This window comes from Arthrobacter sp. Bi83 (assembly GCF_918698095.1).
In the GTDB taxonomy this organism is placed as follows: domain Bacteria; phylum Actinomycetota; class Actinomycetes; order Actinomycetales; family Micrococcaceae; genus Arthrobacter.
This window is the reverse complement of record NZ_CAKKLY010000039.1, coordinates 1-44,904: the sequence shown is the minus strand read 5'-3', so window position 1 is coordinate 44,904 and position 44,904 is coordinate 1. Positions and strand designations below refer to the sequence as shown.

Here is a 44,904-nt window from a genome sequence, read left to right as displayed (position 1 = left end):
CCCCGAAACTGCCGGCCTCAAGACTCCGGCCGCGCCCCCAGCCTGAAACTCCAGCCCGCACCGCAGAAGGCAAGACGCCGGATACAGCAAAGGACTCCCATGACTCTCGATTACAAGGTTGCCGACATCTCCCTGGCAGAGGCCGGCCGCCACCAGATCCGCCTCGCCGAGCACGAAATGCCGGGGCTCATGTCGCTCCGCAGGGAATTCGGGCCGAGCCAGCCGCTGAAGGGTGCGCGGATCGCCGGCTCGCTCCACATGACCGTTCAGACCGCCGTCCTCATCGAGACCCTCACCGCACTCGGGGCAGAGGTCCGCTGGGCATCCTGCAACATCTTCTCCACCCAGGACGAGGCCGCCGCCGCCGTAGTCGTGGGCACGGGGACCGTCGAAGCCCCCCAGGGTGTTCCGGTCTTTGCCTGGAAGGGCGAAACCCTTGAGGAATACTGGTGGACGGCCGAGCAGATCCTCACCTGGCCGGGCGCCCACACGAACCCCGAGCTGGGTCCGAACATGATTCTCGACGACGGCGGCGACGCCACGCTGCTGGTGCACCGCGGCGTCGAGTTCGAGGCAGCCGGCGCCGTTCCGGCCGCCGCAGCGAACGACCCCGAGGAATACGCCATCGTCCTGGATGTCCTGCGCAGGACCCTTGCCGAGGACCCGAAGAAGTGGACCCGGCTCGCCGCCGGCATCCACGGCGTCAGCGAGGAGACCACCACTGGCGTGCACCGTCTCTACCAGCTGGCGGAACAGGGCAAGCTGCTCTTCCCGGCCATCAACGTCAACGACTCCGTGACCAAGAGCAAGTTCGACAACAAGTACGGCATCCGCCACTCCCTGCCGGACGGCCTCAATAGGGCCACCGACGTCCTCATCGGTGGCAAGGTCGCCGTCGTCTGCGGTTATGGCGACGTCGGCAAGGGCGCCGCCGAGGCGCTCCGCGGCCAGGGAGCCCGGGTGATCGTCACCGAGATCGACCCCATCTGCGCTTTGCAGGCCGCCATGGACGGCTACCAGGTGGCCAAGCTCGAGTCCGTCCTGGCTCAGGGAGACATTTTCATCACCACCACGGGCAACAAAGACGTCATCATGGCCGAACACATGATCGGAATGAAGAACAAGGCCATTGTTGGCAACATCGGCCACTTCGACAACGAGATCGACATGGCCGGCCTCGGCCGGGTGCCCGGAATCAAAAAAGTTGAGATCAAGCCGCAGGTCCACGAGTGGGTGTTCGAAGGCGACGCCCCGGCAGGTTCCGATGCCAGGTCCATCATCGTCCTTTCAGAAGGCCGGCTCCTGAACCTGGGCAATGCCACAGGCCACCCGTCGTTTGTCATGAGCAACTCGTTCGCCAACCAGACGATCGCCCAGATTGAGCTGTTCACCAAGAAGGACCAGCCTGAGGGGGAGCGGGAGTACGCAAACAAGGTTTACGTCCTGCCGAAGATCCTTGACGAGAAGGTGGCACGACTGCACCTCTATGCCCTGGGCGTCGAACTGACGGAACTGTCCAAGGACCAGGCGGACTACCTCGACGTGGACGTGGCCGGCCCGTTCAAGCCGGAGCACTACCGGTACTGAGACTCGAACCGGTTCTGATTGCCCGGTCGTTCTGATTGCTGGACCTTCGTGCCGGGAGCCCTGAGCGGGCCTCCCGGCACGAAGGCCTGCCGCGCCGCCCGGACGGGCGCGGCCCTCCTGTGCGATAAAATTGACTGGTCAGCGTTTCTGCTGGGCACAGGGATGGACGCCGATTGGCGGCCCGGCGGGGGACATGGAGAACCAGTCATGACGGAAAAGAGCACCCGTAAGATCGGCAAGATCCTCGCGGTCGCTGCGATTTGCGCTGCTGTCGCGGCCGGCGGAATCGGCGTCGCCACCGCGCCAGGGTGGGCCAACCCCGCGCCGGAATCCGAGGCCTCCACCCCGGTCCGCAACGAGCCGGGCCTCGCTGCCCCTGTGGTCAAGGCCGTGGAACTTGGTGTGACCCCCACCGACGGCGCGAAGAGCGTCAATCCCGCCGTGGCACCCTCAGTCAAAGCCGTAAACGGCAAGGTCAAGGACGTTGTCCTGGCCGCGACGGCGGGAGGCGCGCCGGTCAAAGGAAGCGTGAGCGCCGATGGCACCACCTGGACCACCCTGGATCCCCTCCAGTTCAACACGGCGTACAGCTACAGCTTCACGATCGTTGACCAGGCGGGCCGGGAGACCAGGAAGGCGCAGACGTTCACCACCGTCGAAAGCGCCAACGAGGCGGATGCCGCCGTGTACCCGGAGAACGGCACCACCGTCGGATCGGGGCAGCCCATCGACATCGTCTTCAGCGAGCCAGTTGCCAACAAGGCGGCCGTGGAGAAGGCCGTCAAGATCACTGTTTCGTCCAAGCAGCCCGTGGCCTGGCACTGGTACTCGGACCAGCGCGTGCGCATCCGCCCCGAAAAGTTCTGGGCGTCCAACAGCCGGGTCGCCCTGGACATGAAGCTCTTCGGCGTTGATTTCGGCAACCACATGATTGGCAACTTCAATGCCAAAGTGCAGTTCAAGGTGGGACCCCAGAGGCTGGCCGTGGTGGACGACAACACGAAAACCATGAAGGTGTACTTCGACGGGAAGCTCGTGAAGACAGCTCCCGTCACCCTGGGCGGTTCCGACTGGCTGTCACCTTCCGGCTTCGCGGTGATCATGGAGCAGGAACGCCGCTCCAAGTTCAACGCCGGGAGCATCGGCCTCAAACCCGGCGACAAAGGCTACTACCCGCCCCTCACCGTGGAGTACGCCAACAGGCTCACATCCTCCGGGGTGTACGTCCACCAGGCCCTCGAATCTGCGTGGGGTTACGTGGGAGTGTCCAACGTGTCGCACGGCTGCGTGGGCCTGCTGCCCGCAGACGCCGTGTGGTTCTTCAACAACATGAAGACAGGGGACGTGGTCCAGGTACTCAACACCGGCGCGGCACCCGTTGAACCGCTCGAGGGTTACGGGGACTGGAACATTCCCTGGGCGCAGTACTCCAAGCGCTAGCCGACGGCATCCGCCGCCAGGCAGCCTCGCGGGTTATAACGAAATAGCGGCATGATTCCGGCTGCGCGGGTGTCACCTCGCCGTGCCGGAGTGCCTGACGGTAGGCTCTTCAGGAGATACACAGCGTTGCCTGGTCTCGACCCGGAGCGCGGACGCCTACGGAAGTGAAGCTGCAGTGAACGACAATACTCCGACCCCGTCCGGACGGCTCGATCCGCAGCTGGATCCGCAGCCGGGAGCCGACGATCCTGCGATTGATCCTGCCAACGATTCAGACGAGCCGGCGTTCGAATGGATGACGGCTGCCCCGTCGTCCCGGCCGGCCGACGGGCGCGGCCTCTCGGACCGCGGGAATGAAACCCGCAACGACGCAGTCCCCGCGAACGCAGCCATGGACGACGCAGCCACCGAAGGCAGCAGCCGCCGTGAAGACCAGGCGCGGGACGAACCAGCCCAGCCAGGCAGCAGGGCCGACCGCAAAGCAGCCGAGGCTGCCGCTGCGGACAATGCCACGGCTGAGGCGCCGGACACCGCCCCACCAGCATCCGGGCCCGCCTCAGGCGCCCACTTCAGCGAACCGCTGCCAACCTCGGCCCTCCAGATCCGCCCTCCGCGCGAAGACGTGGAGCGGCGCAACGCGGAGCGCGAGCAGGCGGCGAACGCCAAGCCGGTGCTGCCGCGCGTCATGCAGGTCCTGCTGGCTGTTTTCTACCCCGTGATCCTCCTGGTCCTTGCCGTGCGCGCAGTGACAAGTCCTCTCTTTCTCTGGGCGGAGTACCACCGCCCGGGCTTTCCGGGCGACGGCTATGGCTTCAATTCCGACGACCGCATGACCTACGGATCCTACGCCGTGGATTACCTGAGTAACTGGTCGGGGCCCCGGTACCTGGGCGAGCTGGTGAACCGCAGCGGGGAGAAGCTCTTCAAGGACGGCGAAGTCAGCCACATGGCCGACGTCAAGCTCGTCATCCTATCGGCGTTCGGCGCCGGAGCGCTCCTGGCGCTGGTCAGCATCGCAGCCATCATTTACCTTCGCCGCCGCAGCACGGGCGGGGTTCGGCGCGGCCTGTTCGCCGGTTCCATCGTCACGCTGGCGATCATCATCGGCCTCGGCGTGCTGGCCGTGCTGGGGTGGGAACAGTTCTTCACCGAATTCCACCGGATTTTCTTCGCCAACGGTACCTGGACGTTTGCCTTGGAGGACACGCTTATCCGGCTGTTCCCCGGACAGTTCTGGGTCGACGCCGGCATCGTCATCGCGGGGCTTGTCCTGGTCGCTGCGGTGGTTACGCTGATCCTGACGTGGCCCACGCGGCGCCGCCGCGGCCTGCCGAAGGCCGTCAAAAAGTCCCGGAAAAACGATGCCGCGGACCCGGAAACAGACGCCGAAACGCCATCAGGTGAAGACCGGCCAGTTCGACTCTAAGGCTTTCAGCAGCGAGGCCAGTCAGCCGTACAGCTGCTCGAAGCAATCGTGCCTCAGATCCAGGAAGGCATCCACATCCTGATCCGCCAGTCCTGGTACGAGATGATCTCGGCAGTCCACACGGGATAGAAGAAGGCCGAGAGCAGCACCGCCCCGACGACAAACAGGACCACCCCGTAGAGTCCTGACCGCCTGCGCCACAGCGGGTCAGTCCTTCGGCCCAGGACCAGGCCGAGGCAGTACACGAGGGCGAGGATCAGGAACGGCTCGAAGGACACGGCGTAGAAGAAGAACATGGTGCGTTCCGGATACAGGAACCACGGGAGGTAGCCGGACCCCACCGCCGCCAGCACGGCGCCGGCCCGCCAGTCCCTGCGGCCTGCCCACCAGAAGAGCAGTACCGCCAGGGAAACGGTGGCAGCCCACCAGATCAGCGGGTTTCCCACCGAAAGGATGGCCGATGTGCAGTGGGCAATATCGCAGCCGGGGGAGCCTTGCTTGGGGGATTCATAGTAGAACGACGTTGGCCTGCCCATCACCAGCCAGCTCCACGCGCTCGCCTCGTAGGGATGCTCCGAGCTGAGCCCCTGATGGAACTTGTAGGCCTCCAGGTGGTAGTGCGCGAGGGACCGCACGGAGTCCGGGAGCCAGCCCCATTCAGCGCTGGGATTCGTTCTGGCCCATTGCCGGTAGTATGCATCTGTAGACCGGAACCATCCCGTCCAGGTGGCGGCGTAGGTCACCGCGGCCACCGGGACGATGCTGAGGAACGCAAAGAGGCCGTCCTTGATGATTCCCGCGCTGATCCAGCTCCGGATGCCCGCGGTCCGGCGCGCACTCAGGTCCCAGAAGACGGTCAGGAGGCCGAAGCCGGCGATGAAGAAGAGCGCCGACCACTTGGTGCCGACGGCGAGGCCGAGGCAGACACCCGCGAGGACACGCCACCACCGGATACCAAGCCAGGGCCCGCTCAGGAGCTGCAGCCGGGACGGTCTCCCGAAGGGAGAGGCGGCCGCCTGCCGGGCCAGGCGGACCGCCAGCCGGCGGCGGCCGTCGTCGCGGTCCATCAGCAGCGCCCCGAAGGCAGCCAGGATCCAGAACATGAGGAAGATGTCCAGCAGCGATGTGCGTGACATGACCAGGTGGTGGCCGTCGACGGCGAGCAGCAGCCCCGCTGCTGCCCCCAGCACCACGGACCGGAAGAGTTTTTGGGCGATCAGCGCGAGCAGCGCAACGGACAGCGTGCCCGTCAGCGCCGCTGAAAAGCGCCAGCCCAAAGGGTTGTCCGGGCCGAACAGCCACATGCCCGCGGCGATCATCCACTTGCCCACAGGCGGGTGGACCACGTATTCCGGGGTAGTCAGGAGCACCCCCGGGTTGCCCGCGACGAATGAGTCGTTGGCTTTGTCCGGCCAGCTCCGCTCGTAGCCGCTGACCAGGAGCGAGTAGGCGTCCTTGACGTAGTACGTCTCATCGAAGACCAGGCTCCGCGGCATGTCCAGGCGGTCGAACCGCAGGACTCCGCCCACCGCGGCGGTCAGTGCCGGGACCAGCCAGAACCAGAGCCTGAGGGACGGCGGGTAATCGCGCCAGCTGCGGATGCCGCCGATAAGCCGTTGGCTCAGGGCTTCGACGTTAAACGCCTCCGAGGGCCGGCTGATCCAGCCGTGACCCTCGAGGCCGCGGCCCTCGGGTGCGGCGGAAGCCGGTGTACTGGCTGAACCGGCCGCGTCAGGCCGCACGGAGGTCTGCGTCACGTGCCCATGCTACCTTTTGCTGCCTTCTGCCGCCGTGCGTCTTCTGCAGGGGTCATTTTGCCAAGTCGTTCTGCAGGGTCTTCCTTCCGCGGGGACTTGTGCCGCGGGGCCGCTGGCCGGCAGTAGGCTGGACATGTGGACCACGAACCGAGCAAGCCGCAGACCAGCACCTCCGAACCGGCCGCGGACTCGGGGCCGGACATTTCCAGCGACCGTCACGGGCGCATCATCCTGGCGGCCACGCCCATCGGCAACGTGGGCGACGCTTCGGCCAGGCTCATCGAACTGCTGGGCTCCGCCGACATCGTTGCCGCCGAGGACACCCGGCGCCTGCACCGGCTGGTGCAGAGCCTTGACGTCACCGTGAGCGGACGGGTCGTCAGCTACCACGAGCACAACGAGGCCACCAAGACAGCAGAGCTACTGGACCAGGTCCGTTCGGGCAAGACGATTGTCATGGTGACGGACGCCGGCATGCCGGCGGTTTCCGATCCCGGGTTCCGCCTGGTTGAGGGCGCAGTGGCGGCGGGGCTCACGGTCACCGCCGTTCCCGGCCCCTCCGCGGTGCTCACCGCGCTGGCACTCTCCGGCCTCCCCACCGACCGCTTCTGCTTTGAGGGGTTCCTCCCGCGCAAGGCAGGGGAGCGGGCATCGCGGCTGGCGGATCTCGACGCCGAACGCCGCACCATGGTCTTCTTCGAAGCACCCCACCGGCTGGAACCCATGCTCCGGGCGCTGCATGAACGGTTCGGGCCGGACCGTAAAGCAGCCGTGTGCCGCGAGCTGACGAAGACGTATGAGGAAGTCATTCGCGGATCCTTGCGTGAACTGCTCCAGTGGGCGGAGACCAACGAGGTCCGCGGTGAAATCGCCGTGGTTGTGGGTGGCGCGCCGGAGCAGGCTCCGGGAACACCGGAGGATAATGTGGCCGCCGTCAACGAGCTGGTTTCGCAGGGCCTCCGGCTCAAGGACGCCGTGGCCGCCGTGGCCGAGGAGGCTCGAGTCAGCAAGCGGGAGCTTTACGCAGCGGTGCTCGCAGCGCGCTAATTCCAAGGCGGCTTGGGCTGTGCAGGTGCACAGCGGATGGGCTCACCTGTAGTGCGCGCATGCGTAGACATTGGAGAGACGCGGGCAGTACCGTGGCATTAAACCAGCCAAGAAAGCCGAAGGCAGCGGGCACCACGTCCGCTGCAGGAGCTGAACAACCCGCAACCCCAATTGCTGACGAGGGAGTCACCGTGTCTGTTATTGCACAGTCCACTGTTACCGCAGAGCGCGAAAGCGAACTGCTCGCATCTGTTCCCACTGGCCTGCTCATCAACGGCGAGTGGCGTCCCGCGGCGTCGGGCAAGACCTTCGACGTCGAGGATCCTTCCACGGGCAAGGTCCTGCTGAGCATCGCTGACGCGGGCCCCGAGGACGGCATGGCCGCCCTTGACGCGGCCGCCGCCGCGCAGGATTCCTGGGCGAAGGTCCCTGCCCGTGAACGCGGCGAGATCCTGCGCCGGGCGTTTGAGCTAGTTACCGAGCGGGCCGAGGACTTCGCGCTGCTGATGACCTTGGAAATGGGCAAGCCGCTGGCCGAGGCCCGTGGCGAGGTCACCTACGGCGCCGAATTCCTGCGCTGGTTCTCCGAGGAAGCCGTCCGTGCGTTCGGCCGATACTCGGTGTCCCCGGACGGGAAGTCCCGTCTGCTGGTCACCAAGAAGCCTGTGGGCCCGTGCCTGCTGATCACCCCGTGGAACTTCCCGCTCGCCATGGCCACGCGCAAGATCGCCCCGGCCGTTGCCGCCGGCTGCACCATGGTCCTGAAGTCCGCGAACCTCACCCCGCTGACGTCCCAGCTGTTCGCCGCCGTCATGCAGGAGGCCGGCCTGCCCGCCGGTGTCCTGAACGTGATCCCCACGTCCACGGCCGGTGCCACCACGGGCCCGCTGGTCAAGGATGCCCGGCTGCGCAAGCTGTCCTTCACGGGCTCCACCGAAGTTGGCCGCCGCCTGCTCTCGGACGCCTCCGAGACGGTGCTGCGGACCTCGATGGAGCTCGGCGGCAACGCCCCGTTCGTGGTGTTCGAGGACGCCGACGTGGATGCCGCCGTCGCCGGGGCCATGCTGGCGAAGCTACGCAACATGGGTGAGGCCTGCACGGCAGCGAACCGCTTCATCGTGCACGAATCCGTCGCGGACGAGTTCGCCGAGAAATTCGCCGCGAAGATGGCGGACATGACCACCGCCCGCGGCACCGAGGCGGACTCCAAGGTGGGCCCGCTGATCGACGCCAAGAGCCGGGACAAGGTCCACGAACTCGTCACCGATGCCCTCGCCTCCGGAGCCACTGCCGTCGTCGGCGGAGCTCCCGTCGACGGGCCCGGCTACTTCTACCAGCCCACCCTCCTCAAGGGCGTCACCGAAGGCACCCGGATCCTGTCCGAGGAAATCTTCGGACCAGTGGCCCCCATCATCACCTTCGGCACCGAAGACGAGGCCATCCGACTGGCCAACAACACCGAGTACGGACTCGTTGCCTACGTTTTCACCAAGGACCTGAACCGCGGTATCCGGATGGGCGAACGCCTTGAGACCGGCATGCTCGGCCTGAACGCCGGCGTCGTATCCAACGCAGCGGCACCGTTTGGCGGCGTCAAGCAGTCCGGCTTGGGACGCGAGGGCGGCCTCGAGGGCATCGAGGAATACCTCTACACCCAGTACATCGGAATCGCCGACCCCTACGCCGGCTAGCCTTCGCGCAACCGCCGCAGGCCGTCGCGGGCCCTGTTCCAGGAGCCCGCGGCGGCGCGTCCGGCTTTTGCCGCGACGCGGCCTGCGGCCCGGAAGGGCGCACCCGCGATTCTGCCGAAGCGGGACATGACCGACGGCGGCAGCCAGTCCGCGCGAAGCCGGCCGGGAAGGCCGGCGTTGCGGCGCAACGCCTTTCGCACCGCACGGATCTTGTCTGCCGCGGAGGGGTCCGGCAGCCGGACGGTCTCAGCGGGACCGGCCGTCTCAACCGGGCTGCCCGGCCGTCCGTACTGATGGCGTTCGAAGGCGCCAGTGAGGTCCGTCACCGCTGCCTCAGCCGTGCGATGCACCAAATCCTCCGAGGCTTCGGGCCCCGCTTTGTCGGACCGGATCAGTGCCGGTGAACCCCGGAAGCGGGCAGAAAAGGTGCGGGGCGTTTCACTGGGTACTGGCCGTACGCCATAGTCCGTGGCGAGGTCCTGAAGCTCAGCCCACGCGAGCGGTGCCATTGCCTGCCCCTTCTGCGCTGCCTGCCCGTTCCTCGCAGCCTGCCCGTTCCGGGCCGGTCCCCTCAGGCGCCGCCGCCGCAGGCTGGTTCGGAAGAGCCGCGGGGTAGCGGCAACCAGGACCAGCAGGAGCGCGGCTGCCGTACCGTAGAGCGCCGGAACCAGTTGGCTCCCGGAAGTGGTTCCCCCCGTCCCTGGAAGGGGGAGGGGTGCCGGTCCGGGCGCGGGAGCGGCAGTGGCACCACTGGTGGGCAGCAGGCCGTCGTTGTTCCCATCATTCGTGCTGGCCCCCCCGGAGGACGAAGAGTCCTGGGCATACGGCGGCACCACACCGCGCGACGGAGTGGGCTCGAACGGAACCCAGCCGAGTCCCTGGAAATACAGTTCCGGCCAGGCATGTGCGTCGCGGGCGTCCACCTCGAACTCGGGAAGTGCTCCCTGGCCCGCGACGGACACCGTGGCCCCGGTCAGTCTGCCCGGGGCATAGCCCACCGCGATCCGGCTGGGGATCCCCTCGACCCTGGCCATCACGGCCATGGCAGACGCGAAGTGGATGCAGTAGCCGCTCTTTTGTGTCAGGAAGTCCGCAAGCACGGACAAGCCGTTGCCGTCATAGCCGCCCTGGACCGGCGATTCCAGGGAATAGGTGAAGTCTCCGGCACGCAGGTACCTCTGGATTGCCATCGCCTTTTCATACGCGGTTCTGCCGTTTTGCGTTATGGAGTCGGCGGTTGTCCTGACGATGTCCGGCACGTTGGCGGGTGGTCTGATGAACTCGTCGGGGATCCCCCGCACGGGGGCCGAAGACTGGTCCAGAAGCTCCGTCGTCAGTTTCGGGGCCGAGGACCGGACCAAGTACTGCTGGTTTCTCGAGTTGGTGTCCGTGCCCTTGATGCTCAGTGTGGCAGGATCCCAGCTCCACCTGCCGGTCAGGCCGTTAACCGCCTCAGGGGCGTAGGGCACCGGAAGGTAAGGGCTGGTGAAATCCCCGGTATTGACAGCCGTGACCTCGCGGACCTGTTCCGGCGCCAGGATCTCATGGCCCACCTCCATGCGGCCGGCGCCCGCCCGTCGGGTCGAATCGCGGTCATCGGGTGACCAGGCATCGCCGTCGAACCGGTCCACGGTCACGGAGCGCAGATAGAGCGGGGTGGTCGCATTGGTGGCATACGTGATCCGGCCGTCGCCTGTCGGCTGGCGCAGGCTGTTCCCCAGGCTGATCATGGGGTTAAGGCCATTGGATGAGGCCCACGGATTCAGCCGTGAACCCTGGGGGAAGGTGCCCTCGTCGAAGCCCGGGATGACCAGCTGCAGCAGCAGTGTGGCCACCAGCGCAACGGCGCCGGTCATTGCGGCGCGCTTGACCTGGCCGGGATTCCGGGCGGTGTCAGCCTGGATGCGTGAATCCGGAGCGAACCACTGGCTGCAGGCGAGAATGAGCAGGAACCCGGCACCCGTTGCGAGGAATCCCGCCAGACCGACGCTTTGCGGCTTGATCATGGCCGGCACCACGAGTACGGCCAGCAGGCCCAGGCCGCTTGTGGCCGGCATGCCCAGTGGCAGGGCAAGCGCGTCCACGAGAATGACCACCAGCCCCAGGGCGGCGCAGGTGACGAGAACGATGCCGGCGTTCGGAGCCACCGGCGAGCTCTCGGACAGCACCGTCTCGCTGGCCCGGCGGAGATACCTGCCCAGCGCGGCCATGGTGGCGTCGGACGGGATGAAGCCCACAATGCTGTCCCGCCGGAAAAACGTGAAGGTCAGGATGAACACCAGCGAAACGAAGGCCCCCAGGGTGACCAGCAACGGCTGGGACCTCAGGGCGCGGAGTCCGGCCACGGCCAGGGAAACCACCACGATGGTCGTGAGCACGGGCAGGTACCAACCCCAGCCCCTGAGCACGCCGTTGAGGGACAGTGCCGCCCCGGCCACGGCGAACGCCACGGCTCCTGACATGGCCCACGGGTAGGCGCCGGCACCGGGCCGCCGCGGGCTCCGGCCGGGCGAGACTGGGGACGGCCGGGAACTGGCGTCCGTCTGGCGCTGGGGGGCAAGCGTCACCGCGCCACCCCCGCACCCCGGCGTACGTCGGCAGCCGCGGCTGAAAGGGCCCCTCCGCCTTCATCGAAGAAGGTCCACGCGGCGGGCAGTGATGTGGAGGCATCCACTGCGACGGCTCGCCAGCCGCCGAGGCGCAGGGCCTCAAGTGCATCGTGGGACTCCGCGGGCCTGTCGCTGATCACGATGGCGAAAGCGTTTGCGGCGTAGCCCGCGGCGGGCGCCAACGACCGGGCCTCGGCCAGCGTAATTTTGCCGAGGACCGCCAGAACCGGACCGCGCATTCGGTGGGCTGCGAGCTTGTCAATGAGCCGGTCGTCGAAGACAGCCTGCCCGTATTCGGTGCTCCCGGCATGCTCCCTGCGGGCCGTGTCATGGTCCCGGCGCATGTGGTGCGGGCCGGACAGCTGGATGGCGGCCAGGCTTTCGGCGATGGACTGGAGTCCGCCTGCTCCGCTGTATTCCTCATTGTCGGGTTCGGGTGCGGAGGGTGAGCGGTGAAAGGCAGGTTCCCCCGCGGCGTCCAGGAACCGGAGGGCGTAATTGCGCTCGGCGAGGTGCGCGCTGACGGACATGGTGGCCGTGACAGCCCACTCGAAGGTGTCACTTGTGACGAGGTCGTGGCCGTCATCACCGCCGGCACCGCTGAATACCGACCCGAAGCCGGTGGAGTACGCGATGAACCGCTGGTCCAGGATGATCGTCGCCTCCGGCGTGGTGACCGATTCCTCCTGCCTGACCATCAGAACGCCGTGGCGTGCGGTCGCGGGCCAATGGACCCGCCGCATCGGATCACCGTGCCGGTACTCCCTGGTCATGACGTCGTCGTCACTGGGATTGGCCCGGATCCGGGTTGCCGTGATGCCGTCGTTTCCCCGGGCCCCGGCCAGTCCCGTCGCAGGAAGTTCGACGGCGGCCGGCGTCACGGTAAGTGTGTCGCCGTCGTCAATGGTGTGCCTGTGCAGCGACAGCCCGAACGGATCTGTGAACTCGGCCGTCACCGGGCCGATCAGGAACTGCCCCCGCTTCCCGGAGCGGAGCCGGTACTCGTAGCGGCTCGTTCCGCCGCTGGCGGACCTGGCGGGAAACCGGAACGCCGGCGATTCCCCAAATCTCGTCGGAAGTCGTTCCTCCATGATCACCCTGCCAACTCCCGGGCCTGTCCTGGCAACGGCCAGCCGCACGGTGGTGATGGAGGCTGTTTCGACAGTGGACGGGCTGAACTCGCGGTACACGCGGAACCGGGGCTTGACCAGCCTGATGCCGGCGAGGGAAATAAGGGGCAGCACCACCAGCAGCACGCCCAGGGCGAGGAGATCCCGGCGGCCCATGAGTTGGGCGCAGAGCAGGGAAATGACACCGGCGGCGAGGAGTCCCCAGCCGCGGGAGCTGAAAAGGTGGCGGGGGAGGCTGTCGAGCAGTGCCACGGCGAATCCTGACTAGCGGCTGGGCCGCAGTTCGGGGGACGGCCGCGCGGTAGGCGCGCCCGGGGATCCGGCCGCCCTGGCTTGCCGGGAGGCGTGGGCGGACTCGGTCATCTCCTGACTGACGGGAAGCTTGGCGAGTACTCCGCGGATCACGCTCTGCGGCGTCTCGCCGGTGCTGGCTGCTTTGCGGTCGAGGATGATCCGGTGCGCCAGCACCGATTCTGCAACGGCGACGACGTCGTCCGGCAGCACGAAGTCCCTGCCGTCCAGCGCCGACGTGGCCTTGGCCGCGCGAAGCAGCTGAAGCATGGAACGCGGGCTGGCCCCAAGGCGCAGCATGGCGCTGTCCCGGGTTGCCCGCCCCACTGCAACGGTGTACTCCTTGACGGACTGCGAAACGTACACCCGCTGGACCGTGGCAATCATCGCGGCGACGTCCGCGGACGTAACCACGGAAGACACACGGGCCAGCGGGGACGTGGCCTGGTGCGTTTCCAGCATTTCGATTTCGGAGTCCTTGTCCGGGTAACCCATGGAGATCCTGGCCATGAAGCGGTCCCGCTGGGCTTCCGGAAGGGGATAGGTCCCTTCCATCTCGATCGGATTCTGGGTGGCCACCACCATGAATGGTTCAGCGAGTTTGTATGACTTTCCGTCCACCGTCACCTGGTGCTCCTCCATGCATTCGAGCAGGGCGGACTGCGTCTTTGCCGAGGCGCGGTTGATTTCGTCACCGATGACGATATTCGCGAAGACCGCGCCGGGACGGAACTCAAACTGGCGCGACGACTGGTTATAGATGGACACGCCGGTAACGTCGGAGGGAAGAAGGTCCGGAGTGAACTGGATCCGGCTGACTGAGCAGTCGATCGTGCGCGCCAGCGTCTTGGCGAGGAGCGTCTTGCCCACGCCGGGCACGTCCTCCAGGAGCAGGTGGCCCTGGGCGAGCAGGACCGTGAGTGCGAGCTTCGCTGCCTCGGCTTTGCCGTCGATCACCGTATTAATGGCGTCCAGGATGCGTTCGGTCGCGGCGCGGAAGGCCGCGGCGTCCAGGGCTGACTGTTTGTGGCCGTTAAGCTGGTTTCCGCCCTGCGCAGCAGTTCCTGCGAAGCCTTGCCCGCCCGGGAGTACTTCATCCATCGTGGTGCGTCGGTGCGGTTCCATCGGCAACCTTTCATCTCTGGGTGGCGCGCGGAACGGAGCGGCGGAAGTCTGCCGTTGCCCGTCTTGGGCGTTAACATCTGTCCGTACCAGCGTACTAACACAACTGCCGTACCTGACAGAGAGTTCCGGGTAAATCTGCACCCGCTGCCTGGACGGCCCGGGGCCGCCTCGGCTCTTCCGCGGGCTTACGTCCGCCGCAGCTAGGCTGGAGGGATGTGTAACTCCCTGACTCCCCGCCCCTATCGCGAGCCCGGCAGCGACGGTTCCGGCAAGCAGGGCTACCCGCCTGCGCCCGCGCCCCTGCCCGTTCCCGTGATGGACAACCACACGCATCTCGACTTCCCAGGCGCCGACATCCAGGTAGAGGTCGGCGCTGCCCTGGACGCCGCCGAGGCGGTAGGGGTCCGCGGTGCCGTGCAGGTTGGCACCGACCTGGAATCCTCCAGGTTCACGGTTCGTGCCGTTGACATGGATGCCCGGTTGCTCGGTGCCGTGGCGATCCACCCTAACGATGCCCCCGAGTATGCCCGGCGGGGTGAGTTGGAGGCTGCGCTGCGGGAGATCGAGGATCTCGCCTCCCATCCCCGGATCCGGGCGATTGGGGAAACCGGTCTGGACTTCTTCCGCACCGAGGGAGAGGGGCTGGTCCACCAGCGCTATTCGTTCCGGCGGCATATCGACATTGCCAAACGGCTGGACCTGACCCTGCAGATCCATGACAGGGACGCCCACGAGGACGTCGTGCAGGTCCTGCGGGAAGAGGGCACCCCGGACCGGGTGGTGTTCCACTGTTACTCCGGCGACGAAGACCTGGCCAGGATCTGCAACACGGAAGGGTGGTTCATGTCCTTCGCCGGAACGCTCACCTTTAAGAATGCGGGAAACCTCAGGGCTTCACTGGCTGCTGCGGATCCCGAACTCGTCCTGGTCGAAACCGACTCGCCCTTCCTCACCCCGCACCCGCACCGGGGACGGCCCAACGCGAGCTACATGGTCCCCTACACAGTGCGGGCCATGGCCGAATTGACAGATTCGGACCTCGCCGGCCTGTGCAGTCAAATCAGCGCCAATACCCTGAGGGCATACGGATCCTGGGACTGATCGCTCGGCCTGAAGAAGCCCCCTTCTGCATACGCGGTATGTGATAATTTGGCCGCTTTATAACGGATCGATTACAGTGAAGAACTATTAGCCGGGGTCGGGGAAGGCCTCCGGATGATGTCACTCACTTTTCAGGCAGGGCGCCTCTGGTGCCCTGCCCTGTGAGTGTGGCGGCGCACATGCCTGCTGCAGACCTCCGGCCTGTCCGGATCCACCCTTGGGGTGACTGCCGCGGTGAGCTCTGTGCGTTTTTCCCCGTGCCCGGATGGTTCAAAAGATACGGGCAATCGTGATCAAGTTCTTCACGTCGGACGGCAAGTTCAGTTTCGTCAAGGTAGCCGCCCAAATGGTGGTGCTCTCGGCGCTCGTGCTGGGGCTGGTTGCCTTTGTGGGCAACAACAAAACAGTCACCCTGAACGTTGACGGCAAAGTGAGTTCCGTTCAGACGTTTGGCGGCACCGTGGCCCAGGTGGTCAGGGGCGCCCAGGTGGAGCTGCACGCCGCCGACCGCGTGTCACCGTCGCCGGAGGCGCACGTTGAGAACGGCTCGGTGATCAACGTCAACCTTGCCAAGGCAGTGAAAGTGAGCCTGGACGGCGCTGAAAAGACTGTCAGCACCACTGCCCCGGACGTTGCCGGACTCGTAACCCAGCTCGGGGTGGCCAGTGCTTCCGAACTTTCGGTTCCGAAGAGCGCCCACCTGTCCGTTGACGGCTCCTTTGTCGCCATCTCCACGCCGAAGACGGTGAGTATCCTTGCCGACGGCAAGGCCGCCAAGACCACCACCACGGCCACTAACGTTGGAGAGGTGCTCAAGGACGCCGGCGTGAGGCTGGCAGCCGCAGACCGCACCTCCCAGCCGGCCAACGCGCACGTGGTCAACAACATGGTGATTAAGGTTTCCAGAGTGGACACCAGCAAGACCGCCACCGTCACCGAAGAAGTTGCCTTCAAGACGCTGACCGTGGAAAGCGCCGACGTTCTCAAGGGCGAAGAGGAAGTCACGCAGGAGGGCGTTCCCGGGACCGTGACGAAGAAGTTCAAGCTCGTGCTGGTCGATGGCCGCGAAGCCTCCCGCACGCTTGTCTCCACGACGGCAACTCTTGAGCCGGTAACGGAAAAGATCACCGTGGGCACCAAGGAGAAGCCCAAGCCCGCAGCCGCCGCGAAGACGGAAGCCGCCAACTCTGGTGCGGCGGCCCCCGCCATGATGAATGAAGCCATGTGGGACAAGATCGCGCAGTGCGAATCGACCGGCAACTGGTCGATCAACAACGGCAACGGTTACTACGGCGGCCTGCAGTTCGACATCCAGACCTGGATCGGCGCCGGCGGCGGAGCCTACGCCCCGAACGCCAGCCAGGCCTCGAAGGCGCAGCAGATCGACGTCGCCAACCGCGTCTATGCAGAGCGCGGCCTCTCGCCGTGGGGCTGCGGCTGGGCAGCCGGCAGCTGACCACGGCCGCTGAGGCCACGAAAGGCCGGGTCCGGAGTCTCCGGGCCCGGCCTTCGCCGCCCTGCCAGCTGCCGAACCGCGGCGGCACCCGCCGCGGGATAGGATACCTAGGTGACTGACCCGACTCCTTCCGCCCCCGGTACCGCGCCTGCTCCTCTGTTTGGTGCGTCAGATATCCGCAGGCTGGCCGAGGAAATCGGCGTCCGTCCCACGAAGACGCTGGGCCAGAACTTTGTCATCGACGGCAACACGATCCGCAGGATTGTGGCGGCAGCGGGCGTCGGGCCGGACGAAACGGTCCTCGAAATCGGGCCTGGTCTCGGTTCGCTGACGCTGGGGCTGCTGGATGCCGCGAAGTCCGTTGTCGCCGTCGAAATTGATCCTGTGCTGGCGGCCAAGCTGCCTGAAACTGTCAGGCAGTGGAGGCCGGAGGCTGCCAGCGAATTCCACCTCGTGCGCGCCGACGCCATGAAGGTCACCGAGCTCCCGGTGGAGCCCACGTCGCTCGTGGCGAACCTTCCGTACAACGTCGCTGTTCCCGTAGTCCTTCACCTCCTGCAGCATTTCCCATCGATCCGTCATGGTCTGGTAATGGTTCAGGACGAGGTGGCGGACCGTCTTGCCGCCGGTCCCGGTTCCAAAATTTACGGTGTGCCGTCCGTCAAGGCCGCGTGGTACAGCACCATGCGCAAGGCCGGAGTGATCGGCATGAACGTGTTCTGGCCGGCCCCCAAGATCCAGTCGGGGCTCGTGGCCTTTACCCGCCGGGAGCCACCGGCCACCACCGCCAGCCGGGAGCGCGTCTTTGCCGTGATCGATGCGGCCTTTGCCCAGCGCAGGAAAACCCTTCGCGCGGCCCTGGCCGGGTGGGCCGGCAGTGCGGCCGAGGCGGAGCGCTGCCTCGTCGCGGCCGGGGTGGACCCCACGGCCCGCGGTGAGGTCATCGACATTGCCGCTTTCGCCCGGATCGCCGAGGCCCGCCAGGCCGCGGACGCTTGACCGGCCGGGGCAAGCGGCCGGCGACAGCGTCCCTGGGTGACGCCAGGAGGCCGCGTCCTTCTTGGAGCCGGGCGTCGCCATGCCCTAGCTTGGAGTCATGAACGCAGTGAGAGGGCGCTTTGCGGCAAGGACCGTCCGGGTCAAAGCTCCGGGCAAAGTGAACGTCTCGCTGGACGTGGGGCCCTTACGGGCGGACGGGTATCATTCCGTGGCCAGCGTGTACCTGGCCGTCTCGCTGTATGAGGAAGTGGCCGCCACCAGCACCGCCAATGACGGCATCACCGTGAGCATCAGCCCCGCCAGCACACTTGACCTCGACGGCGTGGACATCCCGCTCGACGAACACAATCTGGCCTACAAGGCTGCCGCCATCATGGCCGAAGTGTCCGAGCACTCCACCGGAGTGCACCTGGAAATCACCAAGCGCGTGCCGGTTGCCGGCGGCATGGGCGGCGGATCCGCCGACGCCGCGGCCACGCTGCTGGCCTGCGACGCGCTGTGGAACAGCGGACTGTCCCGGGATGAGCTTGCCCATCTGGCCGCGGAGCTGGGGGCGGACGTCCCCTTTGCGCTGCTCGGAGGCACGGCCGTGGGACTTGGCGTGGGAGACGACCTCTCCCCGGCCCTGGCCAGGGCGCAGATGGACTGGGTCCTGGTCACTGCAGAGTTCGGGCTTTCGACGCCGGAGGTGTTCCGGACACTGGACCGGTTGCGGGACGCCGAAGGGGTGGAGATCGATGAACCCACGGCGGTGGATCCGAAGATCCTGCAGGCCCTGCGCAGCGGTGACCCCGATGCCCTGAGCCGGGTGCTTGTCAACGACCTCCAGCGGGCCTCCATCGAACTCGCGCCCAGCCTCCGCGACACCCTCGGCCTGGGGGAGTCCTGCGGAGCCATCGCAGGGATCGTTTCGGGCTCCGGCCCCACCATCGCCCTCCTGGCGCACAACCCGGAGGCTGCCGAGGGACTCGCCGAGGAGCTGCAGCACAAGGGCCTCACGGCGTTGGCCGTCCATGGCCCCGTTCCCGGTGCCCGCATCATCTCCGATACCCTCCTTTAATACCCTTCCAACTTTCTGCCCCCCTGTTTGCAGAAGAAAGCAGTTCCCAGTGGCACACCTGCTCGGCGGCGAGAACCTCATGGTCTCGTACGCAACCCGCACCGTTCTCGATGGCGTAACTCTCGGACTCGAGGAGGGCGACCGGATCGGCATGGTGGGCCGGAACGGCGATGGCAAGTCCACGCTCATGCGCCTGCTTGCGCTGCGGTCCACGCCTGATTCCGGCCGGGTCACCAAGCGCGGGGACGTCAACATCGGCTACCTGGATCAAAGCGACGTGCTCGACGGCGACCTCACGGTCGGTGCCGCCATCGTCGGCGACCAGGCGGACTACGAATGGGCCCGCAACCCGCAGATCCGCGAGGTCATGGGCGGGCTCGTGTCGGACGTCGACTGGCACGCCAACGTCCACGCGCTCTCCGGCGGCCAGAAACGGCGCGTGGCGCTGGCGAAGCTCCTCATCGAGGACCACGACGTCATCATGCTTGACGAGCCCACGAACCACCTCGACGTCGAAGGCGTCGCATGGCTGTCCCGGCACCTGAAGACCCGGTGGCGGGCGAACCAGGGCGCGTTCCTCGTGGTCACCCACGACCGCTGGTTCCTCGACGAAGTCTGCACCAAGACGTGGGAAATCCACGACGGCATCATGGACCCGTTCGACGGCGGTTACGCCGCCTACGTGCTGGCCCGCGCCGAGCGCGACCGCTCCGCATCGGTGGTGGAAAGCAAACGCCAGCAGCTCGTCAAGAAGGAACTGGCCTGGCTCCGCAGGGGCGCCCCGGCCCGCACGGCCAAGCCCAAGTTCCGGATCGAGGCCGCCAACGCCCTGATTGCGGACGTGCCCGAACCGCGTGATTCGACGGCGCTGAGTAAGATGGCCACGGCGCGCCTTGGCAAGGACGTCCTGGACCTTGAACACGTGTCACTGGATTTTCTGGGCGGCGACGCCGGCCAGAAGCTGTTCGACAACATCACCCTCCGCCTCGCGCCGGGTGAGCGGCTGGGGCTCGTGGGCGTCAACGGGGCCGGCAAGACCACCCTGCTGAAACTGCTCAACGGCGAGATCCAGCCCAGCTCCGGGAAGGTCAAACGCGGCAAGACGGTCGTCACCGCGGTCCTCACCCAGGAAGTCAAGGAGCTCGACGACGTCTCGGACCTGCGCGTGATCGAAGTGATCGAGCGCGAAAAACGCTCCTTCAACGTCGGCGGCAAGGAATTCACCGCCGGCCAGCTTGTGGAGCAGCTCGGTTTCACCAACGAGAAGCAATGGACCCCGGTCAAGGACCTCTCCGGTGGCGAACGCCGGCGCCTCCAGCTCCTGCGGCTGCTGGTGGGGGAGCCGAACGTGCTGATGCTGGACGAACCGACCAACGACCTCGACACCGACACCCTCGCCGCCGTCGAAGACGTGCTCGACGGCTGGCCCGGCACGCTCGTCGTTGTCAGCCACGACCGCTACCTGCTGGAGCGAGTCACGGACCACCAGATGGCCCTGCTGGGCGACGGCAAGATCCGTGCCCTGCCGCGCGGAGTGGACCAGTACCTCGAACTCCGCGAGTCCGCCCTCGCCGGTTCCACGGTCACCGGCGGCGGAAACCCTGTCACGTCGGCCAGCTCCGCCCCGGCCCAGGCCGTCTCGGGAGCTTCGGAAGCCGAAAAGCGCGACGCCCGCAAGGCCAAGAACCGCATCGAACGGCAGCTGGGCAAGATCACCCAGCAGGAAGAAAAAATCCACGCCCAGATGACGACGGCTTCCGCGGACCCCTCCGCCGTCGGTCAGCTCGCGGAACTGAACAAGAAGCTCAAAGACCTCTCCGCAGACCGCGAAGCCCTGGAGCTCGAATGGCTCGAGGCGCTCGAAGTCCTGGGGGAGTAGCTCCGGGCGGGGTGCAGCTTGGGCGCCGGACGGCGGCCCTTCCGCGTCGCTTAGACACAGGGCAAAAGGGACGCTTCGGTCGCTGGGCGACCTCCACGTCCCGATGCCCTGCGATGCGCTCCTTTCGGAAGAACCGCCGTTCGGCCGTTAAGCGTCCAACTCACCGGACGTCCCCGAACGGAACGATCGGCAATAGTGGTGCGGGGGACCTTCGCGTAGGAGCGCATCGCGAGCCATCGGGCCCTCAAGGTCGCTCAGCGACCGTTGGGCCCCTATGGCTCGTGTCTAAGCGACGGCGAAGGGCCGCTGCAGCGCGGAGGTGACCACGGCGAAGGCTCACGGCTCGCTGCGCAGCTCGGGTTCCTTCTTGAGGCCGGTCAGGCCGTTCCAAGCGAGGTTCACGAGGTGCGCAGCCACAGCGTGTTTGTCGGGCTGCCGGCCGTCCTGCCACCATTGGCCGGTCATGGCGACCATGCCCACCAGCATCTGGGCGTACATGGCGCCGTCGGCGGCGCTGAATCCGCGGCGGGCGAATTCGTCGGACAGGATGTGCTCCACGCGCTCCGTAATGTGGGACAGCAGGGTGGAAAAGGCGCCTTCCGGCTGCGACGGGGGAGCGTCGCGCATGAGGATGCGGAAGCCGTCGGTGCGGTCCTCGATGTACGTCAGCAACGCCAAGGCAGCACGTTCCACCAGGACCCGGGGCTTGGCTTCGTCGGCGAGGGCGTCGTTGATGGAGGCCAGCAGGATCCTGAACTCAAACTCCACCACCTGGGTGTACAGACCTTCCTTCGAGCCGAAGTGCTCATAGATCACCGGCTTGGAGACACCTGCGGCAGCGGCGATTTCCTCGATCGTGGTGCCGTCGAGGCCACGCAGCGCGAACAGTCCGCGCCCCACGTCGACCAGCTGGGAACGCCGTTGGGGTCCGGTCATCCGGGACCGCGGGATGCGCGCCGGAGCGGCATCCGCCTTCGCCATCGGGTTCCCCGCGCCCTCGGCTGTCCCTGTGCTGTTGCTCACCGTCCAATCATGCCTTACGCCAACACGGACGCTGGTGGTCCTGGGCGGGTGCTGCCCGCTGTGCAGGCCGCCTCTTTGACGGGGCTGGCGGCACGCGTTGGCCGAGGTCGCACGAGCCTCGGCGTTCGTGGCAGAATTGGTTCTCGTGCCTTGGCTTCGTGCCTGGCATGATCCGCCCTGGTGTAATGGCAGCACCCCGGCCTTTGGAGCCGTGGAGTATAGGTTCGAATCCTATGGGCGGAACTGCTGCATCAGAGGTGTCCAGTAGGATAAGCCTGTTACCGGCTCCGGGCACAGGCTCGGACGACGCCGCGCATGTAGTACCGCGCAATCGACCAAGGAGAGCCTGTACGTGAGCCCCGAGAAGTCCGGCCCAGCCGCCGTAATCGTCTTAGCTGCAGGTGCCGGTACCCGGATGAAGTCCCGTACCCCCAAGATTCTCCACGAAATCGGCGGCCGTTCGATGGTGGGACACGCACTGCTGGCCGCGCGCAGCATCAGCCCGCAGCGGCTGGCCCTCGTGGTCCGTCACGAGCGGGACCGTGTGGCCGCCCACCTCGCAGAGCTGGACCCGAGCGCCCTGATCGTCGACCAGGACGAGGTTCCCGGCACCGGACGGGCCGTCGAAGTCGCGCTGGAGGCCCTGGATGCTGCCGCCCCTGTCGCGGGAACCGTTGTGGTGACCTACGGCGACGTGCCGCTGCTTACCGGCGAGATGCTCGCCGAACTTGTTTCAACCCACGAGTCCGAAGGCAACGCCATCACGGTCCTGACCGCGCTGCTCGATGATGCCACGGGCTACGGCCGCATCCTGCGCGGAGCCGACGGAACGGTGACCGGCATCCGCGAGCACAAGGATGCCTCCGACTCCGAGCGCGAAATCCGTGAAATTAACTCCGGAATCTACGCCTTCGACGCAGCAGTGCTGCGGGACGCCCTCCGGCACGTCACTACCGACAACTCGCAGGGCGAGAAGTACCTGACCGACGTCCTCGGGCTGGCCCGCAAGGCCGGCGGCAGGGTTGCCGCGGTGGTCACCGCCGATCGCTGGCAGGTCGAAGGCGCCAATGACCGTGTGCAGCTTGCGGCCCTCGGCGCAGAGCACAACCGCCGCATCGTGGAAGCATGGATGCGCTCCGGCGTCACGGTGGTGGATCCCGCCACAACCTGGATCGATTCCACCGTCACCCTGGCTGAGGACGTCCGGATCCTGCCCAACACGCAGCTGCACGGCAGCACCACCGTGGCGAGGGACGCCGTCGTCGGCCCAGACTCCACGCTGACCGATGTCCGCATCGGCGAGGGAGCCAAAGTGACCCGCACGCACGGTTCCGGTGCGGTCATCGGCGCGGCGGCCACTGTGGGTCCGTTCACTTACCTGCGCCCCGGCACTGTCCTGGGGGAGACCGGCAAGATCGGCGCCTTCTACGAGACGAAGAACGTCACCATTGGCCGCGGCTCCAAGCTGTCCCACCTGGGCTACGCCGGTGACGCCGAAATCGGCGAGGACACCAACATCGGCTGCGGCAACATCACTGCCAACTACGACGGCGAGAAGAAGCACCGCACGGTGATCGGCTCGGGCGTCCGCACCGGTTCCAATACAGTATTCGTCGCTCCTGTCACGGTGGGGGACGGCGCCTACAGCGGCGCCGGTGCCGTGATTCGCAAGGACGTTCCCGCAGGCGCCCTGGCGCTGTCCATGGCCGCGCAGCGCAATGCCGAGGGTTGGGTTACCGCCAACCGTCCTGGCTCGCTCTCCGCGGACCTGGCGGCGGCAGCCGGCAAAGCCAGTAACGACTCCTCAATTTCCCCGGCATCTACAGAAGAGGGCAAGCAACCATGACCGAAATTACGGCTCGCGGCGAAAAGAAGCTGGTGCTCGCCGCAGGGCGTGCGCACCCGGAGCTTGCCCGGGAAATCGCCAAGGAGCTGGGCACGGAGCTGCTGCCCGTGGACGCCTACGATTTCGCCAACGGTGAGATCTACGTCCGCGCCGGTGAAAGCGTCCGCGGAACCGACGCCTTCGTCATCCAGGCACACCCGGCACCCCTGAACAACCACCTCATGGAACAGCTGATCATGATCGATTCGCTGAAGCGGGCGTCCGCCAAACGGATCACAGTGGTTTCGCCGTTTTACCCGTACTCCCGCCAGGACAAGAAGGGTCGCGGCCGGGAACCGATCTCGGCCCGTCTGGTGGCGGACCTGTACAAGACGGCCGGCGCTGACCGCATCATGAGTGTGGACCTGCACACCTCGCAGATCCAGGGCTTCTTCGACGGACCGGTGGACCACCTCATGGCCATCCCGCTCCTTGCGGACTACATCCGTACGCGGGTCGCCGCGGACAACATCACAGTTGTCTCGCCGGACACCGGCCGCGTCCGCGTGGCCGAACAGTGGGCTGAGCGCCTCGGCGGTGCGCCGCTCGCGTTCGTGCACAAGAGCCGTGACCTCACTGTTCCGAACCAGGCTGTGTCCAAGACAGTGGTGGGGCAGATCGAAGGACGCACGTGCGTCCTGATCGACGACATGATCGACACCGGCGGAACCATCTCCGGCGCTGTCCAGGTGCTGAAGAACGCGGGGGCCAAGGACGTGATCATCGCGGCGACCCACGCTGTGTTCTCCGATCCCGCGGCCCGCCGCCTGTCCGAGTCGGGCGCCCGCGAAGTGGTAGTCACCGACACGCTGCCCATCCCGGCCGACAAGCGCTTCCCTGAGCTCACCGTACTGTCCATCGCACCCTTGATTGCCCGCGCCATCCGTGAAGTGTTCGACGACGGTTCCGTCACCAGCCTGTTCGACGGCAACGCCTGACTTCCCGCCTTAGGGCGCTGGTGGGGCCGGCGTTGGGCCCGTTTTCAGGAATCGGGCCCAACGCTGGTAGGATTAAACCGATACCTTGGCGAGGGAGAGCACCTCCGGACATCCGGACTGCTGGTCTCCGTTATCGACTGGGTCTGTACCTCCCTTCTGGAAGGGCCGCCGACAGGCGCCCGGCGTTGAAGGTCGCTTCAGACCTCCGCCCTTGCTGAACACCGAAAAGCCTCCAGGAGATGCACATGTCTGAGCAGAAGCTCGCAGCAGAAGTACGTACCGAATTCGGCAAGGGTTTTGCCCGCCGCGCCCGCATGGCCGGCCTGATTCCCGCCGTCATCTACGGCCACGGCGCCGAGCCCATCCACATCACGCTTCCGGCCAAGGCCACCACGCTGGCCGTGCGCACCGCCAACGCCCTGCTGTCCCTGGACATCAACGGTGAAGGCCACCTCGCCCTCGTCAAGGACATCCAGCGCGACCCGATCAGGCAGATCATCGAGCACATCGACCTCCTGACCGTCCGCCAGGGCGAGAAGGTTACCGTTGACGTTCCCGTTCACCTCGTCGGCGAACTGGCTCCGGGCAACGCTTACAACCAGGAGATGACCGTCATCTCCCTCGAGGCCGAGGCAACCCACCTGCCCACCGGCATCGAGGTCGACATCGAAGGCCGTTCCGCCGGTCAGCACATCCACGCGTCCGACCTCGTGCTGCCCAAGGGCTCGGTTCTGCTTGCGGACGCTGACGCTCTCGTCGTCCACATCTCCGAGGCCACTGAAGTTACCTCGGAAGAGGCCTCCGAGGAAGCCACCGCCCAGGCTTCCGTGGCCGCAGCCGAGTAATTACGGTTCCTTATTCGCGTACCGCGTTTACCGCATCGCACCAGTGGCCGGGCCCCGTTTGGGCCCGGCCACTGGTGTTCCCGCTCACTAGGATTGATCCATGACTGATACCTGGCTCATCGCAGGCCTTGGAAACCCCGGGCCCGAGTACAGCCGCAACCGGCACAACGTGGGCCAGATGGTCCTCGATGAACTCGCCGCGCGCATCGGCGGAAACTTCAAGGCCTCCAAATCCCGCGCCCAGGTCCTCGAGGGGCGGTTGGGAATCGGTGGACCGCGCCTCGTGCTGGCCAAACCTGCCACCTACATGAACGTTTCCGGCGGACCGGTGTCTGCCCTGGCCAGGTTTTACGACGTTGACCTGTCCCGGGTTGTGGCGGTCCACGACGAAATCGACATTCCCTTTAATACTGTGAAGCTCAAGATCGGGGGTGGCGAAGGCGGCCACAACGGACTCCGGGACATCTCCAAGGCGCTCGCCACCAAAGACTACCTTCGGGTCCGGGTTGGGGTCGGCCGGCCGCCCGGACGGATGGACACCGCGGACTACGTGCTCCGCGACTTCACCCCGGCGGAAAAGAAGGAACTGCCCTTCCTGCTCGACGATGCTGCGGATGCAGTGGAGCTGCTGGTCCGGGAGGGACTGACCGCTGCCCAGCAGCGCTTCCACTCGGCCAACGCCTGACGGCGGGTGCCGAGCATACTGCTGCAGACGCGCTTTCACGCCTCTTTCCGCCGCGCGTGTCGGGAATTAATCCAAACAATTTGATAATCCGCCAGCCAATTAAGGATCTCGACGAAATGTGAATGGTTTGCCCTGTTTCAGGGCCGGGGTGACGGGGTAGTCTTTCACCTAAGCGGGGGAGGCGATGGGGCCTTGATCCTGCAAAGCGGGATGTAAGGAAAAGTTCATGTCAAATGAGCCACTGAGCTGGGGACGTGGGTCTACAGCGGGCGTGCTGGCCGGGCCCGCGGCTGCCACTGGCGGAACGGACCTTCAACGATGGTCCGTTCCGGCGCGCAGCGCAGACCTTGAAGCCATCCGCAATGGTCTGACGGATCCTGATTCCCTGGGCGTAGTTATTACCGGCTCCCGCGGCGTGGGCAAATCGTCGCTGGCCCGGACCGCGGTGGCAGAACTCGGACCTGATGTCTGGGCGCTCCAGCTTCGCAGTCCCCTGACCGGCTCGCAGACCTCCTACGGGTGTCTGGCGTTCCTCTTGGCGCGGCTTCCCCAATCGGCGATGGGATCGCCAACCGCCATCCTCCAGGGCATCACGTCCCTCATCCGAAGCGACGCCGCCGGCAGGGACTGCATCATCACCCTGGACACCACGGGCATGATCGACGACATGAGTGCCGGTGTCCTCCTGAACATCATGCTGACCCGCACCGCACGCGTTATCGCGATCGCCCCCGGTACAAGCGACCTGCCGGCAGACTTCCATTGGCTGCTCACAGACCGCCGTCTCACTGAGGTGCGGCTGGAAAACCTGAACGAACTGCAGACCCGGCAGGTGCTGCTGACCCTGCTGGGCCACCGCGTATCGGCCTCACTGGTGAGCACATACCACAGCATCGTGGGCGGCAATCCGCTGCTGCTCAAAGCACTTGTTACGGAGCAGCAGCAGTCCGGAAACCTCGTGCTGTCTGACTCTGTATGGACATTGCGGGACAAGGTCGTCCTCGACGGTGCAACGGGACTGGACGATATTGTCCGCTCGCGCTGGTCCCGGGAATCTCCGGAAAGCCGCGAGGTCATGGAGATGCTGGCCTGCGCGCGCAGAGTGTCCCTCTCGCGGTTGACCGACATCTACGGCACTGAAATCGTGGCCGATATGGAGGATGCCGGACTGCTCAAGGTGGGTGACACCGAGGCCCGCTGGGTGTCCCTGCGGGAGCAATACCTTGGGGACGTTGTCCGGTCCTGGTTGAGCATCGCGCGGAGGCGGGAGCTCCGGAGCCAACTGCTGGGCGAAGCGGAACCCGAGCTTTCGAAGCTAAGTCTGGAAGAGCGCATTGAGTTTGCCGCTTGGACTCGTGAGTGCCAGGCCGAGCTTAGCCCTGCCATGGCTGTGGCCGCCGCCGAAGCGGCCATACAGATGTTCGATCCCCGCTTTGCGCTCAGCTGTGTCGACGGGCTTAAGAGGACTGACGCGGAGTGGGTGGTGGGACAGCAGCACAAGGGGACGGCCTACCTGCTGCTGGATCTGCCCGTGCAGGCCATGGACGCCCTGGACGACATTTCCCAGGCGCAGCTGGACCAGCTCGGTGCAGAGGACTTCGCCAGGATTGTAGCCGCCAAGTGCAGGGTCATGGTGTGGCTGCCTGAGCAGTGCGACAAAGTCCCGGATGAGATTGCCAAGGCGCGCCAGCGTCTGGGTATCGCTCCGGGCGCCGCGAGCACTTGGCCTGATGCCCTGGGCGCTGCCGCGAACGTCATCACGCTGGCGGAATTCGAGTACCGCTCCTTCATCGGCGACTATGCACCTATGGTTGCGGCTCTGGAGGAAGCGGCCGATCCGGCGCTCAACAAAGACACCGGGTTCCGCATCCAGGCTGCCCTGATCCTGATGCCTGTTCTTTCGGCTGTCGGCAGGGAAATGGACGCGCTTCAGCTGATGAGGAGGGTAGGCGGCCAGCTCTCGGATTCGGGCCACATGACCGGTCTGCGGGAGCGGTTCGCCATGACGGCGGTCAACGTGCTGCTGCAGGCTGGCCAGTGGCGGAGGTGCCTGGACCTCGTCGGGCCGCCGAAAGGGCATGAGGAACGACGCCTGGCTCACCGGACGTCCGCCATGGAGCTGGTTACCGGCATCGCGTACGTCTACTCGGGCCGCGGCGCCGTCGCCCTGGATTCGCTGCTGTCCGCCGTGGCCCAGCTGGAACTCCGTCCGGTCGTGAACATGCTCCAGGCGGCCTATGCCGCCACGGCGTTCGCCTACGCACAAATCGGCAACGCAGGCCAGGCGCACAAGTACCTTGACAAGCTGCGTGGGGCGCGCGGGCACTGTAATTTCCGCACCCAGAACATCACGGATTTCTGCGCCGACATGGCAGGGAGATGGCTGGGAGACACCGATGCCGTGAGGCGGCTCCTGGACTCAGCCCGCGTCGACATTGCGGCAGGGCGATACACCCTCGCCGGGATCAGTCTGCTGGGTGCCACCGTGAACGGTACGGACGACGACTTCCGCCTGATGGAGGAGGTCGCGGGCCACCGGCAGGGAAAGCTGGCCGAGATTTCCCGCCTCGTCGCTGTCGGTAGCCGCACCAAGGACGCAAAGGTGCTTTTGGAAGGCGCGCATCTGGCCGCAGAGCTCGAACTGGATGCCGTGGAAGCCCGGTGCGTAGCGCTCGCGGTGGACTTTGCGAGGCATTCCGGGGACTCCGCGTCGGCCCGCGTCGCCCAGGCCCGGCTGGACACCCTCACGGCCACCGTTCCCAGTCTCCCGATCGTCCCGAGCAGCGGCAGCCCGCTGCTGACCGCACGGGAGCGCCAGATCTCCCGCCTGGCCGGGCGGGGAGTGTCCAACCGGGACATCGCCCTGGAAATGGGTGTTTCCGTGCGGACAGTGGAAGGGCACCTGTACCAGGTCTTCACGAAGCTTGGTGTGACGTCCAGGGGTGATCTGCCTGGACTCGTCTAACGGCCGCCCACAGACACCGGAACCGGAGACTGACGACCGGCAGCTTACGGGGCGGCGTGAAGTAATAGACCACGTCTGCAGCATCATCCGCAGCCGTGCGAGCCAGGCTGTGTTCCTCATGGCCGGCCCGGGGATCGGGAAGTCTTCCGTGACGGACGCCGTCAGCGAGGAGATGAGCACTGAGATGACAATCCTTCGGATCCACGGGAGCTCATCGCTGGCCAAGGTCCCCTACGGCGTGCTCGCCCCGTACACGGCGGACCTCCCTCCAGAAGAAGCAGACTCGCCCGTCGCAGTGCTCAGGGCGGTCTGGACCTATTTCCAGGAACTCAAGGCCGGCAAGGACGTGCCCTTGCTCCTGGTAGTCGATGACGCCCACCACCTCGATGAAGCCACCGCGAACATGGTGGTCGACATGATGTCGGCGGGATGGGCCCGCGTGCTGGCATCCGGGCGCCCGCGGCCCGGACTGCCGCAGGCACTGAACCAGCTGTGGTACGACGGCCAGGCCGAGCGGATCGATCTGCGGCCGCTCAACGGAGACCAGGTGACGGAGGTCGTGGAGCACACACTCCACGGGACAGTCCCCGCCAGCACGGTGCAGTCTTTGTGGTCTGCCTCCGGCGGCAACCCCCTGCTCCTGAACTGCCTGCTGGGTGATGCGGTCGAAGCGGGCATACTGGCGAAGCGAAACGGGATCTGGCTGCTCCTGGGCCTCCTTCCGGCTGACGGCCCCAGGCTTTCCGACGTTGTTATCAAAGACCTCCTCCGCAGGACCACGGAAGAGCAGGACGCGTTGAGGCTCATCGCCTTGGCTGAGCCCGTCCACCGCAGCCTCATCGAAGATGTGTGCGGGGGCGCGGTGGTCCGGTCCCTCCTGGACCACCAGATGGTCCGCGAATCCACCGGACGGCACACGGAATTGCGGATTTGGCACCCCATCCTCGGCGAATCCATGAGGCACCAGGTGTCTGTCTCCCGGAGCCTGCAGCTCCGGCAAAAACTGGACAACTACCTCGACACGCGGACGGCAGGCGCCGAGGGCAGGCTGCGGATGGTGGAGTGGTCGCTGGAATGCGGTTTGGAAGTGCCTGATCCCGAACTGCTTGACGCTGCCCTGCTGGCAGTGACGATGTTCAACAACTCAGGTGCGCGGCTCATGGCCGGGCATGTCCGGGCGCCGGAACTGCAGGCCCATGCACAGTCGATCACCGCGAGGGCGCTCTTCAACGAAGGCAAGTACCGGGAGGCTGCGACTCTCCTGGACGGTTGCTGGCTGGAACTGGCCGGGGAACCCGAAGCCCCGCACATTCTCATGCTCAGGGCGTCGGCGCATCTCGCGCTGGGGAAATCCACCGGGTTGCTGCGGGCCGAATCCCGCCACCAGCTCGCGGACGCCGGGAAAGAGGTCGCGGCTTCCTGGCAGGACAGGATCCACCATTTGCTTGAGATGGCCGATGCCGGCGATCACGAGGGGATAAGGACTCTTATAGCCTCAACCGGAGAAGCGATGGCCGGGGCAGCCGAACAGGGTGAGACGGTCCTGCAGCGCGCCCGGGCAGACCCCAGCACGGCAACTGTGGCCGAAGCCACTCACGCCGTGGCACACGCGTTGCTCGCCCAGACCCTGGTGTCTGCAGGTCAGGCCCACCAGGCGCACACCGCCGCCCTGGGCGCAGCGCCGTCCTTGCCGGCGCTCCAGGACGGTCTGTACTTCTTCAATGAGTTCGTCCTGACGCGCCTTGTGTCGGCTTCGCTCGCCGCCGGTAACTGGGAGGCGGCGGAACATGAGCTGGCCAACTACCCCACGGAGGTGAACGAGGGGGCAGCCACTTTTGGCGGCGGCATCCAGGTGCTGCGCGGTCTGGGCTTCCTCCGCCAGGGACAGCTGGAACGGGCCTACCGGATTCTCCTGCCAGCTGTTGAAGCCCTGCGCGTCAATGATCCGCTCCAGCAGTTCCGGTTCGGTTCGTCCCTCGCCTTCTACGCCGCCGCGCGCCTGGGGGATGGAGCGCAGGCCCAGCGCCTCGAACAGGATCTGATCGCCGCCAGGCACGCCAGCGGACCCGGGTGCGAACTGCTCGCCGAAGGGTACGCGGCCGCCGCGGCTGAATATCTGGACCGCAAGGGCAGCGGCCTCGCCAAGCTTCGTGAGCTGGCCGCGTCACCGCCGGTCGCCGCGCAGCCGGGAACCAGCATGGAGTGCCTGATTCTTTGTTCCGATCTTGGCGACCGCTCGGTAATTGAAGAGCTCGCATCACTTGCGGACGCCGTCGAGGGCCGCTGGGCAGCAGGCTGGCACCAGGTAGCCCAGGCGTGGGCCACCGGGGACGCAGACGTGCTCATGGAAACCGCCGCCGGGCTGGAGGAGGCGGGCCTGATCAACCTCGCCCGCGAGGCGTATGCCCAGGCGGGCGCCATCTGGGACGCTGCGGGGGAGCGGCGCCGCGCCCGGCAGGCAGTGGCCCACCGCGAGAAATGTGACCAGGAGCTTGGTGAGCGGTTCCGGGAGAGTCCCTTCATTGCCTCGGTGCCCAGCGTCCACCTGACACGCCGGGAGCGGGACATCGTGGAGCTGGCCGTACAAGGACTCTCTGACCGGGAAATCGCCCAGCAGCTGATGGTGTCGGTCAGGACTGTTGAAGGGCATCTGTACCGAAGCTACGTCAAGCTTGGAGTGCGCCGGCGGGACGAGCTCGCCCTGGCCCTTCCCAAAAAGTAAGCACTTCCCAAGAAGTAAGCGCTGCCCAAAAAGTAAGCCCTTCCCAAAAGTACGTGCTCAATGCCGCCGTTTTTAATGCCGTGCCCGCCGGGAAACTTGAGCTTTTCCGCGCCAGCATGACCACCTGCGGAAACCAGTAGTCGAGTACCTGAAAAAACGAGTACTCGGTACTCGTGCTGTGGGTTCCAGTACGCGATTAACTATTAGTGGCAGCGGAATGCGGAGGAGGACTCCATCGCCGAAGCTGCCGCCAGCACATCAGGTCTCGCACACGAACTTCCGGCCCCAGGGACCGGGTTCAGGCGGGGCCGGCGACGTCAGAGCCTTCTGAGACCGAGGCTCTCCCCCCAGCCGTCGCCGGCCCTTACAAGTAGTAGAACAGCCGGCACGCGCCGGCACCGCGAGGGCGGCCCTCCAGTTGGACGGGCCGCTTTCGCTGCCGTTTGGACAAGACTGCTCTGTGGGACAATTGAGAGGTACCTCAAGGCATCCCAAGGAGTCCCATTGGCCGTAATATCAACGCCAACCACGCTGGAGCGCGCCCTTCCCGCGATGGATAATGCCGAGGTCCTGCGGATCCGGAACGACTTTCCCGTCCTGGACCAGCTGGTCAATGGCCGACCGCTCATTTATCTGGATTCCGGTGCCACGTCGCAGAATCCGCTGAGCGTTATCGAGGCCGAGCAGGAATTCTACGAGCAGCGGAACGCCGCGGTACACCGGGGCGCACACCACCTTGCCGTCGAGGCCACGGAGGTATTCGAGGACGCACGGCAGACGGTTGCCGATTTCGTCGGCGCTCAGTACGAGGAAATCGTCTGGACGTCCAACGCCACAGAGGGCCTGAACCTCATCAGCTATGCGCTGTCCAACGCCAGCCTGTGGGCTGCGCAGGGGCGCGGTGATGCGCGGCTCCGGGAACTCGGGCTCGGCCCGGGGGACGAGATCGTGGTCACCGAGATGGAACATCACGCGAACCTGATCCCCTGGCAGGAACTTGCCTACAGAACCGGAGCCACGCTCCGCCACATTCCGGTGGACGACGCCGGGGCGCTGCACCTGGACCAGGCGGCGGAAATCGTGGGCGGACGGACGCGGCTTCTCGCCTTCACGCATGCGTCCAACGTACTCGGCACGATCAATCCGGTACACGAGCTCGTGGCGCTGGCCAGGCGGGCCGGCGCCCTGGTGGTGCTGGATGCGTGCCAGTCGGCGCCGCACCTGTCCCTCGACGTCAAGGAGCTGGACGTCGACTTTGCCGTGTTCTCGGGCCACAAAATGCTGGGCCCCACCGGCATCGGCGTGCTGTACGGCAAGCAGGAGCTCCTGGACGTGCTGCCTCCTTTCCTGACCGGCGGTTCCATGATCACCACCGTGACCATGGACCGGGCAGAATACCTTCCGGCACCGCAGCGGTTCGAGGCCGGGACGCAAAAGATCTCCCAGGCCGTGGCCCTCGCCGCAGCCGTCAGCTACCTGACCGAGACCGGCATCGACCGTGTCCACCGCTGGGAATCCGAACTTGGCCAGCGCATGGTGGCAGGCCTTGAAGCCATCGACGGCGTCCGTGTGCTTGGCCCGGGGGCCGGCAAGGAGCGTATTGGCCTGGCGGCGTTCGATGTGGCGGGCGTGCACGCGCACGACGTCGGGCAGTTCCTCGATGCGCGCGGAATCGCCGTCCGCGTGGGTCACCACTGCGCCCAGCCGCTGCACCGGCGCCTCGGCCTGACGGCCACAACGCGCGCCAGCGCCTATTTGTACAACACCACCGACGACGTCGACGAATTCCTGGACGCAGTGTCCGGGGTCCGCGCCTACTTCCGCGCCTAGTGCCGGGATCCATGAAGACAGGTACCGCAGCATGAGCCTCGACCAGCTTTACCAGCAGATCATCCTGGACCATTCCAAGGCCCGGCACGGGAGCGGTCTGTCAGAAACGGCAGCACCCGAGGGCGCGTCCACCGGGCAGTCACACCAGCTGAATCCTGTCTGCGGTGATGAAGTCACCCTGCGTGTCGCCGTGGACCACGGCACCGTTGCGCAGCTGTCCTGGGACGGTGCAGGCTGTTCCATCTCCATGGCCTCCGCTTCCGTATTGAGCGAGATGGCGGAAGGCATGTCTGTGGACGAGCTGCGCTCGGTGATCGGTAACTTCCGGGAGGTTCTCCGCTCGCGCGGAAAGGTCCACGCGGACCCCGAGGTGCTTGGCGATGCCGCCGCGTTTGAAGGGGTGGCCCGCTATGCAGCGCGGGTAAAGTGCGCCATGATCTCCTGGGTTGCCGCGGAGGACGCGCTCAACCAGGCGGCCTAAGCCACCGGACCGCGGCCTACCCGTCCCTCTCCGCGGCGGGCTCGAACACGTCAGGGACGCCGTCGCCGTCGTCGTCCCGCTTTTCCTCCGCCTCCACGCGGCGGTAGTGGCGGTTTCGTGCCTTAAGCACGACGGCGGCAATCGCCGCAGCGGTCACGGAACCGGCCAAGATGGCAACCTTTGCGTGATCGTCGTGGGCCGATCCCGCCCCGAAACTCAACTCGGCGATCAGCAGCGAAACGGTGAATCCGACTCCGGCGAGGATGGACAGTCCGGCGATGTCGATCCACTTCAGCCCGGCGTCAAGCGTTGCCCGCGTGGTTTTGGTGATCAGGTAGGTGGCCCCGAAAACGCCGAGGGCCTTGCCCGCAACCAGCGCGGCCACGATTCCCACGGCCACGGGGTCGGCCAGGGCGGATGCCAGCCCAGCGCCTCCGCCGATGGCCACACCAGCGGAGAAGAACGCAAAGACCGGGACGGCGAATCCCGCAGAGAGCGGCCGCAGCCGATGCTCGATGCGTTCTGCCATGCCCTTTTCCTCCATGCCCCTTTCTGCCAGGGCCCGGTTCGCCGTGGCCTTGTCTGCCGTGTCCCTTTCCATGGCACGTTCGGCCTCCTGCCGGGACGCGAGCACGGGAACCGTGAATCCGAGCAGGACGCCCGCTACCGTGGCGTGGACGCCCGAGGCGTGGACCAGCGCCCAGGTCGCTGCCGCCAGCGGCACCAGGAGGTACCAGCGGCCGATGTGCTTCTGGACGAGCACGGCAAAGAGCGCCAGCGGGACCAAGGCCGCCAGCAGCAGGACGGGCTGCAGGCCGGCCGAGTAAAAGAAGGCGATGATGCCGATGGCGATCAGGTCATCCACCACGGCCAGGGTCAGCAGGAACGTCCGGAGCGCGGCCGGGAGATGCGTGTTGATGACGGCCAGCACGGCTAGGGCGAAGGCGATGTCCGTGGCGGTGGGGATCGCCCACCCCCGCAGTGCCTCGGCGCCCTGGCCCCAGTTAATGGACGCGTAAATGAGGGCCGGCAGGACCACCCCGCCCACGGCCGCGGTCACCGGGACAACCGCCTTGGCCGGCCTCCGGAGCTCCCCGGAAACAAACTCCCGCTTCAGCTCGAGTCCGGCAATGAAGAAGAAGACCGCAAGCAGGCCGTCCGACGCCCAATGGCCCACGCTCAGCCGCAGATGCCAAGGCTCAAAACCCACTTCCAGGTCCCGCAGGCCGAAGTAGGTGCCCGCAGCGGGGGAGTTCGCCCAGATCAGCGCCGCCGCTGTCGCAATGAGCAGGAGGGCCCCGCCGACGGTTTCGAGCCGGAGGATGGCGGAAATCCGCAGGTACTCCGGGTACGTGGAACGGCTGAAGACTGCGGACTTGCGGGAGGGGGCAGGGGGTCGGCTGGGCATCTCGGCTCCTGGCTTGGGGTCGGCAAACATGTTGCCGACCAGACTTCCCGGCGCACCCTAAATACAGCTGGTCCCAGCTTAGCCGAGGACGGCGGCCTCACCCGGAAAATGCTCACTCTGGACGCTCAGCCCGGAAAATGCTCAACCGGGAAACGTTCAGCCCAGAAGCCCGGCGATCCCGATGCCGGCCGTGGCGGCGCCCAACACCATGGATACTGCCACGAGGACCACATGGACGGTGAGGAACTTGGTGGCCTTGCCGCCGGCGTCCCGCGCCCGCGGGTCTTTCATCACCCGGCGCAGGAACTGCGGCCACACCACGAGCGACCAGAAACCCGAAAGGACCAGGACCCACGCCAGGACGGCGGGAACTTCCATCGCCTAGTGGCTTTCGAGCCAGGCCTGCGCCTGCTGGGACTGGATGTTCAGGGCCTTGCCGACCATCGGCTCGGCTGCTTCGGCGATCTTGCCGCCCAGGAAAGGCACGGACGAGGTGACGTTGCCTTCTAGTTCGACCCGCGTGCTGCCGCCGTCTGCGACGAGCCGCTGAACGGCCGTGACATCGATGGGTGCGCCGGCGATCTTGAGCGAGATGGTGCTCTGGCGGGAGCCGTCCGCAGAGGGAGCGTCCCAGTTCTCCACCTGGGTCACTTTGAGGGTGTCGCCCACGAACTTGCGCGCGATTTCCGGCAGGCGGGTGGTGGGCAGGGTGCGCACGGAGGTGGTGCTGAAGGCCCCTGCAACGTCGCCGTCGACAGTGAAGGACTCGAGGCTGCCGCCCACATATTCGCTCGTGTGGCGCTGGAATTCCTCGTTCGTGAAGACTGCTGTGATGCTGTCGACGGCGTGGGGAAGGGTAGTGGAAGCACTCAGTGCCATGGATCCTCCATTGTTGCAGGGTCAAAACATTGTTGCGGGGTCAGAACGCTTTTTGCTCCCCACATCCTACGGGGTGGGCACGGACTCTTCCGCACTGGCGATCTTCCGGGCCGCCGCTGTGATGTTGCGGGACATGGCGGGAAAGATCAGGCTGTGGAATGGGAGCACGGCCAGCCAGTAGAGCCTGCCGCTGAGCCCTTTGGGGAAGAAGATGGCCCGCTGCCGGTACCGGCTGCCGGCTCCGTCCGGCTCCACGCAAAGCTCAAGCCAGGCGCGTCCCGGTGCGCGCATTTCCGCACGCAGGCGGAGCAGTTTGCCCCGCTCGATCCGTTCCACCCGCCACCAGTCCACTACCTCGCCGGCGACGAGATTGTGGGGATGCCGGCGGCCCCTGAGCAGGCCGGCTCCGCCGGAGAGCTTGTCCAGCCAGCCGCGGACGCTCCACGCCAGCGGCAGGGAATACCAGCCGTTGCGGCCGCCGATGCCCTCGATGATGGTCCAGACGTGCGAGGGCTCCACATCGCTGTGGAAGGTTCGCTCGTCCACATAGACCTTGTGCCCGGCCCACTGCGGGTCGCTGGGCAGCGGATCGGCGTCCGCCCCGGCGTTGGCCCAGGTGGTTTCCACTTGCCCGTCGCGTTCCTTGCCAAGCGCCAGGGCCACTGCCTTGCGGTAGCCGGTGAGGCCGCCGTCGGGCTGGTTGATGTAGTTGTCGATGTCGTGTTCGGCGGAGACGGCGTCGTGCTGCAGCGACTGGACCAGCGGCACGGACATGGACAGCGGGATGGGGGTCACGAGCGCCACCCACAGCCCGGCAAGCCTGGGCGCCGGTACGGGAAGCGCCAGGACCAGGCGCAGCGGCAGCCCGGCTTCGGCTGCATATTCCTTCATCATGCCGGCGTAGCTCAGGACGTCCCGGGACCCGATGTCGAACGTCCGGTTGAGTCGCTCCTTCAGTGAGGCTGCGCCCACCAGGTAGTGCAGCACGTCCCTGACGGCGATGGCCTCGATCCGGTTCCGCACCCAGCTGGGCGCCGGCATGACAGGCAGGGTTTCGGAAAGGTGCCGGATCATTTCGAAGGACGCCGAGCCTGAGCCGATCACCACTCCGGCCTGGAAGACGATGGCGTCCACGGGCCCGGACAGGAAGACTTCACCCACCGCTTCGCGTGAGCGCATGTGGGTGGACAATTCGGTGTTGCGGGGGTGCAGGCCGCCCAGGTAGACGATCCGCTGCACCTCAGCAGCCGCGGCAGCGGCGGCCACGAGCTCCGCCATGGACTTTTCCTTGGCTTCGAAACCGGACCCGGCAGCCATGGAGTGAACCAGGTAGTACAGGACGTTCACGCCCTTCAGTGCTTTTTCCACAGCAGCGGAATCATCGAGGCTGCTGCGCACCACCTCGACTTGGTCGAACCACGGCACCCCGGCGATCTTTTCGGGGGAGCGGACCAGTACTTTGACGCGGTGCCCCGCGTCGAGCAGCCGGGGGACCAGCCTGCCGCCGATGTAGCCAGTGGCTCCGGTGACCAGCACCGTCCGCCCGCTGGTGAATGCGCTGCTGTCATTTCCGGTCTGGTCGCTCACGGGAGTCTCCTTAGGATGGCGGCATTTCTGGGCCCAACATCACCTGCCAAGCAAGCTTAGCAACGGGCCCGGCCTCCCCTCCGGACGCGTGCCCCGACGCCGCTCCAAGGGCGTGCCGCGTTGTCGCCGATCGCGTGCCGCGTCTCCGCCGGATGCCGCCCGGTCACTGGCAGGGGTAGGCTGGGATGACCCGGCATTCTCGCGAATTTCGGGTTTTCGTGTTGCCTGCGTTCGAAGTGAATACCCCAGGAGATCCTGCCATGAGCCCCACCGGCCAGCCAATCAAAGGCCTGCCCCTCAGCGGCCTGCGACGCGTCCTAGCCGCAGACAAGACGTTCGCCCGTGTGCAGGCTGAGGCGTCCAGGACCTTCAGCGTCCGTGGTGAGGACTACCAGATCAGTGCCCCGGCGGGCCTGCGCCCTGTGCTGCTCGCGGAGATGGCGGACGGGCTCGCGAAAGCCGACGGCGGCCGGCCGGGGATGGTCCTGGCCGTCACCGCGACGGGACGCGAGGCGGAGGATCTGACCGCCGCCCTGCGCGCGTACCTGCCAGCCGATTCCGTGGCGGAGTTTCCCAGCTGGGAAACGCTCCCTCACGAGCGCCTGTCGCCGCGTTCGGACACCGTTGGACGGCGGCTCTCCGTACTGCGCCGGCTGGCGCACCCGGAGACCTCGACGGCGGGACCCCTGCGTGTGGTGGTGGCTCCGGTCCGCGCCGTGGTCCAGCCGCTTGTGGCCGGCCTGGGCGAACTGGTTCCGGTCACGCTGAAGGTGGGCCAGGAGGTCCCCTTCAGCAGCGTCGTAAAGAACCTCGCCGACGCCGCCTACGCCCGCGTGGACATGGTGACACGCCGTGGCGAGTTCGCCGTCCGCGGCGGCATGCTCGACGTCTTCCCGCCCACCGAGGACCACCCCATCCGGGTCGAGTTCTTTGGCGACGAGGTGGACCAGATGCGCTGGTTCGCCGTCGCCGACCAGCGCTCGCTGTCCTCTCCGGGCCTGCACCACCCCACCGAACTCCATGCCCCGCCGTGCCGCGAAATCCTGATCACACCGTCGGTGATGTCCCGGGCGGCCACGCTGAAATCACAGCTCCCCGCCGCAGCAGACATGCTGGAGAAGATCGCCGGCGGCATCGCCGTGGAAGGCATGGAATCGCTGGCCCCCGTACTGGTGGACGCCATGGTTCCGCTCATGGAGCAGCTGCCGGCAGGTTCCATCTCCGTGGTGATCGAGCCGGAGAAGGTCCGCACCCGGGCCCACGACCTCGCCGCCACGAATGAGGAATTCCTGGAGGCAGCGTGGTCCACCGCGTCCGACGGCGGAACCGCGCCGCTGGACCTCAGCTCCCAGGCGTCAGCGGCCCTGCACTCCGCAAGCTTCCGCTCGCTGACCGATACCCGTTCCGCAGCCTTGGGCCATGACGTGTCCTGGTGGTCCATCACCTCGCTGGCCACCGATGAGGAACTCACCCCCGACATCAACGTGCTCAACCTCCATGCCCGTGAACCGCGGGGGTACCAGGGCGACGTAGCCGAAATGATGGACTTCATCGGTTCCCACGTGCGGAACCAGTGGCGCATCGTGGTGGCCACGGAAGGGCCCGGGCCGGCGCAGCGGCTCGCCGAGCTGTTCCACGACGCCGACATCCCGTGCGCGCGGGTGGACTCCCTGGACCGCGAACCCCAGGCGGGAATCATCGAGGTGACCACCGCCGCCGTCGGACGCGGATTTGTCCTGGACGGGCTGAAACTCGGCCTGCTCACGGAAGCGGACCTGCTGGGACGCACGTCGGCCGGGTCCACGAAGGACATGCGACGCATGCCGTCCAAACGGCGAAATGCCGTGGACCCGCTGCAGCTGCTGGCTGGCGACCACGTGGTGCACGAACAGCACGGCATCGGCAGGTTCGTGGAACTCATCCAGCGCAAAGTCGCCGGCGGCGGAGACGGCGTCCGCGAGTATCTGGTTCTGGAGTATGCGCCGTCCAAGCGCGGGGCTCCGGGGGACAGGCTCTTCGTCCCCACCGACCAGCTGGACCAGGTGACGCGCTACGTGGGCGGTGACACCCCCGTGCTGAGCAAGATGGGCGGCTCCGACTGGGCCAGCACCAAGTCCAAGGCGCGCAAGGCCGTCAAGGAGATCGCAGGCGAGCTCATCCGGCTGTACTCGGCGCGCATGGCCTCCCGCGGGCATGCGTTTGGCCCGGACACCCCCTGGCAGCGCGAGCTCGAGGAAGCCTTCCCGTATGTGGAGACGCCGGACCAGCTGACCACCATCAACGAGGTCAAGGCTGACATGGAGCGTGAGATCCCCATGGACCGGCTGGTGTCCGGCGACGTGGGCTACGGCAAGACCGAAATCGCCGTCCGTGCCGCCTTCAAGGCCGTGCAGGACGGCAAGCAGGTGGCCGTGCTGGTGCCCACCACCCTGCTCGCGCAGCAGCACTACGAGACGTTCACTGAGCGGTTCTCCGGCTTCCCGCTGAAGGTGAAGCCGCTGTCCCGCTTCCAAGCCGCCAAGGAAGCCAAGGAGACCGCCGAGGGCGTGAAGAACGGGACCGTGGACGTGGTGATCGGCACGCACCGGCTGCTCTCCAAGGACTTCGCCTTCAAGGACCTGGGCCTGGTGATCGTGGACGAAGAGCAGCGCTTCGGTGTTGAACACAAGGAGGCGCTGAAGAAAATGCGCACCAACGTGGACGTGCTCGCCATGAGCGCCACGCCGATTCCCCGCACCCTCGAGATGTCCCTGACGGGCATCCGCGAGACGTCCACCCTGGCCACGCCCCCGGAGGAACGGCACCCGGTGCTCACTTACGTGGGGCCGTACACGGACAAGCAGACCTCGGCCGCGGTCCGGCGCGAGCTCATGCGCGAGGGCCAGGTGTTCTTCGTGCACAACCGGGTTTCCACCATAGAACGGACGGCCGCGAAGATCCGCGAGCTCGTGCCCGAAGCCAGGGTTGAAGTGGCCCATGGGCAGATGTCCGAAAGCCGCCTGGAACAGATCATCGTGGACTTCTGGGAGAAACGCTTCGACGTCCTGGTGTGCACCACCATCATTGAGACTGGCCTGGACATCTCCAACGCGAACACGCTGATCGTGGACGGCGCGGACAAGTACGGGCTGTCCCAGCTCCACCAGCTGCGCGGTCGCGTCGGGCGCGGCCGTGAACGGGCCTACGCCTACTTCCTGTACCCCTCTGAGAAGCCGCTGGGCGAGGTGGCGCTGGAGCGGCTGAAGGCGGTGGCGACGCACAACGAGCTCGGCGCCGGCATGCAGCTGGCCATGAAGGACCTCGAAATCCGCGGCGCGGGCAACCTGCTGGGCGGGGAACAGTCTGGCCACATCCAGGGTGTCGGCTTCGACCTGTACATCCGGCTGGTGGGTGAAGCCGTGGCGGATTATCGCGGCGAAGCCGAGGAAAAGGCCGCCGAAATGAAGATCGAGCTGCCGGTCAACGCCCACCTGCCGCACGACTACGTGCCCGGGGAACGCCTCCGCCTCGAGGCCTACCGGAAACTGGCCGGCGCGCTCACGAACGAGGCAATAGACGAGGTCCTTGCCGAACTCGTGGACCGCTACGGCGAGCCGCCACTTCCCGCGCAGAACCTGATCGCCGTGGCCCGCTTCCGGGTCGGTGCCCGCGAAGCCGGCCTCTCCGACGTCGCCCTGCAGGGGAACTTCATCAAGTTCTCTCCCGCGCAGCTTCCCGAATCGAAGACCATGCGGCTCAACCGCATGTATCCGGGCGCGCAGACCAAGCCGGCTCTCGACGCCGTGCTCATTCCGAAGCCGAAGACGGCAAAAATCGGAGGCCGGGACCTGCAGGACGCCGAGATCCTGGAATGGGCGAACGGCGTGATCCGCAATATCTTCTCCGACGCCCCGCTGACAGTGGGCTAGGCGTGATGGGAGGACACCACGCCGCGTCAGGAGCCGCGGCGTGGATAGCTGTTGCCTCGACGGGACCGTACGCCCTGGGCTGGTACCCCCTGGATGCCACCGGCGTACTGATCGGCGGCATGGCGACCGCGGGGACCGCCCTGGTGTGCGACTGGGACCACCGCTCCAGCACCATCGCGCACTCCCTGCCGCCGCTGTCCAATGCAATTGCGGTGGGCATCGAGAACGCCAGCGGCGGGCACAGGCAGGGCACGCATTCGGTGCTGGGGGCAGCCTTCTTCGTGCTTCTTGCAGCCATGGCCGGCCAGATCCAGCTGCAGACGGGCTCTGGGGTACTCTCGGTGGGCGCCGGCGTGCTGTGCATGTTCATGATCAACATCGCGGCCAAGGCCCTGAAGCTTTTTCCGAAGTCCGGCTGGATCACCAACTGGGTCTTCGCCCTCACCATGGCAGGGCTGGTGACCTGGTTCGCGCCGGACCAGTGGACCTGGCTGCCGGTGTCCATGCTGACCGGCGTCGTGGTCCACATCGTCGGGGACCTCGTGACTACCGGGGGAGTGCCGCTCCTCTGGCCGCTCGTGATCAGGCCACCGAAGTTCTTGCGCCGCCTGCCCGTGCTGAAGAGCTTCTGGCGGCCGAACGGGGCGCTGTCCATCCCTCTCTTGGGACGGGCTGGATCCCGGCGGGAATGGCTCGTGCTCATTCCGGTCAGCGCCTACGCCATGGTGGGCATGTGCCTCGCAGCGTTGACCCTGGCGGGCACCCACTTTCCCGCCGCCCTGGCCCTCGCCGGCAGACTCGCCGACAGCCTGCCGGGCCTGCCCTGACAGTTGAAGCCGCGTTAAATACCCGAAGCTCCGGAAAGTTCCGGAGCTTCGGGTATTTAGGCTGCGGCCGGGCGGGTCAGTGCTCGCCGGCGGAGTCCGAGCGGCCGAGGATGGTCTGCGGGATCCAGAAGGCGAGGGCGAACAGGCCCAGGCATACGGCCATCGGCCAGGGGTTCTCCAGCGACAGGAAGGACAGCGAGTAGATGGCTCCCAGGAAAAGGGCCATCATCACTGCGAAGAGGACAACGCTGGTGACCAGGCTGTTCTCGTTCTGGGGTGTCTGCGTGTCGATCTTGCTGGACATTCGTTCCTCCTCGGCCCCGTGGGGCTCAAACTGTGGCGGCCGCCGGCGGATCAGTAAGCGGACGAACCCTGTTCGCCCTTGACGATCGCAATTCCGGAGCTGGCACCAATACGTGTTGCACCTGCAGCAATCATAGCCTGAGCGTCCGCCAGGGAACGCACCCCGCCGGAGGCCTTGACGCCGAGGCCGGGACCGACCGTCCGGCGCATCAGGGCGACATCTTCCACGGTGGCGCCGCCGCCGTTGAAGCCTGTGGATGTCTTGACGAAGTCGGCTCCGGCCTCGACGGCTGCCTCGCAGGCCAGGATCTTCTGGTCGTCGCTGAGCAGGGCGGTCTCGATGATGACCTTCAGGATTGCCTCGCCGGCGTGGACGGCCTCGGCCACCGCCTTGATGTCGTCCACGAGCGCGCCCTTGTCTGCGGCGCGGGCGTCGGCGATGTTGATGACCATGTCGATCTCGTCGGCACCGTCCAGCACGGCGCCCCGCGCCTCGAAGGCCTTGACGTCGCTGGGGGTCGCTCCGAGCGGGAATCCGATCACCGAGCAGGTCAGCACGCCGGAGCCCTTGAGGGCGGTTTTCACGGTCTTGACCCAGACGGGGTTGACGCAGACCGACTTGAACCGGTACTCGGCAGCCTCGGCACATACCTTGAGGATCTCCGCCTCACTGGCTTCCGGCTTGAGCAGCGTGTGGTCGATATAGGAGGCGATGTTGGACGGTTCAGCACCGACGACAGGGGTTCCTGCGGGGCTTGTTGCAGTGCCCGCTCCCGGGCTGGCTTCGTTGCTCATGCTGGTCCTTTCCATGGGCCTCGTGGGCCGCAGTCTCCGCGGTTGTCGCGGTTCCTTGAGTGACCATCTTGCCATAGCCGGCCGCCTCTGCCGGAGGCTATGCGGCAGCAGCCAGCCGGACGTCCGGGACTGCTGTCATCAGCTCTGCCGCGCAGACGCCCGCGGCGGAATCTGAGGCCACAAGCAGGCCCAGCCTGACGCCGTCGAACGACGCCGCGTCACCGATTGCCCAGATGCCGGGCACTGACGAGCGGAAGTCCCTGCCGACGGCGACGCCGCCGGACGCGGCAGTCTGGACCCCTGCGCTGGCTGCGAGACGGTCCCGGGCGATCCGGTCTTCGGCGAGCACCACGAGGTCGCCGTTCATGCGGCTGCCGTCATCGAAAACAATGCCGGCGGCCGGCAGTACGGAGCCGGCCGGGGAGGGGACGACGGCGGCTGGCCGGGCGGTCGTCCGGACGGGTCGGACACCCCTGGCGCGGAGCACGGCCTCGGCCTGCCCTGCGGCAGCGCCGGTGCCGACGAGGATTCCGAGCGGCCGCCGGCCAAGGACCCTCGTGACCACCTTGACGGCGTCGCCGATCTTCGCGGCGTCATCGATGGTGGAGTAGCTGAGGCACCGGCTGGAGCCCTCAACCAGCGAGTGGGCGGGCGTCGAGCCGGTGGCGATCACCAGCTGGTCATAGCCAAAGTCCATACCGTCGGCTGTGGTGACCACACGGGCTGCGGCGTCGATGTGGCTTGCAGGCTGGCCGAAACGCACGGAGACAAACGGCAGGGCCGCGAGTTCCAGCAGCTCATCGGGCGCGTCGTCACGGCTGCTCAGCACGGTGACAGTTCCCCGGAACCTGGCCGTGGCGAGCTGGCGGACCAGCGCCTGGGCGGCGGGGCCTGCGCCGGCGATGACAATCTTTGGCGCCGAAGCAGGCGAACCTACGGGAGATGCGGATGCGGATTCGGAGGCGGGTGCGGTGGCAAATGGCGGAAACTGTGCCGGAGCGGACATGTGGGGGCCCTTTCAGATGCTGCACCAGGCGGGCCGGATCTCGGGCCCTGTTGTGCTGATGGGACCCAGCGTAGGCGGCCGGCTTTTCGCGCAGGTTTCCCGGCTGTTGCGGAAATATCCCTGCCTGTTCGCCAGTGTTTACCCGCCGGTAATACAACCAACGCGGGGTCACTCCGCGCCCATTCCACACGCTGGGATGGGCGCGGAGTGACCCCGCGT

32 protein-coding genes and 1 tRNA gene are annotated in these 44,904 nt (G+C 66.4%); 21 read left to right on the top strand and 12 right to left on the bottom strand.

From position 1 onward, the window contains the following. The first annotated feature begins 99 nt into the window (after positions 1 to 99). The 3 genes from ahcY to LQ144_RS16865 all read left to right on the top strand — a co-directional run bounded on the left by ahcY (position 100) and on the right by LQ144_RS16865 (position 4,453). Positions 100 to 1,587: an adenosylhomocysteinase gene (ahcY, locus tag LQ144_RS16875; RefSeq protein ID WP_230119857.1), complete on the top strand. Its 1,488-nt coding sequence runs from the start codon at positions 100 to 102 to the stop codon at positions 1,585 to 1,587. Between the two features lie 207 nt (positions 1,588 to 1,794). Continuing rightward, positions 1,795 to 3,027, top strand: coding sequence for an Ig-like domain-containing protein (locus LQ144_RS16870; protein WP_230119856.1), 1,233 nt, complete (start codon positions 1,795 to 1,797; stop codon positions 3,025 to 3,027). 175 nt (positions 3,028 to 3,202) lie between these two features. Next, on the top strand, positions 3,203 to 4,453 hold the full coding sequence (locus tag LQ144_RS16865; RefSeq protein ID WP_230119855.1) for a TIGR01906 family membrane protein: 1,251 nt from the start codon (positions 3,203 to 3,205) through the stop codon (positions 4,451 to 4,453). Between the two features lie 53 nt (positions 4,454 to 4,506). Here the strand turns inward: LQ144_RS16865 and LQ144_RS16860 are convergent, their stop codons facing one another. Continuing rightward, entirely contained in the window at positions 4,507 to 6,210 is a 1,704-nt protein-coding gene (locus LQ144_RS16860) for a phospholipid carrier-dependent glycosyltransferase (protein WP_230119854.1), read from the bottom strand. 201 nt (positions 6,211 to 6,411) lie between these two features. Here LQ144_RS16860 and rsmI point away from each other — a divergent pair, with 201 nt between their 5' ends. Together rsmI and LQ144_RS16850 are read left to right on the top strand one after the other, a co-directional pair. After that, on the top strand, positions 6,412 to 7,257 hold the full coding sequence (rsmI, locus tag LQ144_RS16855; RefSeq protein ID WP_230119859.1) for a 16S rRNA (cytidine(1402)-2'-O)-methyltransferase: 846 nt from the start codon (positions 6,412 to 6,414) through the stop codon (positions 7,255 to 7,257). A gap of 191 nt (positions 7,258 to 7,448) precedes the next feature. Further along, positions 7,449 to 8,948 carry an NAD-dependent succinate-semialdehyde dehydrogenase gene (locus LQ144_RS16850; RefSeq protein ID WP_230119853.1) on the top strand — a complete coding sequence of 500 codons (1,500 nt, stop codon included), beginning with the start codon at positions 7,449 to 7,451 and terminating at the stop codon, positions 8,946 to 8,948. Here LQ144_RS16850 and LQ144_RS16845 read toward each other — a convergent pair. The 3 genes from LQ144_RS16845 to LQ144_RS16835 form a co-directional block, all read right to left on the bottom strand. After that, positions 8,945 to 11,410, bottom strand: coding sequence for a DUF3488 and transglutaminase-like domain-containing protein (locus tag LQ144_RS16845; RefSeq protein ID WP_230119852.1), 2,466 nt, complete (start codon positions 11,408 to 11,410; stop codon positions 8,945 to 8,947). The two genes, LQ144_RS16850 and LQ144_RS16845, sit on opposite strands and share 4 nt — an antisense overlap. Before the next feature lie 101 nt (positions 11,411 to 11,511). Next, complete coding sequence (locus tag LQ144_RS16840) at positions 11,512 to 12,939, bottom strand: DUF58 domain-containing protein (RefSeq protein ID WP_230119851.1); 1,428 nt, start codon at positions 12,937 to 12,939, stop codon at positions 11,512 to 11,514. 12 nt (positions 12,940 to 12,951) lie between these two features. Further along, complete coding sequence (locus LQ144_RS16835) at positions 12,952 to 14,103, bottom strand: MoxR family ATPase (RefSeq protein WP_230119850.1); 1,152 nt, start codon at positions 14,101 to 14,103, stop codon at positions 12,952 to 12,954. Between the two features lie 213 nt (positions 14,104 to 14,316). On the opposite strand from LQ144_RS16835, the gene LQ144_RS16830 reads away from it, so the two are divergent. The 5 genes from LQ144_RS16830 to LQ144_RS16810 all read left to right on the top strand — a co-directional run bounded on the left by LQ144_RS16830 (position 14,317) and on the right by LQ144_RS16810 (position 20,598). Next, on the top strand, positions 14,317 to 15,204 hold the full coding sequence (locus LQ144_RS16830) for a TatD family hydrolase (protein ID WP_230119849.1): 888 nt from the start codon (positions 14,317 to 14,319) through the stop codon (positions 15,202 to 15,204). A gap of 265 nt (positions 15,205 to 15,469) precedes the next feature. Continuing rightward, positions 15,470 to 16,660 carry a resuscitation-promoting factor gene (locus LQ144_RS16825; protein ID WP_230119848.1) on the top strand — a complete coding sequence of 397 codons (1,191 nt, stop codon included), beginning with the start codon at positions 15,470 to 15,472 and terminating at the stop codon, positions 16,658 to 16,660. A gap of 111 nt (positions 16,661 to 16,771) precedes the next feature. After that, positions 16,772 to 17,659 (top strand): 16S rRNA (adenine(1518)-N(6)/adenine(1519)-N(6))-dimethyltransferase RsmA, encoded by an 888-nt coding sequence (rsmA, locus tag LQ144_RS16820; RefSeq protein WP_230119847.1) that lies wholly within the window; start codon positions 16,772 to 16,774, stop codon positions 17,657 to 17,659. A 97-nt stretch (positions 17,660 to 17,756) separates the two neighbouring features. Continuing rightward, on the top strand, positions 17,757 to 18,719 hold the full coding sequence (locus tag LQ144_RS16815) for a 4-(cytidine 5'-diphospho)-2-C-methyl-D-erythritol kinase (protein WP_230119846.1): 963 nt from the start codon (positions 17,757 to 17,759) through the stop codon (positions 18,717 to 18,719). 49 nt (positions 18,720 to 18,768) lie between these two features. Then, the gene (locus tag LQ144_RS16810; protein WP_230119845.1) at positions 18,769 to 20,598 is read left to right on the top strand and encodes an ABC-F family ATP-binding cassette domain-containing protein; all 1,830 of its coding nucleotides are present in this window, start codon (positions 18,769 to 18,771) and stop codon (positions 20,596 to 20,598) included. Positions 20,599 to 20,934: 336 nt separating this feature from the next. Here LQ144_RS16810 and LQ144_RS16805 read toward each other — a convergent pair whose 3' ends face one another. Then, positions 20,935 to 21,579, bottom strand: a complete 645-nt coding sequence (locus tag LQ144_RS16805) for a TetR/AcrR family transcriptional regulator (RefSeq protein WP_354962168.1) — start codon at positions 21,577 to 21,579, stop codon at positions 20,935 to 20,937. A gap of 213 nt (positions 21,580 to 21,792) precedes the next feature. Here LQ144_RS16805 and LQ144_RS16800 point away from each other — a divergent pair. The 9 genes from LQ144_RS16800 to sufU all read left to right on the top strand — a co-directional run bounded on the left by LQ144_RS16800 (position 21,793) and on the right by sufU (position 33,972). Then, positions 21,793 to 21,864: transfer RNA gene (locus LQ144_RS16800), tRNA-Gln, on the top strand. Positions 21,865 to 21,973: 109 nt separating this feature from the next. After that, entirely contained in the window at positions 21,974 to 23,467 is a 1,494-nt protein-coding gene (glmU, locus tag LQ144_RS16795; RefSeq protein ID WP_230119844.1) for a bifunctional UDP-N-acetylglucosamine diphosphorylase/glucosamine-1-phosphate N-acetyltransferase GlmU, read from the top strand. Then, positions 23,464 to 24,444, top strand: a complete 981-nt coding sequence (locus LQ144_RS16790; RefSeq protein WP_230119843.1) for a ribose-phosphate diphosphokinase — start codon at positions 23,464 to 23,466, stop codon at positions 24,442 to 24,444. The genes glmU and LQ144_RS16790 overlap by 4 nt, the downstream gene beginning before the upstream one ends. Before the next feature lie 245 nt (positions 24,445 to 24,689). Further along, positions 24,690 to 25,289: a 50S ribosomal protein L25/general stress protein Ctc gene (locus LQ144_RS16785; RefSeq protein WP_230119842.1), complete on the top strand. Its 600-nt coding sequence runs from the start codon at positions 24,690 to 24,692 to the stop codon at positions 25,287 to 25,289. 100 nt (positions 25,290 to 25,389) lie between these two features. Next, positions 25,390 to 25,974, top strand: a complete 585-nt coding sequence (pth, locus tag LQ144_RS16780; protein ID WP_230119841.1) for an aminoacyl-tRNA hydrolase — start codon at positions 25,390 to 25,392, stop codon at positions 25,972 to 25,974. 226 nt (positions 25,975 to 26,200) lie between these two features. Then, positions 26,201 to 28,939 carry a LuxR C-terminal-related transcriptional regulator gene (locus LQ144_RS16775; RefSeq protein WP_230119840.1) on the top strand — a complete coding sequence of 913 codons (2,739 nt, stop codon included), beginning with the start codon at positions 26,201 to 26,203 and terminating at the stop codon, positions 28,937 to 28,939. Next, a complete protein-coding gene (locus LQ144_RS16770; RefSeq protein WP_354962167.1) occupies positions 28,917 to 31,661 on the top strand; it encodes a LuxR C-terminal-related transcriptional regulator in 2,745 nt (914 codons plus the stop codon). The genes LQ144_RS16775 and LQ144_RS16770 overlap by 23 nt, the downstream gene beginning before the upstream one ends. Positions 31,662 to 32,165: 504 nt before the next feature. Beyond that, the gene (locus LQ144_RS16765; protein WP_230119838.1) at positions 32,166 to 33,491 is read left to right on the top strand and encodes a SufS family cysteine desulfurase; all 1,326 of its coding nucleotides are present in this window, start codon (positions 32,166 to 32,168) and stop codon (positions 33,489 to 33,491) included. Between the two features lie 31 nt (positions 33,492 to 33,522). Next, positions 33,523 to 33,972, top strand: coding sequence for a Fe-S cluster assembly sulfur transfer protein SufU (gene sufU, locus LQ144_RS16760; protein ID WP_230119837.1), 450 nt, complete (start codon positions 33,523 to 33,525; stop codon positions 33,970 to 33,972). Positions 33,973 to 33,988: 16 nt separating this feature from the next. Here sufU and nhaA read toward each other — a convergent pair whose 3' ends face one another. The 4 genes from nhaA to LQ144_RS16740 all read right to left on the bottom strand — a co-directional run bounded on the left by nhaA (position 33,989) and on the right by LQ144_RS16740 (position 37,846). Beyond that, a complete protein-coding gene (gene nhaA / locus LQ144_RS16755) occupies positions 33,989 to 35,380 on the bottom strand; it encodes a Na+/H+ antiporter NhaA (RefSeq protein ID WP_230119836.1) in 1,392 nt (463 codons plus the stop codon). 156 nt (positions 35,381 to 35,536) lie between these two features. After that, complete coding sequence (locus tag LQ144_RS16750; protein ID WP_230119835.1) at positions 35,537 to 35,758, bottom strand: SCO4848 family membrane protein; 222 nt, start codon at positions 35,756 to 35,758, stop codon at positions 35,537 to 35,539. A 3-nt stretch (positions 35,759 to 35,761) separates the two neighbouring features. Continuing rightward, positions 35,762 to 36,259 carry a DUF2505 domain-containing protein gene (locus LQ144_RS16745; RefSeq protein ID WP_230119834.1) on the bottom strand — a complete coding sequence of 166 codons (498 nt, stop codon included), beginning with the start codon at positions 36,257 to 36,259 and terminating at the stop codon, positions 35,762 to 35,764. 66 nt (positions 36,260 to 36,325) lie between these two features. After that, entirely contained in the window at positions 36,326 to 37,846 is a 1,521-nt protein-coding gene (locus tag LQ144_RS16740; RefSeq protein ID WP_230119833.1) for an SDR family oxidoreductase, read from the bottom strand. Positions 37,847 to 38,106: 260 nt separating this feature from the next. Between LQ144_RS16740 and mfd the strand changes: the two genes are divergently transcribed. Further along, complete coding sequence (mfd, locus tag LQ144_RS16735) at positions 38,107 to 41,754, top strand: transcription-repair coupling factor (protein ID WP_230119832.1); 3,648 nt, start codon at positions 38,107 to 38,109, stop codon at positions 41,752 to 41,754. A gap of 5 nt (positions 41,755 to 41,759) precedes the next feature. Then, complete coding sequence (locus LQ144_RS16730; protein WP_230119831.1) at positions 41,760 to 42,581, top strand: metal-dependent hydrolase; 822 nt, start codon at positions 41,760 to 41,762, stop codon at positions 42,579 to 42,581. 76 nt (positions 42,582 to 42,657) lie between these two features. On the opposite strand, the gene LQ144_RS16725 is transcribed toward LQ144_RS16730, so the two are convergent. The 3 genes from LQ144_RS16725 to LQ144_RS16715 form a co-directional block, all read right to left on the bottom strand. After that, positions 42,658 to 42,885 carry a hypothetical protein gene (locus LQ144_RS16725; protein WP_230119830.1) on the bottom strand — a complete coding sequence of 76 codons (228 nt, stop codon included), beginning with the start codon at positions 42,883 to 42,885 and terminating at the stop codon, positions 42,658 to 42,660. Positions 42,886 to 42,935: 50 nt separating this feature from the next. Next, positions 42,936 to 43,679 (bottom strand): deoxyribose-phosphate aldolase, encoded by a 744-nt coding sequence (gene deoC / locus LQ144_RS16720; protein ID WP_230119829.1) that lies wholly within the window; start codon positions 43,677 to 43,679, stop codon positions 42,936 to 42,938. Positions 43,680 to 43,776: 97 nt separating this feature from the next. After that, complete coding sequence (locus LQ144_RS16715; RefSeq protein WP_230119828.1) at positions 43,777 to 44,685, bottom strand: FAD-dependent oxidoreductase; 909 nt, start codon at positions 44,683 to 44,685, stop codon at positions 43,777 to 43,779. Positions 44,686 to 44,904: the final 219 nt, after the last annotated feature.

Coding starts and splice junctions, on each gene's coding strand:
- ahcY (WP_230119857.1), top strand. CDS start 100: ATGACTCTCGATTACAAGGTTGCCGACATCTCCCTGGCAGAGGCCGGC.
- LQ144_RS16870 (WP_230119856.1), top strand. CDS start 1,795: ATGACGGAAAAGAGCACCCGTAAGATCGGCAAGATCCTCGCGGTCGCT.
- LQ144_RS16845 (WP_230119852.1), bottom strand. CDS start 11,410: ATGTCAGGAGCCGTGGCGTTCGCCGTGGCCGGGGCGGCACTGTCCCTC.
- LQ144_RS16835 (WP_230119850.1), bottom strand. CDS start 14,103: ATGGAACCGCACCGACGCACCACGATGGATGAAGTACTCCCGGGCGGG.
- LQ144_RS16830 (WP_230119849.1), top strand. CDS start 14,317: ATGTGTAACTCCCTGACTCCCCGCCCCTATCGCGAGCCCGGCAGCGAC.
- LQ144_RS16825 (WP_230119848.1), top strand. CDS start 15,470: ATGGTTCAAAAGATACGGGCAATCGTGATCAAGTTCTTCACGTCGGAC.
- LQ144_RS16815 (WP_230119846.1), top strand. CDS start 17,757: ATGAACGCAGTGAGAGGGCGCTTTGCGGCAAGGACCGTCCGGGTCAAA.
- LQ144_RS16805 (WP_354962168.1), bottom strand. CDS start 21,579: ATGGCGAAGGCGGATGCCGCTCCGGCGCGCATCCCGCGGTCCCGGATG.
- LQ144_RS16790 (WP_230119843.1), top strand. CDS start 23,464: ATGACCGAAATTACGGCTCGCGGCGAAAAGAAGCTGGTGCTCGCCGCA.
- LQ144_RS16785 (WP_230119842.1), top strand. CDS start 24,690: ATGTCTGAGCAGAAGCTCGCAGCAGAAGTACGTACCGAATTCGGCAAG.
- pth (WP_230119841.1), top strand. CDS start 25,390: ATGACTGATACCTGGCTCATCGCAGGCCTTGGAAACCCCGGGCCCGAG.
- LQ144_RS16775 (WP_230119840.1), top strand. CDS start 26,201: ATGTCAAATGAGCCACTGAGCTGGGGACGTGGGTCTACAGCGGGCGTG.
- sufU (WP_230119837.1), top strand. CDS start 33,523: ATGAGCCTCGACCAGCTTTACCAGCAGATCATCCTGGACCATTCCAAG.
- nhaA (WP_230119836.1), bottom strand. CDS start 35,380: ATGCCCAGCCGACCCCCTGCCCCCTCCCGCAAGTCCGCAGTCTTCAGC.
- LQ144_RS16750 (WP_230119835.1), bottom strand. CDS start 35,758: ATGGAAGTTCCCGCCGTCCTGGCGTGGGTCCTGGTCCTTTCGGGTTTC.
- LQ144_RS16745 (WP_230119834.1), bottom strand. CDS start 36,259: ATGGCACTGAGTGCTTCCACTACCCTTCCCCACGCCGTCGACAGCATC.
- mfd (WP_230119832.1), top strand. CDS start 38,107: ATGAGCCCCACCGGCCAGCCAATCAAAGGCCTGCCCCTCAGCGGCCTG.
- LQ144_RS16730 (WP_230119831.1), top strand. CDS start 41,760: ATGGGAGGACACCACGCCGCGTCAGGAGCCGCGGCGTGGATAGCTGTT.
- LQ144_RS16725 (WP_230119830.1), bottom strand. CDS start 42,885: ATGTCCAGCAAGATCGACACGCAGACACCCCAGAACGAGAACAGCCTG.
- deoC (WP_230119829.1), bottom strand. CDS start 43,679: ATGAGCAACGAAGCCAGCCCGGGAGCGGGCACTGCAACAAGCCCCGCA.
- LQ144_RS16715 (WP_230119828.1), bottom strand. CDS start 44,685: ATGTCCGCTCCGGCACAGTTTCCGCCATTTGCCACCGCACCCGCCTCC.